The 57671-nt window shown below is 62.6% G+C and carries 44 protein-coding genes and 2 pseudogenes (2 of these 46 cut by a window edge); 36 read left to right on the top strand and 10 right to left on the bottom strand.

The features are described from left to right. From NKG95_RS11370 to amaB, 16 genes and pseudogenes are all read left to right on the top strand, one after another. Positions 1-1604: the 3' portion of an amidohydrolase gene (locus tag NKG95_RS11370; protein ID WP_353040652.1), read on the top strand. Its footprint begins 64 nt before the window's first position; 1604 of the gene's 1668 nt are visible here — the last part of the coding sequence; its start codon lies beyond the left edge, outside the window; its stop codon occupies positions 1602-1604. A gap of 139 nt (positions 1605-1743) precedes the next feature. Then, positions 1744-2844, top strand: coding sequence for an ABC transporter ATP-binding protein (locus NKG95_RS11365; RefSeq protein ID WP_352590638.1), 1101 nt, complete (start codon positions 1744-1746; stop codon positions 2842-2844). Further along, positions 2844-3773 (top strand): ABC transporter permease, encoded by a 930-nt coding sequence (locus tag NKG95_RS11360; RefSeq protein ID WP_352590641.1) that lies wholly within the window; start codon positions 2844-2846, stop codon positions 3771-3773. The genes NKG95_RS11365 and NKG95_RS11360 overlap by 1 nt, the downstream gene beginning before the upstream one ends. Further along, positions 3766-4578 carry an ABC transporter permease gene (locus NKG95_RS11355; protein WP_353040651.1) on the top strand — a complete coding sequence of 271 codons (813 nt, stop codon included), beginning with the start codon at positions 3766-3768 and terminating at the stop codon, positions 4576-4578. Before NKG95_RS11360 ends, NKG95_RS11355 begins: the two co-directional genes overlap by 8 nt. A gap of 42 nt (positions 4579-4620) precedes the next feature. Beyond that, positions 4621-5649 carry an extracellular solute-binding protein gene (locus NKG95_RS11350; RefSeq protein ID WP_352702851.1) on the top strand — a complete coding sequence of 343 codons (1029 nt, stop codon included), beginning with the start codon at positions 4621-4623 and terminating at the stop codon, positions 5647-5649. Positions 5650-5694: 45 nt separating this feature from the next. Beyond that, the gene (locus NKG95_RS11345; RefSeq protein ID WP_352640216.1) at positions 5695-6891 is read left to right on the top strand and encodes a serine hydrolase domain-containing protein; all 1197 of its coding nucleotides are present in this window, start codon (positions 5695-5697) and stop codon (positions 6889-6891) included. Between the two features lie 25 nt (positions 6892-6916). After that, a pseudogene (locus NKG95_RS11340) lies at positions 6917-8099 on the top strand (serine hydrolase domain-containing protein). Between the two features lie 120 nt (positions 8100-8219). Continuing rightward, positions 8220-10535, top strand: coding sequence for a Tex family protein (locus NKG95_RS11335; RefSeq protein ID WP_353040650.1), 2316 nt, complete (start codon positions 8220-8222; stop codon positions 10533-10535). Between the two features lie 237 nt (positions 10536-10772). Continuing rightward, entirely contained in the window at positions 10773-11963 is a 1191-nt protein-coding gene (locus NKG95_RS11330) for an acyl-CoA dehydrogenase (protein ID WP_353040649.1), read from the top strand. A 449-nt stretch (positions 11964-12412) separates the two neighbouring features. Continuing rightward, complete coding sequence (locus tag NKG95_RS11325; protein ID WP_353040648.1) at positions 12413-15784, top strand: transglutaminase family protein; 3372 nt, start codon at positions 12413-12415, stop codon at positions 15782-15784. Between the two features lie 6 nt (positions 15785-15790). Beyond that, the gene (locus tag NKG95_RS11320; protein WP_023720246.1) at positions 15791-18202 is read left to right on the top strand and encodes a circularly permuted type 2 ATP-grasp protein; all 2412 of its coding nucleotides are present in this window, start codon (positions 15791-15793) and stop codon (positions 18200-18202) included. Between the two features lie 7 nt (positions 18203-18209). Further along, positions 18210-19094, top strand: a complete 885-nt coding sequence (locus NKG95_RS11315) for a transglutaminase family protein (RefSeq protein WP_353040647.1) — start codon at positions 18210-18212, stop codon at positions 19092-19094. Between the two features lie 115 nt (positions 19095-19209). Further along, positions 19210-20328 (top strand): DNA topoisomerase IB, encoded by a 1119-nt coding sequence (locus NKG95_RS11310; RefSeq protein ID WP_353040646.1) that lies wholly within the window; start codon positions 19210-19212, stop codon positions 20326-20328. Between the two features lie 86 nt (positions 20329-20414). Beyond that, a complete protein-coding gene (locus NKG95_RS11305) occupies positions 20415-20789 on the top strand; it encodes a YciI family protein (RefSeq protein WP_023720249.1) in 375 nt (124 codons plus the stop codon). After that, entirely contained in the window at positions 20786-22048 is a 1263-nt protein-coding gene (locus tag NKG95_RS11300; RefSeq protein ID WP_352918278.1) for an RNA polymerase sigma factor, read from the top strand. The genes NKG95_RS11305 and NKG95_RS11300 overlap by 4 nt, the downstream gene beginning before the upstream one ends. 183 nt (positions 22049-22231) lie before the next feature. Beyond that, entirely contained in the window at positions 22232-23743 is a 1512-nt protein-coding gene (gene amaB / locus NKG95_RS11295) for an L-piperidine-6-carboxylate dehydrogenase (protein WP_353040645.1), read from the top strand. 59 nt (positions 23744-23802) lie between these two features. Here the strand turns inward: amaB and NKG95_RS11290 are convergent, their stop codons facing one another. Next, positions 23803-24666 carry a hypothetical protein gene (locus NKG95_RS11290; protein ID WP_353040644.1) on the bottom strand — a complete coding sequence of 288 codons (864 nt, stop codon included), beginning with the start codon at positions 24664-24666 and terminating at the stop codon, positions 23803-23805. A gap of 725 nt (positions 24667-25391) precedes the next feature. Here NKG95_RS11290 and NKG95_RS11285 point away from each other — a divergent pair. Both NKG95_RS11285 and NKG95_RS11280 read left to right on the top strand, forming a co-directional pair. Further along, on the top strand, positions 25392-26204 hold the full coding sequence (locus NKG95_RS11285; protein ID WP_023720252.1) for a nucleotidyltransferase family protein: 813 nt from the start codon (positions 25392-25394) through the stop codon (positions 26202-26204). Then, complete coding sequence (locus NKG95_RS11280; protein ID WP_254817011.1) at positions 26197-26949, top strand: metallophosphoesterase family protein; 753 nt, start codon at positions 26197-26199, stop codon at positions 26947-26949. Before NKG95_RS11285 ends, NKG95_RS11280 begins: the two co-directional genes overlap by 8 nt. Before the next feature lie 319 nt (positions 26950-27268). Here NKG95_RS11280 and NKG95_RS11275 read toward each other — a convergent pair whose 3' ends face one another. Both NKG95_RS11275 and NKG95_RS11270 read right to left on the bottom strand, forming a co-directional pair. Continuing rightward, positions 27269-28882 (bottom strand): DHA2 family efflux MFS transporter permease subunit, encoded by a 1614-nt coding sequence (locus NKG95_RS11275; RefSeq protein WP_353040643.1) that lies wholly within the window; start codon positions 28880-28882, stop codon positions 27269-27271. Further along, a complete protein-coding gene (locus NKG95_RS11270; protein WP_353040642.1) occupies positions 28879-30069 on the bottom strand; it encodes an HlyD family secretion protein in 1191 nt (396 codons plus the stop codon). The genes NKG95_RS11275 and NKG95_RS11270 overlap by 4 nt, the downstream gene beginning before the upstream one ends. Positions 30070-30326: 257 nt before the next feature. Between NKG95_RS11270 and NKG95_RS11265 the strand changes: the two genes are divergently transcribed. Then, a complete protein-coding gene (locus NKG95_RS11265) occupies positions 30327-30758 on the top strand; it encodes a hypothetical protein (protein ID WP_352465792.1) in 432 nt (143 codons plus the stop codon). 353 nt (positions 30759-31111) lie between these two features. On the opposite strand, the gene NKG95_RS11260 is transcribed toward NKG95_RS11265, so the two are convergent. The 3 genes from NKG95_RS11260 to NKG95_RS11250 form a co-directional block, all read right to left on the bottom strand. After that, positions 31112-32302 (bottom strand): NADH-quinone oxidoreductase subunit D, encoded by a 1191-nt coding sequence (locus NKG95_RS11260; protein WP_353040641.1) that lies wholly within the window; start codon positions 32300-32302, stop codon positions 31112-31114. 67 nt (positions 32303-32369) lie between these two features. Next, positions 32370-32795 carry a hypothetical protein gene (locus NKG95_RS11255; RefSeq protein WP_023720258.1) on the bottom strand — a complete coding sequence of 142 codons (426 nt, stop codon included), beginning with the start codon at positions 32793-32795 and terminating at the stop codon, positions 32370-32372. A gap of 145 nt (positions 32796-32940) precedes the next feature. After that, positions 32941-33615, bottom strand: a complete 675-nt coding sequence (locus tag NKG95_RS11250; protein WP_023720260.1) for a DUF2161 domain-containing phosphodiesterase — start codon at positions 33613-33615, stop codon at positions 32941-32943. A 362-nt stretch (positions 33616-33977) separates the two neighbouring features. Between NKG95_RS11250 and NKG95_RS11245 the strand changes: the two genes are divergently transcribed. The 7 genes and pseudogenes from NKG95_RS11245 to apnL all read left to right on the top strand — a co-directional run bounded on the left by NKG95_RS11245 (position 33978) and on the right by apnL (position 42321). Further along, positions 33978-34805 carry a phosphogluconate dehydrogenase C-terminal domain-containing protein gene (locus NKG95_RS11245; RefSeq protein WP_023720261.1) on the top strand — a complete coding sequence of 276 codons (828 nt, stop codon included), beginning with the start codon at positions 33978-33980 and terminating at the stop codon, positions 34803-34805. Between the two features lie 266 nt (positions 34806-35071). After that, positions 35072-36013, top strand: a complete 942-nt coding sequence (locus tag NKG95_RS11240; protein WP_023675475.1) for a D-ribose ABC transporter substrate-binding protein — start codon at positions 35072-35074, stop codon at positions 36011-36013. A 113-nt stretch (positions 36014-36126) separates the two neighbouring features. After that, positions 36127-36780, top strand: coding sequence for a DUF2291 family protein (locus tag NKG95_RS11235; protein ID WP_352918270.1), 654 nt, complete (start codon positions 36127-36129; stop codon positions 36778-36780). Then, positions 36777-38321: a sugar ABC transporter ATP-binding protein gene (locus NKG95_RS11230; RefSeq protein WP_353040640.1), complete on the top strand. Its 1545-nt coding sequence runs from the start codon at positions 36777-36779 to the stop codon at positions 38319-38321. Before NKG95_RS11235 ends, NKG95_RS11230 begins: the two co-directional genes overlap by 4 nt. Continuing rightward, positions 38318-39382 (top strand): ABC transporter permease, encoded by a 1065-nt coding sequence (locus NKG95_RS11225; RefSeq protein WP_023720264.1) that lies wholly within the window; start codon positions 38318-38320, stop codon positions 39380-39382. The genes NKG95_RS11230 and NKG95_RS11225 overlap by 4 nt, the downstream gene beginning before the upstream one ends. Position 39383: 1 nt before the next feature. Further along, complete coding sequence (locus NKG95_RS11220) at positions 39384-40418, top strand: Gfo/Idh/MocA family protein (protein ID WP_353040639.1); 1035 nt, start codon at positions 39384-39386, stop codon at positions 40416-40418. Beyond that, a pseudogene (apnL, locus tag NKG95_RS11215) lies at positions 40415-42321 on the top strand (D-apionate lactonase). Before NKG95_RS11220 ends, apnL begins: the two are co-directional and overlap by 4 nt. A 78-nt stretch (positions 42322-42399) precedes the next feature. Here the strand turns inward: apnL and NKG95_RS11210 are convergent. After that, positions 42400-43368 carry a GlxA family transcriptional regulator gene (locus NKG95_RS11210; RefSeq protein ID WP_353004780.1) on the bottom strand — a complete coding sequence of 323 codons (969 nt, stop codon included), beginning with the start codon at positions 43366-43368 and terminating at the stop codon, positions 42400-42402. A gap of 312 nt (positions 43369-43680) precedes the next feature. Beyond that, positions 43681-44394, bottom strand: a complete 714-nt coding sequence (locus NKG95_RS11205) for a transcriptional regulator NanR (RefSeq protein ID WP_352590684.1) — start codon at positions 44392-44394, stop codon at positions 43681-43683. Positions 44395-44577: 183 nt separating this feature from the next. On the opposite strand from NKG95_RS11205, the gene oiaX reads away from it, so the two are divergent. Next, positions 44578-45840 (top strand): 3-oxo-isoapionate-4-phosphate decarboxylase OiaX, encoded by a 1263-nt coding sequence (gene oiaX, locus NKG95_RS11200; protein WP_353040638.1) that lies wholly within the window; start codon positions 44578-44580, stop codon positions 45838-45840. Positions 45841-45844: 4 nt separating this feature from the next. Continuing rightward, the gene (locus NKG95_RS11195; RefSeq protein WP_353004784.1) at positions 45845-47179 is read left to right on the top strand and encodes a four-carbon acid sugar kinase family protein; all 1335 of its coding nucleotides are present in this window, start codon (positions 45845-45847) and stop codon (positions 47177-47179) included. 92 nt (positions 47180-47271) lie between these two features. On the opposite strand, the gene NKG95_RS11190 is transcribed toward NKG95_RS11195, so the two are convergent. Continuing rightward, on the bottom strand, positions 47272-47775 hold the full coding sequence (locus NKG95_RS11190) for a hypothetical protein (protein WP_023720270.1): 504 nt from the start codon (positions 47773-47775) through the stop codon (positions 47272-47274). Between the two features lie 245 nt (positions 47776-48020). Between NKG95_RS11190 and NKG95_RS11185 the strand changes: the two genes are divergently transcribed. The 3 genes from NKG95_RS11185 (at position 48021) to NKG95_RS11175 (ending at position 51799) form a co-directional block, all read left to right on the top strand. Next, positions 48021-49538 (top strand): S10 family peptidase, encoded by a 1518-nt coding sequence (locus NKG95_RS11185; RefSeq protein ID WP_352845624.1) that lies wholly within the window; start codon positions 48021-48023, stop codon positions 49536-49538. Positions 49539-49685: 147 nt separating this feature from the next. Then, positions 49686-51128 carry a sensor histidine kinase gene (locus NKG95_RS11180; protein WP_352640248.1) on the top strand — a complete coding sequence of 481 codons (1443 nt, stop codon included), beginning with the start codon at positions 49686-49688 and terminating at the stop codon, positions 51126-51128. After that, a complete protein-coding gene (locus NKG95_RS11175; RefSeq protein ID WP_352482007.1) occupies positions 51125-51799 on the top strand; it encodes a LuxR C-terminal-related transcriptional regulator in 675 nt (224 codons plus the stop codon). Before NKG95_RS11180 ends, NKG95_RS11175 begins: the two co-directional genes overlap by 4 nt. A 39-nt stretch (positions 51800-51838) precedes the next feature. Here the strand turns inward: NKG95_RS11175 and NKG95_RS11170 are convergent, their stop codons facing one another. After that, the gene (locus NKG95_RS11170; protein WP_352482009.1) at positions 51839-52297 is read right to left on the bottom strand and encodes a hypothetical protein; all 459 of its coding nucleotides are present in this window, start codon (positions 52295-52297) and stop codon (positions 51839-51841) included. A 908-nt stretch (positions 52298-53205) separates the two neighbouring features. On the opposite strand from NKG95_RS11170, the gene NKG95_RS11165 reads away from it, so the two are divergent. The 5 genes from NKG95_RS11165 to NKG95_RS11145 all read left to right on the top strand — a co-directional run. After that, positions 53206-54210: a LacI family DNA-binding transcriptional regulator gene (locus NKG95_RS11165; RefSeq protein WP_023720275.1), complete on the top strand. Its 1005-nt coding sequence runs from the start codon at positions 53206-53208 to the stop codon at positions 54208-54210. Between the two features lie 71 nt (positions 54211-54281). Further along, on the top strand, positions 54282-55616 hold the full coding sequence (locus NKG95_RS11160) for an ABC transporter substrate-binding protein (protein WP_352494754.1): 1335 nt from the start codon (positions 54282-54284) through the stop codon (positions 55614-55616). 28 nt (positions 55617-55644) lie between these two features. Further along, a complete protein-coding gene (locus NKG95_RS11155; protein WP_031194369.1) occupies positions 55645-56571 on the top strand; it encodes a carbohydrate ABC transporter permease in 927 nt (308 codons plus the stop codon). Beyond that, the gene (locus tag NKG95_RS11150) at positions 56564-57406 is read left to right on the top strand and encodes a carbohydrate ABC transporter permease (protein WP_353040637.1); all 843 of its coding nucleotides are present in this window, start codon (positions 56564-56566) and stop codon (positions 57404-57406) included. Before NKG95_RS11155 ends, NKG95_RS11150 begins: the two co-directional genes overlap by 8 nt. A gap of 24 nt (positions 57407-57430) precedes the next feature. Then, a protein-coding gene (locus NKG95_RS11145) for a glycoside hydrolase family 172 protein (RefSeq protein ID WP_353040636.1) crosses the window boundary here: on the top strand, positions 57431-57671 show its beginning. It continues 956 nt past the right edge of the window; only the first 241 of its 1197 coding nucleotides appear in the window; its start codon is at positions 57431-57433; the stop codon falls past the right edge of the window.

Below are 57671 nucleotides of genomic sequence, written 5' to 3'. Positions count from 1 at the left end.
CGACGGCCGAAGCGGTGGCGATAAAGGACGGCAACATCCTGGCGGTTGGCGATCGCCGGACGATCGAGGCGCTGAAAGGGCCGGCCACGAAGGTCATCGATGCGCAAGGCGGGTCGGTGGTGCCGGGCTTTATCGAAGCGCATATGCATCTTTTCGGCGGCGCGGCCGAACTCGACAATCTGCACCTTCAGGGCGTGCATGGCTTCGATGCGCTGAGCGACGCGATCCGCGCCTACGCGGCGGCACGGCCGAACGCCAAATTGCTGCTGGGGGCCGGCGTCGACTACACTATCCTTTCCAAGGAAGAGCCGGTCACCCGCCATCATCTCGATCGCATCATCGCCGACCGGCCGTTCGCGATGTCGGCTTCCGATCACCACACGATGTGGGCCAACACAAAGGCGCTGGAACTGGCTGGCATCCTGCACGGCAAGCAACTCGGTCCCGGCAACGAGATCGTCATGGGAGCGGATGGCCTGGCGGCGGGCGAATTGCGCGAGGGCGAGGCGTTCGGGCCGATCCTCGAGCTTTCCGGGCAGAACCGCGTGCGGCTCGGCCTTGCGACAGGCGGCGAGCCCGAGCCGTACCCTTCCGCCGCCGAAGTCGCTGCCGATCGCGACCTGATGCATCGCGGGTTGGAATGGTGCGCCCGCCACGGCATCACCTCGATCCAGAACATGGACGGCAATTTTTACCAGCTCCAGCTGCTAGCCGGGCTGGAACAGGAAGGGCGGCTGCTCTGCCGCACCAAGATACCTTTTCATTTCAAGAATTTCATGACGCTCGACATGCTGGAAAAGGCATCGAGCATGGCCAACTCCTACCAATCGGAATGGCTGTCGTCCGGCATGGTCAAGATGTTTTACGACGGCGTGCTGGAAGGCTGGACCGCGGTCATGGTCGACGACTATGCCGACCGGCCGGGCTGGCGCGGTGAGCCGCTGTTTACGCCCGAGCATTTCGCCGAGGTGGCGCTGGAGGCCGACCGGCGCGGCCTGCAGATCGCCGTGCATTCGATCGGCGACGGCGCGGTGCGCGCGGTTCTCGACGGTTACGAGGCGGCGCAGCGGAAGAACGGCAGGCGCGACAGCCGGCACCGGGTCGAGCACATCGAGGTCACCACTGCCGCCGACGTGCCGCGCTTCGCCGAACTCGGCGTCATCGCCTCGATGCAGCCGCCGCACCCGCCCGGCGCCATGGACTTCCCGCTGGAGCCGACGCTTTCGCGCATCGGCCGCGAAAGATGGCCGCTGAGCTATGCCTGGCGGACACTGAAACAGGCGGGCGCGCATGTCGTCTTCGCTTCCGACTGGCCGGTGTCGCGGGTCGACCCGATCCTGGGCATTCAGGCGGCGGTGCTGCGCAAGCCTTGGGCAGAGGGCGATCCAGACCAGAGCTTCTCGCTGATCGAGGCGCTTGCCGGTTATACGGTCGAAGGTGCCTATGCCGAATTCATGGAACACCGCAAAGGCCGGCTGAAACCAGGCTATCTGGCCGATCTGGTGGTGCTGTCGGCCGATATCGAGGCAACTGAACCGGGTTTGCTACACAAGGTGCATCCGGTCAGCACCATCTGCGGCGGCAAGATCACTTACCAGGGTTGATGATGACGCTGACGATGGCACGGAGCTTGCATTCTGAACCGAGGTCCAGATGCATGGTTGCCAAGCCGACCGGCATATGCTGACCATCGAATGGGAACTGGATCCGCCATCAAGAGCGGACATGAAAATGGGGTAATGCGTGCCGGATCAACCGGGTAAGAGTGCAATCGAGGTCCGCGGCGTCCGCAAGGTGTTCGGTACCGGGGACGCCCAAGTCGCCGCTCTCGACACGGTTTCGGTGTCGATCCGCGAGAACGAGTTCTTCACGCTGCTGGGGCCGTCGGGCTGCGGAAAGACGACGCTGCTGCGGCTGATCGCCGGCTTCGATTTTCCCAGCGAAGGCGAAATCCTGCTGCACGGGCACGACATCGCGCCGCTACCGCCGTTCAAGCGGCCAGTCAACACCGTGTTCCAGTCCTACGCGCTGTTCCCGCACATGACCGTGGCCGAGAATATCGGCTTCGGCCTGGAGATGCTGGGCAAGCCGAAGACCGAAATCAAGGCGCGCGTCGCCGAGATGCTGAAGCTGGTCAAGATGGAGGCGCTGAGTGCCCGCCGCACCAGCCAGATCTCCGGCGGCCAGCAGCAGCGCGTGGCACTGGCGCGCGCGCTGGCACCGCAGCCAAAAGTGCTGTTGCTCGACGAGCCGTTGTCGGCACTCGACTACAAGCTGCGCAAGGAAATGCAGATCGAACTGAAACGGCTGCAGCACCAGACCGGCATCACCTTCATCTTCGTCACCCATGACCAGGAAGAAGCGCTGACCATGTCGGACCGCATCGCGGTGATGTCGGCCGGCAAGATCCTGCAGGTCGGCACGCCGCGCGATATTTACGACCGGCCGGCCGAGCGCTTCGTTGCCGACTTCATTGGCGAAACCAATTTCCTCAAGGGCACTGTCGTGTCGAAGAAATCCGGTATCGCGATGGTGAAGATCGCCTCCGAAGCGACGGTCGCGGCGGGATTTCCGGAAAACTTCGACCCTTCCGGCGCGGTGACTGTTGTGGTGCGGCCGGAACATGCCGATCTCGTCGCCGATGCCGCCAAGGGCATGGTCTCGGGAACCCTGGCAAATGTCGTCTATTTCGGCACCGACACCCACTATCACGTGAAGCTCGACGGCGGCGACGATTTCATCGTGCGCCACCAGAACAGCCGCTCGGGCGCCGTCTCATTCGAGCCGGGCGCCAAGGTCGGTGTCGTGTTCGAGGACGATGGCGCGCGCATTTTGAGGGATTGATGGCAGTCACGTTTTCCAAGGCGGCGGTATTCGAAGCGGAGGCGGAGAAAGCCACTGCAAGGCGCCACCGCCTGCTTTCGCTACCGGCTTTGGTAATCATCGGCATCTTCGGCGTGCTGCCGCTTCTCATCATCCTCATCTATTCATTTCTCGCCGCAGCACCCTATGGCGGGGTGCAGTGGAAGTTCTCGACAGACGCCTATCTGAACTTCCTGTTCCAGCGCGATATTTTCGACGACACGCTGCAGTTCACGCCGGATTTCCTGATCATCTATTTGCGCTCGTTTCTGTTTGCCGTGGTGACGACGATCATCTGCCTGCTGCTCGGCTTTCCGACCGCCTATTTCATGGCGACGCGACCGCCGGCGCAGCGCAACTGGTGGGTGCTGCTGATGACCATCCCATTCTGGTCGAACCTTCTGGTGCGCACGCTCGCCATCATGTTCATCATCCGCGACGAAGGCCTCATCAACAACGCGCTGATGGCACTGGGGGTGATCGAGAAGCCGATCACCATGCTCTACACCAACTTCGCCATCCAGCTCGGCCTGCTCTATTCGTTCCTGCCGTTCATGGTGCTGCCGCTCTATTCCAGCCTGGAGAAGCTGGATTTCCGGCTGGTCGAGGCCGCCTACGACCTCTACGCGACACGTCGGCAGGTGCTGTGGCGCGTGATCATCCCGCTGTCGCGGCCCGGCATCATCGCCGGCTGCCTGCTGGTCTTCATTCCGGCCCTCGGCGCTTATGTGACGCCGCTGATCCTGGGCGGCGGCATCCATCTGATGATCGGCGATCTCATCGCCCAGCAGTTCGGTTCCGGGCGCAATTGGCCGCTCGGTTGCGCGCAGGCGCTGATCCTGATGGCCGCGGTGCTGGTGGCGCTCTACTTCTATGTCCGCAACACGTCGGGGAAGATGGCGCATGGCTGACCCCCGCAGTGCCGATATCAAGGACCAGCCGGGGTTCCGCTCGATCGCCATCATCTGCCTCTGCGTGCTCTACGCGCCGATCCTGATCCTGATGATCTTTTCGCTGAATACAGGGTCTCTGGTGACGCGTTGGGAGGGCATCGGGTTCGGCTGGTATGGCAGGGCGCTGTTCAACCAGGAATTCCACAACGCCGCCAAGAACACGCTGATCATCTCTGTCACCGCCACGATCGTTTCGACGATCGCCGCGACGCTGGCGGCAATCGGCATGACCCGCGTGAAGCCGTGGCGCGGGCTGTCGGCCGCCTTCATGGTCATCAACCTGCCGCTGATGGTTCCGGAAATCATCACAGCGGTGGCGACGCTCTCTTTCTTTGCGTTGATCGCGGGCACTTTCGGGCTCAATTTCGGCATCGGAAATCTGATCCTCGCCCACACCGTTTTTTGCATTCCATTCGCCTATATGCCGATCCGGGCGCGGCTCGAGGACATGGACCTGACGCTCGAAGCTGCGGCGGCCGACCTCTATGCCACGCCGTGGCATGCTTTCAGGCGCATAACGCTGCCATTGCTGGTTCCCGGCATCCTGTCAGGTGGGGCGCTCGCCTTTATCGTCTCCTTCGACGATTTCACCATCACGCAGCTGGTCGCCGGCCCCGGGCAGACGACGCTGCCCCTCTACATCTGGAACCAGATCAGGCGGCCAATGACGCCGGAGATAAATGCCATCTCCACCATCCTGTTGCTGGTTTCGATCCTGTTCGTCTCAATCTCGTTCCTGATCGCGCGCCGACGCGCCAAGTAAATTATAGGCCAGTGAATCAATGGGAAGGCAAAGGAGAGTGTGATGTCTAGGAAAATGATGGCTGCCGTGTCGACGGCGGCGCTTTTATGGGCGGTGCCTGCGCTCGCCGACGGTGAGCTGCACATCTACAATTGGGGTGACTACACCAACCCGAAGCTGATCGAAAAATTCGAAAAACAGTACAACGTCAAAGTGACGCTGGACGACTACGATTCGAATGAGACGATGCTGTCGAAGGTACGCGCCGGCAATTCCGGCTATGACATCGTCGTCCCTTCCGACTACACCGTGAAGATCATGATCGATGAGGGCCTGCTCGAAAAGACCGAGCCCAATGCGATGCCGAACGGCAAGAATCTCGACCCGCGCTTCGTCGACATTTACTGGGACAATGGCCGTCACTACACCGTCCCGTGGCAATTCGGCACCACTGCGTTCGAAGTCAACACCGACAAATACAAGGGCGACATCGACACGCTGGCGATCCTGTTCGATCCGCCAGACGAGTTGAAGGGCCAGATCAACATGCTCGACGATGTCAACACTGTGATGCATGCGGCCGAGCGCTATGCCGGCGTGCCGCGCTGCGGCGCCGACAAGGCCAATCTGAAGAAGGTCAACGACATACTGATGGCCGCCAAGCCGTCATGGAAGACCTTCAGCTACGACACCATAACCAAGATCACCTCCGGCGACGTGATCGTTACCGAGGCTTGGAATGGCGCAACCTATCGTGCGCGCCAGAAAATCCCGGCGATCAAATATGCCTATCCCAAGGAAGGCATCGAAGGCTGGATGGACAATGTCGCCGTGTTGAAGGGCGCCAAGAATCTCGAAAACGCCAAGCTGTTCCAGGATTTCGTCATGGCTCCGGAAAACGCGGCGCTGATTTCGGAATTCGCCGGCTACGACAACGGCATTGCCGGCAGTCACAAGTTCCTGCCGCCCGATTTCGCCAGCGCGCCGGAAATCAATCCGCCGGCCGGTGCACCGGCGGCGGAATTCGTACCGCCTTGCCCACCGGAAGTGGTCGAGATCTACAACAAGATCTGGACCAATTTGCGCAAGTAGCCTTGCTCTAGGCTTCGGCCTCCCTTCCTTGCGCAAGGGGGTTGGATGAAATCTTACCGCAACAGCGAACCGGCGCCGCCGATCATGCAGGGTTCGCCGCCGCAGATGGTTCCGCCGAAGCTCGACTGGGACCGGCCGCCATGGAACCGATGGGCGTTCCAGCATATCCGCGAAATTCTGCCGACCGTCGAAGTCTGGCGCGGCAACGGCCATCGCCACAGGCTGGACCGGGCCGAGGTCGATTTCGATGCGCTGCCGGTGAGCGACAGCACGGGTAAGGCGACGACGCTGGCCGGGCTGCTCGACGAGACCTACACCGACGGGTTCCTCGTGCTCAAGGACGGCAAGGTCGCCTATGAGCGCTACTTCAACGGCATGACCGAGCGCACGCTGCATCTGTCGCAGTCGATGGCGAAGTCGGTCACCGCATCGGTGTTCGGCATACTGGTCGGACGCGGGCTGATCGATCCGGCTTTGCCGGTGACGACCTATCTGCCGGAGCTGGAGGCGACCGGCTGGGCAGGCGCCAGTGTGCAGCATGCGCTCGACATGACGAGCGGGGTGAGCTTTTCCGAGGAATACACCGATCCCTATTCGGACATCGGCCAGGTCGATGTCGCCACCGGCTGGAAGCCGGTGCCGCCGGACAGCGATCCGGCCTTCCGCTGGCCGTCGCACATGTTCGAGCTGATCCTGGGGCTTAAGGAAAAGAGCCGACCGCACGGCGCTGCCTTCGAATACCGCTCGATCGAGACCGACGTGCTTGCCTTCATCATGGAACGGGTGAGCGGCAAGCGCCTGGCGCAGCTGGTCTCGGAAGAGCTCTGGCAAAAGCTCGGCGCGGATGAAAGTGCCTGCTTCACCGTTGACAGCGCCGGTTATGCAGTTGCCGACGGCGGCTTCAACGCCACGCTGCGCGACTATGGCCGCTTCGGCCAGCTGATCCTCGACAATGGCGGCGGCGTCGTGCCGGCCGACTGGATCGAGGCGACGCGCAATGGCAGGCATGGACCGGACTTCAGTCCCAGCCTGCCGGAAGGCAGCTACCGCAACCAGTTCTGGATCGAGGACCCGCGCTCGCGGGCACTGATGTGCCGGGGCGTGTTCGGGCAGCTGATCCATATCGACTGGAACATGAAAATGGTCGTGGTGAAGCTTTCGAGCTATCCGGATTTTACCAACGTCGCCTATTCGGTGGCGACTTTGAAAGCCGTGCACGCGATCGCCGCGGCGCTCGCCTAGAACGCCAAGACCGAAGGAAGCTCCAATGGCCGGCAAGACCGCGTTCGAGACCAGGTATGGCTTTGCCCGAAACCAAGTGCTGCTCGGCAATTGGCGAGAAAGCCCGTTCAGCCGGTGGTCGTTCCAGAATGCCGGCGAGCTGGTGCCGAGCGCTGCCGTGGCGGCAAAGCCGGGCAGCAGCGAGGCGCCGGCGCAGGATTTCGGCGAGCTACTTGGTGAAAAGGTCGCTCTTGCAGGCGGCGCGGAGACTGTCGCAGCTTTTCTCAAGCGCTCCGATACCGACGCGCTGACGATCATGAAAGGCGGCAAATTCGTCGGCGACTGGTTCGCACCGCATATGGAGTTCGGGGCGCGCCACATCGTCTTTTCGATCAGCAAGTCGCTGACCGCGATTGTTGCCGGGATATTGGCAGGCGAGGGGATTTTCGATCCGCAGGCTCCGGTAAGCCGCTATCTGCCCGAAGCTGCCGGCTCGGCCTATGGCGATGCGAGTGTGCGGCACGTGCTCGATATGAGTGTCAGCCTCGATTTCGAAGAGGCCTATCTCGATCCGGAAAGCGCCTTCGCCCGCTATCGCCGCGCCATGCTTGTGGAATCCAGGCGGGGGCTCCGAGAGCCTGGCCACTTTCCTCATGACGCTGCAAGGTCTGACCGAGCCGCATGGCCAAACGTTCCGCTACCGTTCGCCCAATTCCGACCTGCTCGGCATCCTGCTCGAACGTGCGTCGGGCCGGCGCTTCGCCGATCTGATGCGCGAGAAATTATGGGCGCCGCTCGGTGCTGTCGGCGATGCCTCGGTGACGGTCGATATGGAAGGCACGTCGCGTACGGCCGGCGGCATTTCGGTGACGCCGCGCGACCTCGCCCGGGTCGGCGAGATGATGCGGCAAGGCGGCATGGCCAATGGCTGCCGTATCGTGCCGGAGAGCTGGGTGCGCGACACGACCGAAACTGGCGGTGACGCCGAGGCTTGGCAACGCGGCACGATGGCGTTCCTGTTTCCACAGGGCCGCTACCGCAACAAATGGTACCAGACGGGAGCGGCAAGCGGCGCGTTTTGCGGCATCGGCATCCACGGCCAGTGGCTGTACGTCAATCCGAAGGCCGAAACGGTAATCGCAAAGATGTCGTCGCAGCCGGTACCGGTCGACGATCCGCTCGATTTGGATATGATTTCTTTCTTCGAGGCGCTGAGCCGGATGGTCTGATCCGATCCAGACAGCCCGACCTTTCCTGTGGACCTCTCGCCGGGTTGAAAATGGCGCAGTTGGCGCAGCAGTGCTCTGCGCCTATGGTCGCGTCTCTTTTCGACGAACAGCAGGATCGACATGGCATCCGACATCAAGCGCATCGCAACCATCATAGCCGCCGAGATCGGCGCCCGGCCCGAACAGGCCGCGGCGGCGATCGGCTTGCTCGACGACGGTGCGACCGTGCCGTTCGTGGCGCGCTACCGCAAGGAGGTCACCGGCGGCCTGGATGACACACAGCTGCGCGACCTCGCCGAGCGGCTCGCCTATCTGCGCGAGCTTGACGCGCGCCGCGACACCATCGTTGGTTCGATCCGCGAGCAGGGCAAGCTAACGGAAGAGCTTGAGGCAAAGATCGCTGCGGCCGTCACAAAGGCCGAGCTCGAAGACATCTACCTGCCTTACAAGCCGAAGCGCCGGACCAAGGCCGAGATCGCACGCGAGCGCGGACTGGGACCGCTGGCGGAAACTATCCTGGCCGATCGTGCGGCCGTGCCGGCCGAGCTGGCGCTGGCCTACATCAGCGAAGACGTGGTCGATACCAAGGCAGCGCTCGAGGGAGCGCGCGATATCCTGTCCGAACAGTTCGCCGAGAATGCCGACCTGGTCGGCAAGCTGCGTGCCTACATGAAGGAACGCGCCTTCCTGCGCTCGCGCGTCATCGACGGCAAGCAGGAGGCCGGCGCGAAATTCTCCGACTATTTCGACCATGTCGAGCGCTGGGCCAACGTGCCGAGCCATCGCGCGCTGGCCATGCTGCGTGGCCGCAACGAGGAGGTGCTGTCGCTCGACATCGAGGTCGATGCCGACGATGTGTCACCGGTGAAACCGGTCGAGCGGATGATCGCCGACGCCTACGCCATCGGCCGCCAGTTGCCAGGCGACCGCTGGCTGATGGAGGTCGCCGGCTGGACCTGGCGCATAAAGCTGTCGCTGCACCTGACGCTCGATCTGATGCGGGACTTGCGCGAGCGGGCCGAGGAGGAAGCAATCCATGTCTTCGCCCGCAATCTCAAGGATTTGCTGCTTGCCGCGCCCGCCGGCTCACGGCCGACGATGGGCCTCGATCCGGGCATCCGCACCGGGGTCAAAGTGGCGGTGGTGGACGGCACCGGCAAGGTTCTGGCGACGACGACGGTCTATCCGTTCCCGCCGAAGAACGATGTCCGCGGCACGCAGGCCGAACTGGCGAAGCTCATCCGGCTGCACAAGGTCGAGCTGATTTCGATCGGCAACGGCACCGGCAGCCGCGAGACCGAAAGGCTGGTGGCCGACATGCTGGCTGATATGCCGGCCGGGTCCGGGCCGAAGCCGCTCAAGGTGATCGTCAGCGAGGCCGGCGCCTCGGTCTATTCGGCGTCGGCAACGGCGGCGGCGGAATTTCCCGGCCTCGACGTGTCGCTGCGCGGGGCGGTGTCGATCGCGCGGCGCCTGCAGGATCCGCTCGCCGAACTGGTCAAGATCGAGCCGAAGTCGATAGGCGTCGGCCAGTATCAGCACGATGTCGACCAGTACCGGCTCGGCCGCTCGCTGGAAGCGGTGGTCGAGGATGCGGTCAATGCCGTCGGCGTCGATCTCAACACGGCGTCGGCGCCGCTTCTGGCGCGGGTTTCGGGTCTCGGCGCATCGCTGGCCGAAGCGATCGTTGCGCATCGCGATGCGACCGGCCCGTTCGCCAGCCGCCGCGAACTGTTGAAGGTGGCGCGGCTCGGACCCCGCGCCTTCGAGCAATGCGCCGGCTTCCTGCGCATTCCCAACGGTAGCGAACCGCTCGATGCCTCAGCCGTGCATCCGGAGGCCTATGGCGTGGCCAAGAAGATCGTTGCCGCCTGTGGGCGCGACCTCCGCTCGCTGATGGGCGACAGCGCCGCACTCAAGGCGCTCGATCCGCGCGTCTTCGTCGACGAGCGCTTCGGCCTGCCGACGGTGCGCGACATCCTGTCGGAGCTGGAAAAGCCCGGCCGCGATCCGCGCCCCGGCTTCAAGACCGCGACCTTTGCCGACGGCATCGACGACATCAAGGATCTGAAGCCCGGCATGCAGCTTGAAGGCACTGTCACCAATGTCGCGGCCTTTGGCGCCTTCGTCGATATCGGCGTGCACCAGGACGGGTTGGTGCACGTCTCGCAACTGGCGGATCGGTTCGTCAAGGACGCGCACGAGGTGGTCAAGGCCGGCGACGTGGTCAAGGTGCGCGTCGTCGACGTCGACATCAAGCGCAAGCGCATCGGGCTGTCGATGCGCAAGGACGGCGACGGTGGCGCACCGAAGCCGCCACGCGACAATGGCAGCAGGCCGGTGCCGCACGCGCCGGCGCCTCAGCGTAAACCGGAGCGGCCGGCGCAGCAGGGCGCGTTCGGCGCCGCTTTGGCCGATGCGTTGAAGCGCAAGTAATTCGCGAGCAGGGCTACGCCAGGTCAGAAGGCGGCGCTCGACATTGATGATCCATCACCAATGCTCATGGATCGGCGAAGCTATTTCGTTTGATTTTTTGGGGACGGAAGCCGATAAGCCGCGCGTTTCAAGATTTCTGTTTGATGCATGTCGTTATCCCCAAGCTGCCGAACACCCTCGGGTCAGGCCCGTGGGCAAGCTTTGGGCGACATGCATGAGTTTGGGAGACCGAGAGCCATGGCCGCCGATAAGAATGCATTCGTCTGGGACGATCCTTTCCTGATCGAGGACCAGCTTTCGGAGGACGAGCGCATGGTGCGCGATGGCGCCGCGGCGTTTGCCGCCGACAAGCTCGCTCCGAAGATCGAGGAAGCCTATCTCGAGGAGAAGACCGACGCCGGGATCTTTCGCGAAATGGGCGAGGCCGGTCTGCTCGGCATCACCATTCCCGAGGAATATGGCGGGCTCGGCGCCAACTACGTCACCTACGGGCTGGTGGCCCGTGAGGTCGAACGCGTCGATTCCGGCTATCGCTCGATGATGAGTGTGCAGTCGTCGCTGGTGATGTATCCGATCCATGACTATGGCTCGGAAGAACAGCGCAGGAAATACCTGCCGAAGCTGGCGTCGGGCGAATGGATCGGCTGCTTTGGCCTGACCGAGCCGGATGCCGGTTCCGACCCGGGCGGCATGAAGACGCGGGCCGAAAAGACTGCGAACGGCTACAGGATCTCCGGTTCGAAGATGTGGATTTCCAACGCGCCGATCGCCGACGTTTTCGTCGTCTGGGCAAAATCGGCCGCGCATGACAACGAGATTCGCGGCTTTGTCCTGGAAAAGGGCATGAACGGGCTGTCGGCGCCGAAGATCGGCGGCAAACTGTCGCTGCGAGCGTCGATCACCGGCGAAGTGGTGATGGAAGGCGTCGAGGTCGGCGAGGATGCGCTGCTGCCCAATGTATCGGGCTTGAAGGGGCCGTTCGGCTGCCTCAACCGGGCGCGCTACGGCATCTCCTGGGGCGCCATGGGCGCGGCGGAGGATTGCTGGCACCGCGCCCGCCAGTATGGCCTCGACCGCAAGCAGTTCGGCAAGCCGCTGGCCGGCACGCAGCTTTTCCAGAAGAAGCTCGCCGACATGCAGACCGAGATCGCGCTCGGCCTGCAGGGCAGCCTGCGCGTCGGGCGGCTGATGGATGAAGGCAAGATGGCGCCGGAGATGATCTCACTCGTCAAGCGCAACAATTGCGGCAAGGCGCTCGACATCGCCCGCCAGGCCCGCGACATGCATGGCGGCAATGGCATCCAGATCGGCTACCACGTCATGCGCCACGCCCAGAACCTGGAAACCGTCAACACCTACGAGGGCACGCATGACGTGCATGCGCTGATCCTCGGACGGGCGCAGACCGGGTTGCAGGCGTTCTTTTAGCATTGGCAGATGTCCTCCGCTTCCAGGACGCCACTGCTTCGCATCTTCCCTCGCAAAGCGGCAGATCGGCAATTTTCGCCGACGGTGCCACATTTTGTTCTTGCTTTGTGCCGGCAGCTATGCTACTAATTTGGTTATGGTGCTAATTGGCACCGGCGACCCGCCCACCGAGGCGGGTTTTCTTTTCAGCTCTTTTCGACCAAGCGTCGCGCGGGCTGCCGATCATCGATATCGGCGGGACAGCGCCCGGTGCTGACCCGCCGGCCTTCGGCTCTGCACCGTTGTATCGTTTTGCCGCAACGCTGCGGAATCCCAGGGTCGGCGCTCCGTTTGTGAGGCTGTGGAGGCTGCTTAATTTAGGTGCAGCGCAACATCTCTGCTTGGAGAATGGTCAGCATTCGTGTCAGGGTTCAGCGAACTCCTTTTGAAACGCCGACTTCAGGGGCACCATGGCAATTCTGGCAGCCGTCTATCACCTGACCCACTACAAATACGACCGGCCGGTCGTATTGGGCCCGCAAGTCATAAGGTTGCAGCCTGCGCCGCATTCCCGCACCAAAGTGCTCAGCCATTCGCTGAAGGTCGGGCCGGCAAACCACTTCGTCAATCTGCAGCAGGACCCCTACGGCAATTTCCTTGCCCGCTTCGTCTTCCCCGAGCCGGTAACGGAATTGAAGATCGAGGTCGATCTCGTTGCCGACATGACGGTCTACAATCCGTTCGATTTCTTCGTCGAACCGTCGGCCGAGACGTTTCCGTTCGAATACCCGGAAGAGATCAGGGACGATCTGACCATCTACCGGACGCCGGAACCGGCAGGGCCACTGTTGCAGGCGTTCCTCAAAACCATCGACCGCAGTGCGACCAATACCGTCAATTTTGTCGTCGACCTCAATGCGCGGCTGCAGCGCGAGATCGCCTATATCGTGCGCATGGAAACCGGCGTCTTCTCGCCCGAGGAAACGCTGGCCGCCGGCAAGGGATCCTGCCGCGATTCGAGCTGGCTCCTGGTGCAGATACTGAGGAACCTCGGCATCGCCGCGCGTTTCGTCTCCGGCTATCTGATCCAGCTCAAACCCGACCTCGTCGCGCTCGACGGACCGCCCGGTACGGCGACCGATTTCACTGACCTCCATGCCTGGTGCGAGGTGTATCTGCCGGGCGCCGGCTGGATCGGCTTCGACCCGACCTCCGGCCTGCTTACCGGCGAAAGCCATGTGCCGCTCGCGGCAACGCCGCATTTCCGCAATGCCGCGCCGATCTCCGGCATGGCGAGCTTCGCCAATGTCGAATTCGGCTTCGACATGCGGGTCGACCGCATCGCCGAACATCCGCGCATCACCAAGCCGTTCTCCGACGAGAGCTGGCAGGCGCTCGACGCGCTGGGCGTCGAGGTCGATGCAGCACTCCAGGCCGGCGACGTGCGGCTGACCATGGGCGGCGAGCCGACCTTCGTCTCAATCGACGATTTCGAGGCGGCCGAGTGGAACACCGCCGCCGTCGGGCCAACAAAACGCGAAAAGGCCGATGCGCTGATCCGCCGGCTGCGCGAACGCTTCGCGCCGGGCGGCTTCCTGCATTACGGACAGGGCAAATGGTACCCCGGCGAAAGCCTGCCGCGCTGGACGTTCTCGCTTTACTGGCGCGCCGACGGCGAGCCGGTGTGGAGCGATCCGTCACTGATCGCACATGAAAAGAGCGAGGCGGATGTCGGACCGAAGCAGGCCGAGAGCCTGCTGACCGCGATTGCCGACGAACTCGGCATCGACAAGACGATGGTCAGCGAAGCCTATGAGGATCCGGCCGAATGGCTGCTCAAGGAAGGCAAGCTGCCGGACAATGTCGATCCCTCCAATTCGAAGCTGGAGGACCCGGAGGAGCGCAGCCGCATGGCGCGGGTGTTCGAACGCGGGCTGACCAAGCCGTCGGGCTACGTGCTGCCCGTCCAGCGCTGGAACAGCCAGGCTTCCGGACCGCGCTGGCGCTCGGAGAAGTGGAAGACGCGGCGCGGCAGGCTGTTCCTGGTGCCCGGCGATTCGCCGGTCGGCTACCGCCTGCCGCTTGGCACGCTGCCTTATGTGCCGCCGGCGCAGTTCCCCTATATCGTACCGGTCGATCCATCGCTGCCGCGCGGACCATTGCCGGCGCGTGAGGCGATCTTGCCCGGTGCTGCTTCTTCGCCCGCTCCGGCCGAACTGGAAGGCGCCGACGAAATGGCGCGACGCCAGCAGGCGGTCTCCTTCACGGCCGTTACCGGCCAGCAAGACCGCGTCGAACAGGAGATTACCGAGATCGGCGGCGCTGTGCGCACAGCGCTTTCGGTCGAGCCGCGCGACGGACGGCTTTGTGTGTTCATGCCGCCGGTCGAGGCGCTGGAGGATTATCTCGAACTGGTCGCGGCGGCGGAGAACGCGGCAAGGGCTATCGGCCTGCCGGTGCATATCGAGGGCTACGGCCCGCCGCACGATCCGCGCCTCAATGTCATCCGTGTCGCACCCGATCCCGGCGTCATCGAGGTCAATATCCACCCCGCCGCGAATTGGCAGGATTGCGTGGCGACGACCACGGCGATCTACGAAGAGGCGCGGCAGACGCGGCTTGGCGCCGACAAATTCATGATCGACGGCCGTCACACCGGCACCGGCGGCGGCAACCACGTCGTCGTCGGCGGTGCCACGCCCAATGACAGTCCGTTCCTGCGCCGCCCCGACCTGTTGAAGAGCCTGGTGCTGCAATGGCAGCGGCATCCGTCGCTATCCTATCTGTTCTCCGGCCTGTTCATCGGCCCGACCAGCCAGGCGCCGCGCTTCGACGAGGCACGACACGATTCGCTCTACGAACTCGAGATCGCGATGGCGCAGGTGCCACATCCGGACAAGGGCGCGGCACCCCTGCCGTGGCTGGTCGACCGGCTGTTCCGCAACCTCCTGACCGACGTGACGGGCAATACGCATCGCTCCGAAATCTGTATCGACAAGCTGTTTTCGCCGGACGGGCCGACCGGCCGGCTGGGGCTGGTCGAATTCCGCGGCTTCGAGATGCCGCCCAACGCGCGCATGAGCCTGGCGCAGCAATTGCTGGTGCGCGCCATCATCGCCCGGGCCTGGAAGAACCCGCTCGACGGCCGCTTCGTACGCTGGGGCACCTCGCTGCACGACCGTTTCATGCTGCCGCATTATGTCTGGGCGGATTTTCTCGATGTGCTGGACGACCTCAAGCTGAACGGCTTTGCGTTCCGTCCGGAATGGTTCGACGCCCAGCTCGAATTCCGCTTTCCGTTCTGCGGCGAGGTCCAGCATGCCGGCATCAAGCTGGAGCTCAGGCAAGCACTGGAGCCTTGGCATGTGATGGGCGAGCAAGGCGCGATCGGCGGCACGGTGCGCTTTGTCGATTCCTCCGTCGAACGGCTGCAGGTGAAGACCGAGGGGCTCAACCCGGAACGTCACGCCGTCGTCTGCAACGGCCGCCGGGTGCCGATGAAGGTGACCGACAACCGCGAGATCGCGGTGGCCGGCGTTCGCTTCAAGGCCTGGCAGCCGGCGTCGGGCCTGCATCCGGCGCTGCCGGTCAACACGCCGCTGGTCTTCGATATCTATGACCGCTGGTCGGGCCGCGCGGTTGGCGGTTGCGTCTACCATGTGGCACATCCCGGCGGGCGCAGCTACGACACGTTCCCGGTCAACGGCAATGAAGCGGAGGCGCGGCGGCTCGCCCGCTTCGAGCCGCGTGGCCATACTCCGTCCGGCTATGTGCTGCGCAACGAAGAAGCCTCTGAAGATTTCCCGATGACCCTTGACCTTCGGCGGCCGCAAAGACTCTGATCAGCCATGGCGAAGGGGAATCACAAAAAGCTGCGCAGCAAGCCGCAGACCCACAGTCTGCTGGAGCACTATCAACCGATCGACGGCGTCGTCGACGAGATGGTCGATGCGTCGGGCAATCCGCGGCCGGCCTGGCGGCACTTCATCGAGGCACTGGAGGACCTGGGGCCGGAAAAGCTTGCCCAGCGTTTTGCCCGCGCCGACCAGTACCTGCGCGATGCCGGCGTCTACTACCGCGTCTACGACAAGGCCGGCGCCAATGAGCGGGAATGGCCGCTGGCGCATGTGCCGCTGCTGATCGAGGAGGAGGAATGGGCTGACATCAGCGCCGGCCTGGTCCAGCGCGCCGATCTGTTCGAGGAGACCATCGCCGACATTTACGGGCCGAACCGGCTGGTCGAGAAAGGCATTCTGCCGGCTGGATTGATCGCGGCCAGCTCGGAATATTTGCGGCCGGTCGTCGGCACCAGGCCTGCCAGCGGCCATTTCCTGCATTTCTGCGCCTTCGAGCTCGGTCGTGGCCCGGACGGCCGCTGGTGGGTGCTTGGCGACCGCACCCAGGCGCCATCGGGCGCCGGCTTTGCGCTGGAAAACCGCGTCGCCACCACAAGGGCACTGTCCGACATTTACGGCGAGATGCATGTGCACCGCTTGGCCGGTTTCTTCCGCCGTTTTCGCGATGCGCTGATCGGCATGGCCAAGCAAGCCGGCGGCCGTGTCGCCATCCTGACGCCGGGACCGCTGAACGAGACCTATTATGAACATGCCTATATCGCCCGCTATCTCGGCATCATGCTGCTCGAGGGCGAGGACCTGACTGTCTCCGGCGGCAGGCTGATGGTGCGCACAGTTTCGGGGCTGATGCCGGTCAGCGTCTTGTGGCGACGGCTCGACGCTGCCTTTGCCGATCCGCTCGAGTTGCGGTCGGACTCGCAGATCGGCACGCCGGGGCTGGTCGAAGCGGTCCGGCAAGGGGCGGTTTCGGCCGTCAATGCACTGGGTTCCGGCCTGATGGAGACGCGCGCTCTGCTCGCCTTCCTGCCGAAGATTTCGCGCGCCCTGCGCAATGAGGAACTGCTGCTGCCGACCGTCGCGACATGGTGGTGCGGGCAGGATACGGAGCGCGAACATGTGCTCGCCAATATCGATAGCATGGTGATCGGCCCGGCACTGTCGACGCGGCTTGCCTTCGAGGACGACGGCTCGACCAAGCTCGGGTCAGCGCTGTCGGCCGAGGAACGGGCCGAGCTCGTCGCCCGGATCGAACAAGACGGCGGCGACTTTGTCGGCCAGGAAGCGGTGACGCTGTCGACCACTCCTGTCTATGTCAGCGGCTGGCTGGAGCCGCGGCCGGCAAGCCTGCGCGTCTATCTGGCGCGGACGCCGGAAGGCTGGACCGTGATGCCGGGCGGTTTTGCCCGTGTCGGCTTCTCGCTCGACCCGACGGCCATCGCCATGCAGCGCGGCGGCCAGGCGGCGGATGTTTGGGTGGTCAGCGACAGGCCGGTGGAGCGTGAGACGCTGCTGCCGCAGGAGCATGACAGCTTCACCCGAACCTTGCCGGGCAGCCTGCCCAGCCGCGCGGCGGAAAACCTGACATGGCTCGGCCGCTATATCGAGCGATCGGAAGACACGGTGCGCATCCTGCGCGCCTACCACGTGCGGCTGGCCGAGACATCCGATCCCGAGATGCCGCTGCTCGCCGACATCAGGGACTATCTCGCGCCGTTCGGTATCGACGTCGAGACGGCAATCCCGTTGGGGCTCATCGGCACGCTGGACAGCGCCGTGTACAGCGCCGGGCAGATCCGCGACCGCTTCTCGCCCGATGGCTGGCTGGCATTGAAGGACCTGTCGAAGACGATCCATCAATTTGCCGTGACAGTGGCGCCGGGCGACGACGCGACAAGGGCAATGACGGTCATCCTGCGCAAGCTGGCCGGGTTTTCCGGCCTGCTGCACGAGAACATGTACCGCTTTGCCGGCTGGCGTTTCCTGGAAATCGGCCGCAGGCTCGAACGCGGCATCCAGATCGCCCGCACGCTCGCCCGACTGACCAGGGCCGAGGCGCCGGAAGGCGCGCTCGACATGATGCTGGAGATCGGCGACAGCGTCATGACCCACCGCCGGCAATATCCGGTGCAGGCGGGACGGCGTACCGTGGTCGACCTTCTGGCGCTCGATCCGCTCAACCCGCGCTCAATCCTGTTCCAGCTCGAACGGCTGAAGGCCGAAATCGCGCTGCTGCCCTCTGTCGGCGGTGAAGGCCATATGTCGCCGGCGGCCAAGGAAATCCTGCAGCTCAACACGTCGATCGCCATCAGGGAGCCCTCGGACATGACGGCCAAGGCCCTCAGCGATCTCGCCAATGAAATCGGCGGCCTCTACAACAGCCTCTCCAAAGCCTATTTCGGATAGAGACGGCATGCTCTACGACATCAGGCTTCACCTGCGTTACGACTATGATGCGGCGGCCGGCGGCGGCCGCCATCAGGTGCGTATGCTGCCGCCGACCATCCCTGGCGTACAGCGCGTCATCGCCGCTTCACTGTCTTTTGTGCCGGCGCCCAGCGAACGCTCCGACTTTTCCGACTTTTTCGGCAACAGTGTCACCTCGATCGCCTTTCGTGACGCACATGATGCGCTCGACATCAGGATGAGCGCGCGTGTTTCAGTGTCGCGGCCGGAGCCCGGGCTCGACGTATCGCCCGACCTACGCCGGCTGAGGGAAGAACTCGGCGCGGTGCACTCGCTGGCGCCGGCTTCGCCGCATCACTTTCTGGCCGCCAGCGATCATGCCGGCATCGACCCGGCAATCACTGCCTATGCGAAAGGCAGTGCCAGCAGTTCGACGGTCGGCACGGCCATGGCTCTGTGCAACCGCATTCACCGCGATTTCACCTATGACGGCGAGGCGACCACGGTGCAGACGCGGGCCAGCGACGCCTTCGGCCTGAAGCGCGGCGTCTGCCAGGATTTTTCCCATATCATGATCGCCGGCCTGCGTGGCCTCGGCATTCCTGCAGGCTATGTCAGCGGATTCCTACGCACCATCCCGCCGCGTGGGAAGCCGCGGCTCGAAGGCGCCGACGCCATGCATGCCTGGGTCAAGGTGTGGTGCGGGCGCGATGCCGGCTGGCAGGAATTCGATCCGACCAACGGCATGCGGGCAAGCAACGATCATATCACGGTCGGCTATGGCCGCGACTACTCCGATGTGGCGCCGATCGTCGGCGTGCTGAAAACCACGGGCGGGCAGGTTGGCGAGCAGGCAGTCGACGTCATACCGGTCGTGCTCGAAAAGGCGTGACGGCACCTCCTCGTTGGACGGCGTCGTCGTTAATCAGTCTTGGACCAAGAAATCAAGAGGCGTGGAACCCGCAGCCAGCAAGCGGCTTATCTACGGAAATTCCAGTGGAGAGGACATGCTGGACAAATCCGGGTCGTCGTCTGGCCGATCGGCTGTTAGGAAAGCTGCACCAAAGAACGGGGTGCCGCGGAACGGAGCACTGGAGAACGGCGCGCACGCCTCGGCCGTTCGGGCCTCGCTCAACTATGTTGCCGACACCGAACCCGGTATTCGCCGGCTGCGTTCAGGCAAGGGCTTCTCATACAAAGGGCCGGACGGGCGTGCCGTCGACCAGGACGCGTTGGCACGCATCAAGGCGCTCGCCATTCCACCGGCCTGGACGGATGTGTGGATCTCGGCGGATGCCGACGGTCACATTCAGGCGACCGGTCGGGACCAGCGCGGACGCAAGCAATACCGCTATCATCAGCACTGGGCGGAGGAGCGTGACGGCGTCAAATACTCGAGCCTCATCGCCTTCGCCGAAAGCCTGCCCGAATTGCGACGGCAGATCGATGCCGATCTGCGCCGTCACGGCCTGCCGCTGGAACGCGTCGTTGCGGCCATCGTCTGGCTGCTCGACAACACGATGATCCGCGTCGGCAACGCCGCCTACGCGCGCGACAACAAGAGTTTTGGGCTGACCACGCTGCGCGACCGCCATGTCGACATCAAGGGCTCGAGCCTGCGTTTCGCCTTCATCGGCAAATCCGGCAAGGAATGGAGATTGAAGCTTGTCGATCGCCGGATCGCCAAGATCGTGCGTGGAGCGCAGGACCTGCCGGGCCAGAAACTGTTCCAGTATCTCGACGAGGAAGGAAACAGGCATCCGGTGCGCTCCGACGACGTCAACCGCTATATCAGGGAGAATGCCGGTGTCGAGTTCAGCTCCAAGCATTTCAGAACCTGGGGCGGCACCATCCATGCGGCGTCGCTGTTTGCGCAAACAGAACGTCCCGAAAGCCAGGCGCAGCAAAAGCGGGTGATGAACAATGTCATCGACAAGGTCGCCGAGCGGCTCGGCAATACACGCGCCGTCTGCCGCCGCTGCTACATCCATCCGGAAGTCTTCCGCGCCTGGTCCGAAGGAGGGCTGCTTGGCGAAATGGCGGACGCCAACAGAGGCAAGCGCTCGATCGCCGGGCTCGACGACGAGGAGGCCCTGGTCTTGAGATGGCTGAAGGCGAGGGAATGACGCAGGACCGGGGGCGTATTTTTTTGTCGACGCCATGTCGGGATCGGTCCTAGTGTTTCGTCCTTTGACAGAGAAAAGGACGACCCATGCTCTACGCGATCCTCTGCTATGCCTCTGAAGACGTCGTCTGCTCCTGGAGCAAGGAGCAGGACGATGCCGTCATGGAAAAACTTATCGGCGTACAAGAGAAATATGCCAACGCCGGGCGGCTTGGCCCCGTGGCGCGGCTTTTGCCGACGACGGCGGCGACAACGCTGCGAAAGGTCAAGGGCGAATCGATCGTCATCGACGGCCCGTTTGCCGAAACCAAGGAACAGTTCCTCGGCTTCTACACGCTCGAATGCGCCGACCTCGACGAGGCCGTCGACTTCGCGCGCGAGCTTTCCGAGGTCAACCCGAGCGGCGGCTCCTACGAGATCCGGCCGGTCTCGCTCTTCAACCCCGCCAAGGTTTCCGCATGACCGAACTTGCCTGGATCAGCACGGCAATCAGCACCGCTCGCCCGCAGGCGATGGGGGCATTGCTGCGCTACTTCCGCGACCTCGACGCGGCGGAGGAAGCATTCCAGGACGCCTGCCTGAGGGCCCTGAACAACTGGCCGAAAAATGGCCCGCCGCGCGATCCGGCAGCCTGGCTGATCTTCGTCGGCCGCAACAGCGGCATCGATGCGGTGCGCAAGCGCGCCAAGCAGGCGCCGCTGCCGGAGGAGGACCAGATCTCCGATCTCGAAGATGCCGAGAGCGACATCGCCGAGCGGCTGGACGGTGCGCATTACCGCGACGATATTTTGCGGTTGCTGTTCATCTGCTGCCATCCCGACCTGCCGGCCACGCAGCAGATCGCGGTGGCGTTGCGCATCGTCTCCGGCCTGACGGTCAAGCAGATCGCCCGCGCCTTCCTCGTCGGTGAAAGCGCCATGGAGCAGCGTATCACTCGAGCCAAGGCGCGCATCGCCGACGCCGGGGTGCCGTTCGAGACGCCGGGAGCGGTCGAGCGCTCCGAACGGCTCGCCGCCGTCGCTGCCATGGTCTACCTGATCTTCAACGAAGGCTATTCCAGCAACAGCGGCGAGGCGTCGGCGCGTGCGCCGCTTTGCGAAGAGGCGATCCGGCTGGCCCGGCTGCTGCTCAGGCTATTCCAGACCGAGCCGGAGATCATGGGACTGACGGCGCTGTTGCTGCTGCAGCATGCACGCGCGCCGGCTCGCTTCGACGAGAACGGCGAGATCGTGCTGCTCGAAGACCAGGACCGCAGCCTGTGGAGCCGCAAGATGATCGATGAAGGCCTGGCGCTGGTCGATAAGGCGTTGCGCCATCGCAAGCCCGGTCCCTACCAGGTGCAAGCGGCGATCGCCGCGCTGCATGCACGGGCGGAAAAGCCCGAGGATACGGACTGGAACGAGATCGACCTGCTCTACGGCCTGCTCGAGCAGATGCAGCCGTCGCCGGTGGTGACGCTTAACCGCGCCGTCGCCGTCTCCAAGGTGCGTGGACCGGAAGCCGCACTCGCCATGATCGAGCCGCTGGAGCAAAGGCTTTCCGGCTATTTCCACTTCTTCGGCCTCAAGGGCGGCCTGCTGATGCAGCTTGGCCGCGGCGACGAGGCGCGTGTCGCTTTCGACCGCGCCATCGCGCTTGCCAACACGGCAGCCGAGGCGGCGCATATCCGCATGCATATCGACCGGCTGATGAAAGAAGGCGCCAAGCAAACGGCGCATTGATCCGACGCCTCCGCCTGGTTCAACGGTCTGACCTTTGCTTAGACCATGCCGGGGTGGCGATTTTTCCCTGAAACGAGTAATGCCACGCCATGACAGTGCCCGATGTGGCGATCGGCACGGAGACGGCGTGGCACAAGGCTTTGACCGACGCCATATGAGCGACGGGATCTGAAAGGGATGAAAATGACGATTGCGAAGGAAACGGCCGGGCTTCTGGCGAAACTGGGCGTTGCCGAGGGCGCGCTTACGGGCGGCGATCTCATCGTGCGCAGCCCGGTGACCGGCGAGCAGATCGCCGCGCTGAAGACCATCTCGCCGGCCGATGCGGCGACGACCATCGACAAGGCGCACAGGGCTTTCCTGGCGTGGCGGCAGGTACCAGCTCCCAAGCGCGGCGAACTGGTGCGGCTGCTCGGCGAGGAATTGCGCACACACAAGGCCGAGCTTGGCCGGTTGGTCTCGATCGAAGTCGGCAAGATTCCATCCGAGGGTCTTGGCGAAGTGCAGGAGATGATCGACATCTGCGATTTCGCCGTCGGTCTCTCCCGGCAATTGTACGGCCTGACCATCGCCACCGAGCGCCCCGGCCACCGCATGATGGAGACCTGGCATCCGCTCGGCGTCGTCGGCGTCATTTCGGCCTTCAATTTCCCGGTGGCGGTCTGGTCGTGGAATGCAGCGCTGGCGCTGGTCTGCGGCGACGCGGTGGTGTGGAAGCCGTCCGAGAAGACACCGCTGACGGCGCTCGCCTGCGAAGCGATCTTCAAGCGCGCGGCAAAGCGTTTCGGCGATGCGCCGGAAGGGCTGGCGCCCGTGCTGATCGGCGATCGCGCCGTCGGCGAGATCCTGGTCGACCATCCGAAGGTGCCGTTGGTCTCCGCCACCGGTTCGACGCGCATGGGCAGGGATGTCGGCCCACGGCTGGCGAAGCGCTTTGCCCGTGCCGTGCTGGAGCTCGGCGGCAACAATGCCGGCATCGTCTGCCCGACGGCCGATCTCGACATGGCGCTGCGCGCGATCGCCTTTGGAGCGATGGGCACGGCCGGCCAGCGCTGCACGACGCTGCGGCGCCTGTTCGTGCATGAGAGCGTCTATGACCAGCTCGTTCCGCGCCTGAAGAAGGCCTATGAAAGCGTCTCGGTCGGCAATCCGCTGGAGACAAGCGCTCTCGTCGGCCCGTTGATCGACAAGGCTGCCTACGACAACATGCAGAAGGCGTTGGAGGAGGCGGCTTCGCATGGCGGTAAGATAACCGGCGGAATGCGGGTCGAGAACGGCCAGCCTGAGGCCTACTATGTGCGTCCGGCGCTGGTCGAAATGCCGCGCCAAGTTTCGCCGGTGACGGAGGAGACCTTCGCGCCGATCCTCTATGTGATGAAATATTCGGATTTCGACGCCGTGCTCGATGAGCACAATGCGGTCGGCGCCGGGCTGTCGTCGTCCATCTTCACCCGCGACCTGCAGGAATCCGAGCGCTTCCTCGGCGTCGACGGTTCGGACTGCGGCATTGCCAACGTCAATATCGGCACTTCGGGGGCCGAGATCGGCGGCGCCTTCGGCGGCGAGAAGGAAACCGGCGGCGGCCGCGAGTCGGGCTCGGATGCCTGGAAGGCCTATATGCGGCGCGCTACCAATACGGTGAACTATTCCAAGGCGCTGCCGCTCGCCCAGGGCGTTTCGTTCGACATCGATTGAAATGCCAAACCTTCGTCGCGGCGGCGCCAAAGCCGCCACGACGGCGTTCGGCTCGCCGTTCAGCTGGCTTCGGAAGTTACAACACAATTGTCGAAGGCTGCATCGATGATGGCGAGCTTGACCGCCTGGGCGGTCATGTATTCCTGATAGAAGTCGCTCGACACCCACATGACCGAGTGACCCCGCTGGCCCAACCAGCCGATGCTGCCGAGTTCCTCGGCATCGCGCAATTTGCGTGACAGGTGGGTCCGGGAAAGCTTGAGCCAGTTCGCGAAATCTCCGATTGAGACGACACCGGTCGGAATTCGGTCCAGGTCAGCATGATCGGGATCGACGCCAGACATCAGCCAATCCATGACGATGCCGCCATTGTCGAGCCAGGTGAACAAGGAAAAGGTCTGTCTCGGCTCCCGCACGGCATGCGACGAAAGCAGGCCGTCGGCCACCAGCGGCTGCAGTTTGGCGAGCAGGTCCGGTTGTGCGACGAATGCAGCCAGTCGAAATCCATTGTCCAGGCTGTCCAGCGTTTTCAGATGCGCCATGACCCAGCCGGCAACCGTCTCCAGAGTGCCCGCGGTCGGCTCAAAGGGGCGGATGCGCCCGTATTTGATCGGCAGATGCCGGATGAAACCGTAATGCAGCATCTCCTTCAGGAAGGCGTCGGCGGTGTTGCGGCTGGCCACCGAATGCCGGCAGATGTCGTCCATGAACCGTGCAGACGTAAGTCCCTTGCGATGATCGTCCGGCTCTCGATTGAAATACAAGCCAAGGCCGATATGGGCCATCAGCCAACGCTGTTGCGTGGCGAATACGGAGGCCAGCCGCGGGTTCGCTTCATAGGTTTGGAGAAGCGTCCGCGACTGAGCCTGGACATGGCGACGCAGTGCCGGATGGCTGGCAATGTCTTCAGAAACCAGCGCCATCCCCGCAGTGCCCAATCAAATTTGCAACTGGAAATGCCGGTAACAATTTCAGCCTTCGCGGGCCGTGTCCAGAGCCGGCGCATCAGGATACGAGCTGAATCCGGCCGGCTAGTGGCTTAATTCCGCGACTTGATCGCCGAGGCCCCTGATCTCGCGAGGCGCTGATCTCGCTGCAGAAGGCTAGCCTGCTTGAACCCACCAATGATGGCTTCGCCTGTCCAGCCCGTGCTCCCGCCGATGGCGACGCGGAACCAACACAAGTTTTGCTCGTTGAAGAACGCTGATTGGACTGAGACAGTGAGGAACTACAAAATGGAGAATGGCCTTTTCGCCACGCCGCCTGCAGCGTTCCGGAAAACAGAGTCGGTTTGGCTACGGGCGCTCAAGTGGCTGTTACGTCGGGTGCGCAGCGCCTCCGACAGCTCGGGAACCATGTTGAAACCAATCCTTTCCGGACCCGAGAATGATAGCGGGCCCACTACGCCTCGACGCGCTTGAGGCCGAAGCGCGCTGCGATCTTGACGCCAAAAATAACCGCTCACATGTCTCTTTATGGCTGCCGCCGCGGCCGAGGGCCACGACCGCTTCGAAGGCCCGCCACCGCGGCGTGTTCGCCTGATGCAGCAGGCGAGAGCGGCGGTGGCACGCAGCGGCGGGAACCATCGGGCATGCTTGGCTATTAGATACAGGCGGCTGCTGGTCTGCCGGGCCAGGAGCCATTTGCTATGATCATCAATCCCCCACCGGAAAGCGCCATCCCGGCATCCGTTCCGTCGGTCGATCCAAAAGCCGCCCCGACGCCTCGCAATGCCGAAGCGGAGGTCTTTTATATCGAAGCGATCCGCGAGCTTGTCGCGACGGGCATCCCCTTTCTCGTCGCCGGCACCTATGCCGTAAGCGCCTATACCGGGATCATCCGCCCGACCAAGGATCTCGACATTTTCTGCAAGGCCGGCGACTGCCCGCGCATCCTCGCCCATTTCAAGCAGATCGGCTATGCGGTCGTGGTCGAGGACGACCGGTGGCTCGGCAAGGTGTTCAGGGGCACGCATTTTTTCGACGTCATCTTCACCTCGATGAACGGCACAATGCCTGTCGACGACCAGTGGCTGGAGCATGCTCGCCAGGCCGAATTGCTGGGCAGCCACGTGCGGATCATCGGCCCAACCGAGCTTATCTGGTCCAAATGCTTCATCCAGGACCGCGGCCGGCATGATGGCGCCGACGTCGCGCACACCATCCTCAAGGCGCACGACCAGATCGACTGGCAAAGGCTGCTTTCCTACATGGAAGTTCATTGGGAAGTCTTGCTGATGCATCTCTTGAACTTCAGATGGATCTATCCGACGGAGCGAGACCGTGTGCCCGCGTGGCTGCTCGACGAGTTGCTCGACCGGCTGGCCAAGCAGCGCGAATTGCCGCCTTCCCGGATGCGGATCTGCCGCGGGCGCATGCTTTCACGAACCGACTATGAGATCGACGTCAAGCAATGGGGCTTTGCCGACGTCGGCGGTGAAGGAGAATATAGCGATGGCTGACGAGCTCGAATCTGCTTCGGCAAAGGCCGAAAACGGCGGCACACTCAAGGTCGCCGCCATCGGCGATCTGCATGTCGGCAAGGAGGACCAGGCGTCGTACCGCGATCTTTTCGGCGAGATGTCGCGCGAAGCCCAGGTTCTCGTGCTGACCGGCGACCTTACCAATCTCGGCAAGCCTCGCGAGGCCGAAATCCTTGCCGAGGAACTGCGTGCCTGCACGATCCCGGTCGTCGCCGTACTTGGCAACCACGACTATGAGTCAGGCGCCGTCGAGCAGGTCACCGACATTTTGCGTCAGGCGGGCGTTCATCTCCTCGACGGCGAGGCGACGGAGATTCACGAGGTCGGGTTCGTTGGGGTCAAGGGTTTCGTTGGCGGTTTTGGATCGCGCATGCTCGGCTCCTTTGGCGAACCGGCGATCAAGTCGATGGTGGCGGAAAGCGTGAACGAAGCGATGCGGCTTGAAAACGCGATGCGGCAGGTCCGCGCCAAACGCACGCTTGTCGTTCTGCACTACGCGCCTGTCGTCGAGACGGTCGAAGGCGAGCCGCTGGAGATTTTCCCGTTTCTCGGTTCGTCACGCCTGGCCGAGACAATAGACCGGTTCCAGGTCAGCGCAGTGGTGCATGGCCATGCGCATCGTGGCGCCTATGAGGGCCGTACGCCGGGCGGAGCGTCGGTCTATAACGTTGCCATGCATGTCGCCAAGCCGACCGGCCGCCCCTACGCCATGCTCGAAATCTGACAGGCGGCGCCGCTGGCGCAAGCAATCGCCAGACAGGCTGCAGAACGATCACGGCAACTGCCGGCTGAAAGACATCCGCTTCGGCGGAATATCGTTTTCATCCGGATTGGGAATGGGGTCCTCGTCGGGGAGCCTGTCGGGGTCCGGCTCACGCACGGGCTTGGGATCGGGGATGGGAGGCGGTGGTACCGGGGTCGGTGTTGGCTCGGGTGTGGGAATAGTGGCCATCGTGATCATCTCCTCTTGGCGCAGAACAACGCAATGGGTCAGCTGGTTCCCGGCTTCCTCGTTTTTGGAACCACACCGTCGCGCCTGCGGGTCAGCCCATCTCCGGATTCTCGTGTCTGCTGCCCGACTTGCCTGACCGCAGCAGCAGGGCAAGCGGAACGAGCAGGGCGGTTGCCACCGCGCAATAGCGGAAGACATCGACGTAGGCGAGCAGCGTGGCCTGGCGGGCGATCAACTGGCCGAGCCAGCCGATCGCCTGCTGCTTCGCCTCGACCAGCGGCGAACCATGAGCGACGAAATGCTCGGTCGCCTGCCTAAGCACCTGCTGATAGGCGGGCGACGATTGTACGGTGTGGCCGACCAGATTCGATTGATGGATCTGGGAGCTTTGCGCAATGACGGTGTTGGACAGCGAGACGCCGATGCTGCCGCCGATATTGCGTGCAACGTTGATCAGCGCCGATGCCTGGTTGGTCTGTTGCGGGGGCAGGCCGACATAGGCCGCGGTCGAGATGGGAATGAACAGGAACGGCAGCCCGACCATCAGGAAGACACGGGCAAAGGCAAAGAAGCGGAAGCTGGCGTCCGGGGTAAGCGAGGTCATGTGCCAAAGCGCGACTGCGACCACCGACATGCCCACCATGATCAGGTATTTGGGCTGCACGATGCTGCCTACAAATCCGGACACCGGCATCAAGATCAGCATGGCGATGCCGCCCGGCATCATCGAAAGGCCCGACAGCGTCGCGGTGTAGGCAAATGTCGTCTGCTGCAGTTGCGGCACGATCTGGGTGGTGCTGAACAGGATAGCACCGACCGCCATCATAACCAGGAAGGCCGTGCCGAACTGGCGCGTGAACAATAGGCGCATGTCGACGACCGGATCGCTGCGACTGATTTCCCATGGGATAAGCAGCAGAAACGCGATCGCGGAAATCACTGCGAAAGTCGTGATGAAATCCGAGGCGAACCAATCGTAGCGCTGGCCCCGGTCGAGGAAGATCTCCAGGCACCCCAATGCGGTGGCCACCAGGACGAACCCGACCCCGTCGATCTTCAGGCCACCTTTCAGCCGTTCCTTGCGTTCGCGTTCGAGTACGTCCGGTTCGACCAACAGCCATTGCACCAGTGCCAGCGAAAGGATGCCGAACGGCACGTTGATGAAGAAGATCCAGTGCCAGGAGAAATGGTCCGTCAGCCAGCCGCCGATCGTCGGCCCGACCGTTGGTGCGACGATGACGGCAATGCCGTAAAGCGCGAAGGCTTGCGAGCGCTTTTCCGGCGGAAAGGTATCGGCCAGGATCGATTGTTCGCTTGGCGCCATGCCGCCGCCGCCGAGGCCCTGAAGGATCCTGAACAGGATGAGCAGTTCCAGGTTGGGCGCCAGTCCGCACAGCAGCGACGCGACGGTGAAGGTCGCCACGCAAAGCATGTAGTAGCGCTTGCGGCCGATGACGCTTGCCAGCCAGCCGCTGACCGGGATGATCACCGAGTTGGCCACAAGATAGGTGGTAATGACCCAGGTGCTTTCGTCCATTCCGGCCGCCAGGCTGCCGGCGATGTTGCGCAGGGCGACATTGGCGATCGAGGTGTCCAGCACCAGCATGAAAGTGGCGATGGAAACGACAATGGCGATGAGCCAGGGATTGTGTGTCCCGGCGGCGGATCGGCTTTCGCCCTGATTTCTGGCTGCTTCGCCGCTCATTGCACCTTGACCGTCGGCACCACCGACAGCCCTGGGCCGAGAAGCACATCGGGCGGCTTGTCGAAGACGATCTTGACCGGCACGCGCTGCACCACCTTGACGTAGTTGCCGGTGGCATTTTCAGCCGGCAGGAGGCTGAAGGCGGTGCCGCTGCCGGCCTGGATGCTGTCGACGCGGCCATGGAAGGACTTGTCCGGGTACGCGTCGATATCGATGTCGACCGGTTGTCCCTGCCGCATCAGGTCGAGCTGCGTCTCCTTGAAATTGGCCTTCACCCAGACCTCGTCGGGAACGAACATCATCAATACCTGGCCAGGTTGCGCGTAGGTTCCGTCAGCGGCCGAAATGCTCGTTGCCCGCCCGGCTGCGGGTGCTGTGATGGTCGTGCGCGACAGCGTCGTGCGGGCTTGCTCCTGGCTGGCTTTGGCCTGTTCGAGCTGCGCCTCGGCGCTCCTGGCCTGTGCCTGCAAGACCGAAACCTGGCTTTTTGCCGAGGCGACATTGGCCTCGGCGCTGTCCAGCGCGGCCTGATCCTGACGCAGCGTCGATGCCGCTTGCTGCGCCTGCTGCTGCGTTGCCGTGCCCCTGGCCAGGAGTTCGCGATTGCGTTGATCCTCAGCCTTGGCGAAATCCAGCGCTGCCTTGGCCTGTGCAACCTGCCTCTGGGCAGCGTTCACCTTTGCGTTTTGAGCCTCGATCTGAGCGTTGACATTGACGATTTCGGCTTCGGCCGCGGCGACGCCGGCATCGGCCTGCTTCAGATTTGCCTGATAGTCGCTGTCGTCGATGCGCAGGAGGACATCACCTGCCTGCACGTGCTGATTGTCGGTAACCGCCAGCTCGGTAATGCGGCCGGCGATTTGGGCGCCGATCGTCACCGTGCGGGCGTCGATGAAGGCGTCGTCGGTCGATTCGTACTGGCGAGCGTTCAGCCACCAGATCACGACGCCTGCCGCGACGAGCAACAGCGCAAGCGCAACCGCCGCCGTCGCATAGGGATGGCGCCTGGGAAAGCCGAGCAGACCGGCCTTTCGTTGCGAGGCATCCCCGTCGGGCTTTTCCTGCCGCGGCTCTGCCGATCGCTCACGAGATTCTCGAACCCGGGCCGGTTGCTCCCGAGTTTCATTTACAGGCTCGACGTCTTGTTCGACGCTTTGCGGCTTCGTGTCCAACGGAATGGCTTTCAAGACTGATATTGCAGCCGCCGGAGCGGACGCAAAGCCAAACCGCGAACTTCCGCAAAAGTTCCTGCCCGGAATGGGTTCGGTTAACGGGGCGACGTCGAACCCACCGAGCGGCGCCGGCGCGTTGAACTCGAGCGCCGCTTCACCGGGCAGATGATCCGTACGCCTGATGTTGCGGCGGTCTGGCCTTGTCAGCGCTCCACGGCGCGATAATTGCTCATATAGGCGTGGGCGAATTCACCTGTCGACAGGAGCCGACCATGAAACATCAAACACTCGACCAACTGCATGCCGTCGCGGAAGTTGAGTCCTTCGCGGCGTATCCGGCGATGACCCGAAACCAGCGGATTGAACGTTGGGCAGAACTTCTCGAGCAAAACCCGACGCGATGCCTTGGGGCGCTTCCAGGCACCGAATATATGAACAGGGAAGCGCGCGACAGATCGCGTGGCGCTGGGACGCCGCTCACTGTCGCTTTCGAGGATCCGGTTCTGCGTGCCATGGGCTTGAACGACGATACCTATGGTGAGGCAAAGCGCTTCTTCGAACTGAGCGACCGGCAGTTGCACCAAATCGTTTGCCATTGCCACGTTGGCGCCACGATGCAAGCGCGATGGGCCGCTGCCAGAGTGCGCGGGATAGTTCGCGGCAACAGATTTGTTGCTTGGATGAAGGGCTTGATCGTGCATTGACGCGATACGAGGAACGGCGGAACACGCGTTCTTTCCGCGCCGTGGAGAGCGCTTCCGAACTTGGAAGGACTCGTGCCCCGTCAGGCCGCGCAGATTGTGAAACTCCTTGACGCTTGGCTGCGCCTTGTCGCGGCCATGCGTCCGTCTTTGATGTGAGAATTTGAGTTGGCCCGCCGCAATTGAGAGCCCTCGTCCGACGGGCGTTCGAGCGCCGTCCAGGCAGGTGAGATCTGGCTAAGGACGAACAATCCCGCGATCGTGGAAGATCCTTCGACCTGGTGAGCGGTCGATCTCTCCAAACACCCTTCGATCCACTCTAGCGATCGATCTCTCCAAACACCCTTCGATCCGCCCTAGCGGTCGATCTCTCCAAACACAATGTCGAGCGAGCCGATGATCGCGGCAACATCGGCGATCATATGGCCTCGGGACAGGAAATCCATCGCCTGCAGGTGGGCGAAGGAGGGTGCGCGGATCTTGCATCGGTAGGGAATGTTGCCTCCGTCCGACACGAGGTAGACGCCGAACTCACCCTTCGGCGCCTCGACGGCGGCATAGACTTCACCGCGCGGCACGCGAATGCCTTCGGTATAAAGTTTGAAGTGGTGGATCGTCGCTTCCATCGAGCGCTTCATCGTAGCACGCGGCGGCGGCGTGATCTTGCGGTTCGGGATCGCGACCGGCCCCTGACCTTCGGGCGAGCGCAACTTTTCCAGGCATTGCCGCATGATCCGGACCGACTGGCGCATTTCCTCCATGCGTACGAGATAGCGGTCGTAGCAGTCGCCATGCTTGCCGACCGGGATATCGAAATCCATCTCCGAATAGCATTCGTATGGCTGCGCCTTGCGCAGGTCCCAGGAGGCGCCCGATCCGCGCACCATCACGCCGGAGAAGGCCCAGGCCCAGGCATCGTCGAGGCCGATCACGCCGACATCGACATTGCGCTGCTTGAAAATGCGGTTCTCGGTCAACAGCCCTTCGAGATTGTCGCAGACCTTGAGGAACGGATCGCAGAAATTCCAGATGTCGTCGAGGAGCTCCGGCGGCAGATCCTGATGCACGCCGCCGACCCTGAAATAATTTGCGTGCATGCGGGCGCCGGACGCGCGCTCGTAAAAGACCATCAGCTTCTCGCGCTCGGCGAAACCCCAGAGCGGCGGCGTCAGCGCGCCGATGTCCATGGCTTGGGTGGTGACGTTGAGGAGGTGCGACAGGAGCCGGCCTATTTCGCAGAAAAGCACGCGAATGAGTTGCCCACGCTTCGGAACCGATATTTCAAGGAGCTTCTCGGCGGCGAGACAGAATGCGTGCTCCTGGTTCATCGGCGCGACGTAGTCGAGCCGGTCGAAATAGGGCAGGGCCTGCAGGTAGTTCTTGTACTCGATGAGCTTTTCGGTGCCGCGATGCAGCAAGCCGATGTGGGGATCGGCGCGTTCCACGATCTCGCCGTCGAGTTCGAGCACCAGCCGCAGGACGCCGTGAGCGGAGGGATGTTGTGGCCCGAAATTGATGGTGAAGTTGCGAACTGCAGCCTCGGCCATGACAGTCCTCCGCGATCCAGGCGGGCTTCGGTTCCATGCCGGAACCGGCTTGTCCGCTTTCAGCCGCTCACGTCGTCGTCTGGATGATCAGCGTCAGCGTGCCGTCGCCGTCGATATTGGCGGCCACGACCTGCGTGGAATTAAGCCCGTTCGCCGCCAGTGCCGATGCCGCCTGCGGCGATGCGTCGATCGAACTTTGCAGGATACGCAAATCCTCGGCGCTGGTCTGGGTGACGACGGCCTCCGCCTGTGCCTTGATGTCAGGAGGCAGATCCTCCATCGCCACGATTGTCACTGCGGTGAAATTCTGGGCGGAGAAGGCTTGGTCAGGTGTAGCCTGGTCGGGAGTGGCCCCTTCGGGCGTGGCTTGCTCTGGCAGGGTTTGCGGGGCCGTCGGCGGGACAGGGGCAAGCTCTGGTCCCACGGATTGCGCATAGACCGGCGAGGCAAGAGCCAGTGCCGAGAGTGTGGCAATTGTCGTCGATAGCCGCATGGCCTTTCCTTCCGTTTTGCTCAGGGACGATCAATTCGGTGACGACACAACCCTCGTGTCGAAATATGGTTCCGTCACGGAGGTTGCAGTCTTGCCGAAGCCGTGATTGTCGCGGAAGCGAGCGCGAAATCCGGCGTTGCCTGTCTCAGGCAGCGGTGTGGCTGCGATGGGGCTGCGGCCAGCGCTGCAATGCTTCACGGCCCTGAGTGGTCAGTTCGTAGATCCCGCGATCGGTGCGCGCGAACCAGCGATACACGTTGTGCAGCAGGATTTTGGGCGCGTTCGGCAGGTTGGGCTTCAAGTCACGCGGCCGCTTTGGGCCGTCCGCGAGTGCTGCGGCGCATGCCAGGGCCTGCTGGCGATAGGCGGTCATGATCGGCGCACGCGAGCCGCCGCCGGCGACAGGATCGCCCTGCCGACGCCGATGTTCGTCGATTAGTTTCGAGCGGCGCCGGGAATCCCTACGCGGAGCCAATGCCGTCGGGCTGAGCAGCACCTGAACCTCGCCGTTCGTCCGCACGCCAAGCAGGCCAAAGCCGAGGCGACGGCAGAGATTGCGATACCTCACATCGCTCTCACGGCCTTTGCCACGGCCCGACATGCATGCTGCGAGCCAGACCTCGTCGCTCACCGCCATACGGTCGACGCCCTGAAGGACCAACTCGAGATTGAACTTCAGCTTTAGCTCGCAGATGACGACGATCGGTGGAGAGTCGGCACTCAGCGCCAGCAGATCGCAGCCGCCGATCTCGCCCTTGACCATGAATCCCAGGCCTTCGAGGAAGGTCTTGACCGGGCTGTAGAGTGAAGTCTCGAGCATGGGCCTTTGTTCGCTGCGAATCATCCCGCCCGATTGGCAGTTCAGCGCGATGATCGCTCATTGCCATTGAACAGGAGGTAAACGACGGCCAAACCCAAGCGATTGCTGCGGCTCGCCGGTGGCGCAGAGCCGTGCCACGGCCGCTTGCCAATTTGGTATGCTGGTATAATATGTACCTGAGGTAGCATGCCCCGCATAGCTGCGCTGTGCTGGACATCCGAGCGCCCGGGACATCGTCCAGGCATCGTCATTTGAGCGGCGGCTCCCCGCCTTTTCTAATCCGCCAGCCGGCGGCAATGTGCATACAAGTCAATGGGATGACGATCGGCAGGGCCGTCGTTGGAAATCAGGAGTAACGGACAATGACAACGATTGCGCTGTTTGGTGCTGGCGGCAAAATGGGTTACCGCCTGTCGACCAATTTTCGCGGATCTCCCTATACGGTACGCCATGTCGAGGTCGGCGACGCCGGCCGCGAGCGGCTGAAGTCGGGCCTCGGCATCGATGCCGTCAGCGCCGATGAGGCGCTTGATGGCGCTGATGTGGTGATCCTGGCGGTGCCGGATACGCATATCGGCAAGGTCGCGGCGAGCATCGAGAGCAAGCTTCCATCAGGCACGATGGTCGTCGTGCTCGACGCCGCGGCACCTTTCGCCGGGCATTTGCCGCAGCGACCGGACCTGACCTATTTCGTCACCCACCCGTGCCACCCGCCGATCTTCAACGACGAGACCGACATGGCGGCCAAGAAGGACTATTTCGGCGGCGTCAAGGCCAAGCAGCACATGGTCAGCGCCTTGATGCAGGGACCGGAGGAAGATTTCGCCAAGGGTGAGGCGATCGCCAAGATCATCTGGGCCCCGGTCATGCGCTCGCATCGCGTCACTGTCGATCAAATGGCGCTGCTCGAGCCCGGCCTTTCGGAAACGGTATGCGCTTCGCTGCTCGTCGTCATGAAGGAGGCCGTCGACGAGGTGGTGGCGCGCGGGGTCGACAAGCAGGCGGCGCTCGACTTCCTGCTTGGCCATATGAACGTGCTTGGCGCCGTCATCTTCGGCGAGACCAAAGGCGTGTTCTCCGACGCCTGCAACAAGGCGATAGAGTTCGGCAAGCCGGTGCTGATGCGCGACGACTGGAAGCGGGTGTTCGAGCCGGAGGAGATTGCCGCGAGCATTCAGCGCATCACCTGAGGGCGCGACGCGTCTTCCGGAACATATCACCTGAAATTGTCATTGACTCATCATACCAGTTAGCTTAGCTGTTCGATGGCTCGGACCGTCAAGCTTCGCAGCAAGCTCAGGGCCTGGGACGAGTGGAGGATAGCGGGGAGACGATCGATCGAGGTGAAGCCGGCAAAGGGCTTGTGAACCTGACGCGATCCGCGATCCGCGCTGGCTAACGAATTGAATGCATATAGCCTTGGGATCAAGGCACGGGTTTTCAACGGGAGGAATACATGAAACTGACACGCAGAATGACGCTTGCGGCTTTCGCCGGCATGCTGGCGCTTGGCACGGCCGCACCCGCCTATGCGGCGGATCTGATCGCCATCATCACGCCCTCGCATGACAATCCGTTCTTCAAGGCGGAAGCTGTCGGCGCAGAGGCCAAGGCCAAGGAACTCGGCTACGAGGCGCTGGTGCTCGTCCATGACGACGACGCCAACAAGCAGTCCGAACTTATCGACACGGCGATCGGCCGCGGCGCCAAGGCAATCATCCTCGATAATGCCGGCGCCGACGCCACCGTTGCCGCCGTGCAGAAGGCCAAGGACGCAGGTGTTCCCTCATTCTTGATCGATCGCGAGATCAATGCCACCGGCGTTGCCGTCGCGCAGATCGTCTCCAACAACTATCAGGGCGCCCAGCTCGGCGCGCAGGAATTCGTCAAGCTGATGGGCGAGAAGGGTAATTTCGTCGAGCTCGTCGGCAAGGAATCCGACACCAATGCCGGCATCCGCTCCAAGGGTTACCACGACGTCATCGACGACTATCCAGACTTGAAGATGGTGGCGCAGCAGTCGGCCAATTGGAGCCAGACCGAGGCCTATTCAAAGATGGAGTCGATCCTCCAGGCCAATCCCGATATCAAGGGCGTGATCTCCGGCAACGACACGATGGCGATGGGCGCCTATGCGGCACTCGCCGCTGCCGGCCGCAAGGACGTCATAGTCGTCGGCTTCGACGGGTCGAACGACGTGCGCGACTCGATCACCTCCGGCGGCATCAAGGCGACAGTCCTGCAGCCGGCCTTCGCGCAGGCGCAGATGGCGGTCGAGCAGGCCAACGACTTCATCAAGAACAAGAAGTCTCCCGCCGAAGAAAAGCAGCTGATGGACTGCGTCCTGGTCAATGGCGACAATGCCGCCAAGCTCGAGACGTTCGCGCTCACCAACTGAGCCGGCGTAACATCAGGCAGCAAGGGACGAGCCTCCGGTTCGTCCCTTGCTTCCATTTCGCCCTTGCTTCCATTTCTCTGGGTGCTCCTGACCGCCATGCCGAACGAGCCGACATGTTCAACACGCTGACCCGGCCGATCTTTGTCGCGTTGTTCCTCGCAGCAATAGTCAGCCTGACCGCCTGCAAGATCTTGCCGACGCCGTCGGCGGAAAACGGCGGCACTGGCTCCGCGTTCAATCCCGACAAGTTGGTCGAGGACATCTGGGCGACGAAGGTGATACCCTATCTGCAGCAGAAGGCCGGGCCGTTTCCCGAGGTGCATGCCTTGGCCAAGGCCGACCCCGCCGCTGCCGGCGCGAAATACGGCAACCCGAAGAAGCAGGCGAATTCGCCATGGACCTTCGCCGTTCGGCTCGAGGGCAAGGTCGTTGCAGCCAACACACAGTCACGGGCGGCGACGATGGACATCGATGCCGACGGCGACGGCAAGGCCGATGCGCGGGTGCAGATCGGCCCCGCCATGCGTGGGACCGCCCTGCGCGACAGCCTCGACTTCATCCAGTTCAACGATTTCACCAATCAGATCGACTTCGCCCAGTTCGGCAAGGCGTTCAACGCCTATGCCGACAAGACCGTGCTTTCCAAGCTGCCGCGCGAGACACTCGAGGGCCGCAGCGTCGAGGTACTTGGCGCCTATACGCCGGGCAGTGGCCAGGACCTGCCGCTGGTGACGCCGGCGGAGGCAGAGATCGGGCCGAAGCCATGAGCGGCGATCAAGATGTCATCCTGAAGCTGGAGGATGTCTCGAAGGTCTATTCCGGCACCGTCGCAGTCAAGCGGGCGAATTTCGAGGTGCGCAAGGGCGCGGTCAACGTGCTGGTCGGCGAAAACGGAGCCGGCAAATCGACGCTGATGAAGATCATCGCGGGCGTCGAGCAGCCGACACTCGGGCGCATTCTGCTGGACGGCGAGGAGGTTTCCTTCTCGTCATCCGGGGATGCGGTGAATCGCGGCATCGGCATGGTGTTCCAGGAGCTGAACCTGTTCGGCAATCTGACTGTCGCCGAAAATATTTTCGCCACCCGCGAGATCACCAACCGCTTCCGCAAGATCGACCGCAAAGAGCAGGAGCGCCGCGCGGCGGAATTCCTTGAACGCCTGGAAGCCGGCATCCGGCCCGACATGCTGGTCGAGGATCTGCGCATCGGCCAGCAGCAACTGGTCGAGATCGCCAAGGCGGTTTCGCTCGACGCGCGCATCCTGATCATGGATGAACCGACCTCGGCGCTCAGCGCGGCGGAAGTCGAGATCCTGTTCAAGGTGATTGCCGACCTCAAGGCGCGCGGCGTGGCAATCGTCTACATCTCGCATCGGCTCGAGGAACTGATCCGCATCGGCGACACCATCACCGTGCTGCGCGATGGGCGCATCACCGGCCAGGCGGAGATGAAAGACGTCGATACCCAGTGGATCGTGCGGCAGATGATCGGCTCCGACGCCAAGGACTTCGCCAAGGCCGACGGCCATGTTCCGGGCGAAGAGATATTCCGTGCCGAGGACATTTGCCTGCCGCGTGTCACCGGCGGGCTCGCGGTCGACCACGTCTCGCTGTCGCTGCGCGCCGGTGAAATCCTCGGCATCTACGGCCTGATGGGAGCCGGACGCAGCGAGCTGTTCGACTGCATCATGGGCCGTCACGGCCATTCGACCGGAACGATATTCATTGGCGGCAAAAAAGTGCACGAGCGGGACACGACGCGACGCATCCGCCGCGGCCTGGCGCTGATCCCCGAAGACCGCCAGCGCGAAGGGCTGGTGTCGACCCTCTCCGTCGCCAGCAATCTGACGCTGGCCAGCCTGTCGCGTTTCGTGCGCCTGTTCCACATTCGTGGTGCCGCCGAACGACAGGCGGTGGCCCAGACCGTGCGCGAATTGGCGATCAAGGTCGCCGATCCGGCGCAGGAAGTCTCGTCGCTATCGGGCGGCAACCAGCAGAAGGTGGTGATCGGCAAGGCGCTGCTCACCGGACCGAAGGTGCTGCTGATGGACGAGCCGAGCCGCGGCATCGACGTCGGCGCCAAGGCCGACGTGTTCCGCACCATGCGCAAGCTGTCGCGCGACGGCCTGGGGATCCTGTTTGCCACCTCGGATCTCGATGAGGTGATGGCGTTGTCAGACCGCATCGCGGTGATGAGCAATGGAAAATTGACTGGTATGTTCGACCGCGCCGAGGCGACAGAGGCCGCAATCGTCGCTGCCTCGGCGCTCGGCCACGGACCGGTCCCGCACGGAGAGCAAGGCGCATGACTGACATTCCAGCCAAGGCGGCGGTCACCTCCCTTTCGAGCGGCTCGGTCCTGCTGACGCTGATGAAGGCGAGGACGTTCATCGCGCTGATCGCCGTGCTGTTGTTCTTCTCGATAGCTGCCCCCAATTTCCTCTCGGCCGCCAATCTTATCCTGATGTCGAAGCACGTGGCGCTGAACGCATTCCTCGCAATGGGCATGACCTTTGTCATCATCACCGGCGGCATCGACCTGTCGGTCGGCTCGATCGTCGGCCTGTGCGGCATGGTGGCCGGCTATCTCGTGCTCAACGGCATCGACCTGCAGGTCGGCTATACCATCTATTTCAACGTCTTCGAGATCGCGCTGATCACGCTTGCCGTCGGCATATTGATCGGCGCCGTCAACGGCTTGCTGATCACCAGGCTTAACGTTGCGCCGTTCATCGCCACGCTCGGCGTGCTCTATGTCGCGCGCGGCCTGGCGCTGCTGTCGTCCGACGGGCGCACCTTTCCCAATCTCGTCGGCAAGCCGGAGCTTGGCACCACCGGATTCGGCTTTCTCGGCGCCGGCCGGTTGCTCGGCCTGCCCGTCGCGCTGTGGATTTTGCTCGTTGTTGCATTAGGGGCCGCCTATCTCGCCAAGTACACCCCGCTCGGCCGCCACATTTTCGCCGTTGGCGGCAACGAGCGGGCGGCGCGGATTTCGGGCGTCCGCGTCAACATGGTGAAGATGTTCGTCTACATGTTCTCCGGTTTCTGCGCGGCGATCGTCGGGCTGATCATCTCGTCCGAACTGATGGCCTCGCATCCGGCGACCGGAGAGAGCTTCGAACTCAACGCCATTGCCGCGGCAGTGCTCGGCGGCACCTCGATGTCGGGCGGACGCGGCACCATTGGCGGCACCATTGTCGGCGCCTTCGTCATCGGCATTCTTTCGGACGGGCTGGTGATGATGGGGGTGAGCTCGTTCTGGCAGATGGTGATCAAGGGCCTCGTCATCATCGTCGCCGTCGTCGTCGACCAGGCACAGCGCCGGCTGCAGAGCCGGGTGACGCTGATGCAGATGGCAAAGGCCGGCTGACATGACGGAACTGCGGGGAGCGCTGATCGGCTGCGGCTTCTTCGCCGTCAACCAGATGCATGCCTGGCGCGACATAGAGGGTGCCTCGATCGCTGCCATCTGCGACCGCGATCCGGACCGGTTGAGGATCGTCGGCGACCAGTTCGGGGTCGCGCGGCGCTATACCGACGCGGCAGCACTGTTTGCCGGCGAAAGGTTGGATTTCGTCGACATCGCCACCACCGCGCCGAGCCACGGTCCCCTCGTCGAGATGGCGGCGCAGCACGGCGTGCCGGTAATCTGCCAAAAACCGTTCGCGCCGACGCTTGCCGACGCCAAGGCGATAGTGAAGGCATGCGCCGTCGCCGGTGTGCCGCTGATGGTGCACGAAAATTTTCGTTGGCAGTCGCCGATCCAGGCGGTGCGTGCCGTGCTCGACAGCGGCGACATCGGCACACCCTTCTTCGGACGGATCTCGTTTCGATCGGCTTACGACGTGTTTTCCGGCCAGCCCTATTTGGCGACGGGAAAGCGCTTCATTATCGAAGACCTCGGCATCCACATCCTCGACATCGCCCGCTTTCTGCTGGGCGACGTCTCGACGGTCACTGCGCGAACGGCGCGCGTCAACCCTGCCATTGCCGGCGAGGATGTTGCGACGATGCTCATGGACCACACGAGCGGCGCCACTTCGGTGGTCGACTGCAGCTACGCGAGCAAGCTCGCGACTGAGCCGTTTCCGCAGACGCTGATCGAAATCGACGGCAGCGACGGCACGATCCGGCTGGCGCAGGGCTACCGGCTCACCGTCACCGGCAGGAGCGGAACGGCTGTCAGCGACGTCTCGCCGCCGCTGCTGCCTTGGGCATCGCGGCCGTGGCACAACATCCAGGAAAGCGTCGTCGCCATTCAAAAGCATTGGGTCGATTGCTTGACCAACGGAACCGAGCCCGCGACCTCGGGCGCGGACAACCTCAAGACATTGGCGCTGGTCGAGGCGGCCTATGCCGGCGCCGCAAGCCGCGAACCGGTGCAACTCGACGCCTGGCTGAAATGACAGCCGACGCCTTCCTCCTTTACGGCACGCATGCGGTTGAAGTCGAACCGGTCAGGCTGCGCGCCGGTGCGCTGACGGCGGACTTCGTCAACGGCAATCTGCGCAACATTCGGCAGGGCGGCACCGAAGTTCTGCGCGCCATCGCCTATATCGTCAGAGATCGCGACTGGGGCACCTACGAGCCGGCGCTCACCAACCTTGCCATCGAGCAAGATGCCGAGGCATTTTCCGTCAGCTATTCGGCAAGTTGCCAGGCACCGGACGGCAGTCGACTCGGCTTCCGCGCGACCATCAAGAGCTCCGCCGATGGCCAGTTGGTCTTCGACGTGAGCGCTCGTCCCGACAGCGATTTCGAAACCAATCGCTGTGGCTTCTGCATCCTGCATCCGATTGCCGGCCTGGCCGGCAGCCCGGTCACGGTCGAGCATACCGACGGCAGCGTGGTCGCAACGCGGCTCCCAGAACTAATCGATCCCTGGCAGCCGTTCAAGGATCTGCGGGCGATCACCCATGAGGTCCGGGCGGGCGTCACCGCCGAATGCCGTATGGAAGGCGATGCCTTCGAGATGGAAGACCAGCGCAACTGGTCGGATGCCTCCTACAAGACCTATGTCCGGCCGCTCGCGCTGCCATGGCCCTACGTGCTGCCTGCCGGCAAGCCCTTCCGCCAGACCATCAGCTTGCGGGTGGAGGGTGGCGGGAAAGTGCCGGCCACCGCGGCAACCGCCGAACCGATTCGTGTCACGCTCGGCCAAGCCGGGCCGGTGCTGCCAGATATCGGCGTTATCATCTACCCGGATGAGGTCGAGGCCGGCTGAGCAAGCTGTCGGTGCTGTCCGAGCTTGGCCCGCAGCAATTGATGTTCCACTTTGACCCGACGCGCGGCCACGGGCTCGACGCCTTGCGGTCCTACGCCAGGCTGGCCGCCGCCTATCCGGCTCGGACAACGCTCGAATGTGTCATTGCCGGCGACGGCGATCTCGACGTCGAGCTTTCAGGCGTCGCCGACAGGGTGCGCAAGGCCGGGCTCAAGCTCTCGGCCATTGCCGTTTCGCCCTCGGTCGACCGGCAGTCGACGCCGCCGGGCAGCGCATGGCCGCAGTGCCCGCCGCTCGAAGATGTCTATGCCGCGGCGCGGCGTGCCTTTCCCGACACCCGCCTCGGCGGCGGCATGTTCAGCTATTTCACCGAACTCAACCGCAAGCGTGTGCCGGCCGACCCGCTCGATTTCGTCACGCATTGCACTTGCCCGATCGTGCATGCCGCCGACGATCTCAGCGTCATGCAATCGCTGGAGGCGCTGCCTTTCATCACGGCGTCTGTACGGGCGATCTTCGGAACAAAACCTTATCGGATCGGGCCGTCGACCATTGCCATGCGCCAGAACCCTTATGGCGGCGCGACCAAGGCCAATCCCGACAGTCAGCGCATTGCCATGGCCGACCGCGACCCTCGCCATGCCGGACTGTTCGGGGCCGCGTGGACGATCGGCTATGCCGCACGCCTCGCCCCTGCCGGGCTCGAAATGCTCACGCTCTGCAGCTTCACCGGGCCATTCGGCGTGCTGGCCTTGTCGGATGAACCGCTCGAAGAAGGTACGCGCCGGCCGATTTTCCACGCGGTGAAAGGACTTTGCGAACTGGCCGGCCATGCGCACATAACGGCAACAACGACCGATGAGACGCGGGTGCTCGGACTGGCCAGCCGCGCCCAGACAGGCAAGATCATCGTCTGGCTGGCGAACCTTACCCCGGTCGACGTTCCAGTCGATGTTTCCGGGCTCGGCTCCGATCAGGGTTTTCTGAAGATCTGGGATGGACGAACGTCACGCCAGATTCAGCGCGACGCGTCGGGCCGAGACCGTCTTGTGATGACGCCTTACGCAATTGTCCGGATCGGCTGAAGTCATATGCCGGGGTTCATGAATCGCCGCAATTCCGCAACGGTTGCCCCTAGCCGCAGTATGTCCGCTGCCGGCTTGTCACCCGATTTGCTTTCGAAACTCGCCTGGTGCCATTCCAGTCGTCCTGGAAAAAAGACGGCTGAACGAGGCGACGTCCTGATATCCCACCCGATAGCAAATTTCTGAAACGCTCAGTTTCGTTTCCTCAAGCATGGATTTTGCCAACTCCAGCCGCCTTTCCTGGATCCATTTTCCCGGCGTTGTCTGGAACTCGTCGAAAAACCTGCGAGACAGGGTTCGCGAAGACATCGCAAATTCGGTTGCGAGAAAGTTCAAATCGATTTCCGACATCTTGTCTTTCGAGAGTTCGCGCAGCTTGTTCTCGAATGGGCTGGCCTCGTTCGATATTTCGTCGAGAGGAAATTCGTAGGGACTCTGAAATGTGCGCGGCGGAGGAAGAACCAGAAGTTTTCGAATGATCCGCTCTTCCTTCGAGAAGCCCAGATCGATCAGCAAAGCCCTGGCGAGTTCCAGTCCGGAAAACCCGCCTCCACATGTGTAAAGGCGGTCCTGGCGAATGAGCAGGCGGGAAGCGTCCCATCGCACTTGCGGAAACCGGCGGCTTGCCTCGTTCTTCAGCCACCAGGATATCGTTGCGCGCTTGCCGTCCAACAATCCTGAATTGGCGAGCAGATAACATGCGCCGCAATGTGCTGCGATGATTGCCTCCTGCTGCTGCGCGAGCGCGATCAGCGGTTTTGAATGCTCACTCTCCTCGTCGAGCGAGCGCAGAAGCTCCGGAATCTCGACACCCGGCATCGCAATGAGAATCAGGACATCCATTTTTCGCGATGGTCGAACCTTTGTCGGGAAGGAAATTCCGGTGCTTGATGTCGACGGCGTGCCCCTTGAAACGAACTCACATGAAAGAACCTGTGAACGGCAGACGTCATTCACAAGCTGAAACATTTCGACCAGAGTCGAGACAACGGCCGAATAGAAATTCGACGGCAGCCAGATCACAACGTGGAGGCTCCTGACAGCCATTGCGGTACTCCCGGTGTCGTTCTCGTCGGATGGCAAGTCTAGCATAGTCTTTGTCAAAATTGCCAATTCTAGAAAAAGAGCGGCGCCTCCAGGATGGCCGTATACGGGCTCGCTGACGAAAGCGGCCGCGGAAATCCATGGCTGGAAAGATGCAAATGCTGAAATCGCTGAATGAAAACAATGCGGCACATACATCGGATTCAAACGGCTACAGCAAACTGCGCCGGTCCCGACTCAGGCTGACCTGTGGTCAGTCAGTAGGCCGAGAACACAGTCCCGACCGCGACGCCGGTAGAGACCTGCGCTTGATTTTCAGTTGCCGGAATTCATCACGTAGAGCGCACGCGAGCGTTCGAGGTGCTTGATCATCGCCTTCTCGGCGCCATCCGCATCCTTGGCTTCGATGCGCTCGATGATCTCTTCGTGCTCGGTCAGCGTGAACTTTTCCTTGCCGGTCCAGATCAGCATTTCGGTGTGGTATTCCTTTAGCCAGCCAAGCATTGCCTCGCTGACGGCGACGTAGATCGGGTTGCCGGATATTGCCGCGATCTGGGTGTGGAATTTCATGTCGGCGGATATGAAGGCTTCCGAGTCGCCGCGAAAGCTGCGCTGCTCGATGACCGTTGCGCGCAGCCGCTGCACGTCCTCGGCGGTGGCCTTTTCAGCAGCTTCCTTTACCATGCCGCGCTCGAAGAAGATGCGCGCGTTCTTGAGGTGCTCGAGCGTATCCTTCGACGATGACAGGATGATCTTCGCCGCGCCATCGACCTGCTTGATGATCGACTTGGCGGTCAGCTGCAGCACCTTGGCCCGCTCACCATGCGAGATCGCTACCAGCCCCATATTGCTCAGCGCCTGCATCGCCTCGCGGATCGCCGGCCTGCCGACCTCGAAGCGCTCCATCAGTTCGCGCTCCGACGGCATGTCGTCGCCCGGCTGCAATTCGCCGCTGGTGATCAGGCGCTTCAGTCTCAAGAATACTTCGTCGGAAAGCTTGCGCCGGACGATCGGCTCCGAACGGTTCATCGTCGCGAATCACTCCTATGACCGGCCTCTATCTAGCATTTCCGCCACGAATTCCGGAACGCCTGTAGCCCGCCCGCCTTTACCTGCCAAGCCGGATAAGGCTTGCAATGCTTATGTACTCATTATACCAGATTTCGAGGGCCAAGGAACCTTTTTCGAACCACCCCGGCAGGCCGCGCGAATATGATTGTTCTCACCTATCGCATCGAAACACGCGGCAATATCGAGGCGCTGGCGGCCAAGATCGCAAGCGACCAGTCGACCGGAACCTTCGTCGCGCTAGCCGGCGAGACCGAAGAGCTCAAGGCTAGGGTCGCGGCGCGCGTCCTGGCGATACGGCATCTGCCGGATGCGGATCGGCCGTCTCTTCCCGAAACCGGTCCCGAAGCCGGCAATGGCCCGGTCAAGCGCGCCGACGTCGACATCGCCTTTCCGCTGGAGGCCATCGGCACCGACCTGTCAGCGCTGATGACCATTGCCATCGGCGGCACGTTTTCGATCAAGGGCCTGTCCGGCATTCGTGTGATCGACATGAAGCTACCCGAGGAGTACCGGGGCGCGCATCCCGGCCCGCAATTCGGCGTCACGGGCAGCCGCAGGCTCACCGCTGTCGCGGACCGTCCGATCATCGGGACCATCGTCAAGCCGGCGCTGGGACTCCGCCCGCACGAGACGGCCGCGATGGTGCAAGAGCTGATTGCCGCCGGCGTCGATTTCATCAAGGACGACGAGAAGCTGATGAGCCCGGCCTATTCACCGCTGTCAGAGCGGGTGAGGGCAATCATGCCGCTGATCCTCGACCACGAGCAGAAGACCGGCAAGAAGGTCATGTATGCCTTTGGCATCTCACATGCCGATCCCGACGAGATGATGCGAAACCACGACCTGGTGGCAAAGGCCGGCGGCAATTGTGCTGTGGTCAACATCAATTCGATCGGTTTTGGCGGCATGGCTTACCTCCGAAAGCGCTCCAGCCTGGTGCTCCATGCCCACCGCAATGGCTGGGACATTCTCACCCGTCATCCTGGCCTCGGCATGGACTTCAAGGTCTGGCAGCAGTTCTGGCGGCTGCTCGGCGTCGACCAATTCCAGATCAATGGCATCGCCTCGAAATACTGGGAACCCGACTGGTCCTTCGTCGAATCCTTCAAGGCGGTGACCACGCCGATCTTTTCGCCGGCCGATTGCGCATTGCCGGTCGCCGGCTCCGGCCAGTGGGGCGGGCAGGCGCCTGAAACCTTCCAGCGAACCGGCCGGACGGTCGATCTTCTCTATCTCTGCGGCGGCGGCATCGTCAGCCACCCGGACGGGCCGGGCGCCGGCGTGCGCGCCGTGCAGCAGGCCTGGAAGGCGGCGGTCCAAGACATCCCGTTGGCGGATTATGCCTTGAGCCATGTCGAGCTGGCGCGGTCGATCGAGAAGTTCGGCGACGGCAAGGCGGCCTGACGCCATGCAAAACCTGCTTCTGAGTTATTATGGCGACGACCTGACCGGCTCGACCGATGTGATGGAGGCGCTCGAGCTCGGCGGCGTGCCGACCGTGCTGTTCATGCGGCAGCCGGACGAGGCGCTGCTTTCGCAATTTGCGCATTGCCGCGCCATCGGGCTGGCCGGCACCAGCAGAAGCGAGACGCCGCAGTGGATGGACACGCATCTGCGAGATGCCTTCGCCTGGCTGAAGACCCTCAACGCCGAGATCTGCCACTACAAGGTCTGCTCGACCTTCGATTCCAGCCCGGCAATCGGCAGCATCGGCCGGGCGATCGAGATCGGCCGCTCGGTTTTCCGGCAAGGCGGCGTGCCGCTGGTGGTCGGCGCGCCGCAGCTGAAGCGCTACACCGCCTTCGGTCATCTCTTCGCGGCCTACCGCGACAAATATTTCCGTATCGATCGCCATCCCGTGATGAGCCGCCATCCGACCACGCCGATGGACGAATCCGACCTGCTGATCCATCTGTCGCGCCAGACAGACCTCAGCTCGGGGCTGGTCGACCTGGCGACGCTGCAATCGGCGTCGCGGTCGGAAGCATTCGACCGGCTTGTGGAGAATGGCACAGACATCGTGCTCTTCGATGCCGACAGCCTGGAAACCCAGGCGCTTGCCGGCAAGGAGATATGGCGCGCTCGCAGGCCGGGCGGTTATTTCGTCGTCGGCTCTTCAGGCATCGAATATGCCTTGCTGGCCGAATGGGCATCGAACCGGATCGTGGATGCCAAACTCGCGTTTTCGCCGCCGGGCGCTGCCGACAGGATCGCCGTGGTCTCGGGGAGCTGCTCGCCGACGACGGAACGGCAGATCCGGCATGCTCTAGCCGATGGCTTCGACGGGATCGAGATCGACCCGGTCGAACTGGTTTCTGAGGCTTCGAACGACGCTATTGCGCGCGCGGTTGCAACCGGCCGCTCCAGCCTGAAGGCCGGGCGCAGCGTCATCCTCTACACCGCGCTCGGACCGGCGGCCGACCGCGGTGCTGAAATCGATCTCCGGGAAGGCGCCCGCCATAAGCTTGGCCGCGGCCTTGGCGAGCTTCTCCGCGAATTGACGCTTCAAGAGAAGCTACTGCGCGTGGTCATCGCCGGCGGCGATACGTCGAGCCACGCACTTGGCCAGATAGGCGTCGATGCGCTGACGGTGCGAATGCCGCTGCCGGCATCGCCGGGCTCGCCGCTTTGTCTCGCGCATTCGCGCATCGAGGCGATTGACGGGCTGGAAATTGCCCTCAAGGGCGGACAGGTCGGAACCGACCGCTATTTCTGCGCCATTCGTGATGGGATCGGCGGTTGAGAGCAGAAATTTAGGTAAGTCGTTGGTGCTCAAATCGAGATCCGGCAGCATCCATTAGCCGGCAAATCAATCAGAGGCGCGTCTGATCCCTGTTACCGCGTGCGACCCATCGCCTTGACTGGATGGCGCTGACGGGCATAGGCGACACAGGCGTCCACCGTGCTGACACAGAGTCCGTCGCGGTTGTTCGGCAGGTTGTTGTCGCCGGCGTAGGCGACCTCGGCAACATGGCCGTCAACCATTCGAATTTGCGTATTGCAATAGCCGCCGGGGGCGACGTTGACGGAACCTCCGAGCGCCGGGACGGGGCCAATGGCCACGGTCGGAACCACAATGTTGAGATTGCCGCGTTGAACGACGCGCTGATAGGTCCAGATCTGGCCGGATCTGCCAACATCGGCGGTGGCTGTCGGAAAGCCGGCACACATTCGAACATCCGCTTCGCTAAGGCCGACCATCTCCTTGCGGGCTGCCGCCGCCGTGGCGTCCTCCTTCGCAGTGCTCGACGTGTCGTCGGGCATGACGCAGGAGGACAGGATGGCGGCGCTTACGGATAGAACGAGAAGGGCAAGCTTTCGTGTGTGGAAAGATGTCATACCAACTTCGGATTGCATGGGGGCCCCGAATGCCAACCTAGGAAGTGAGCCAGTCGAGTCAACCGGCAGAAATTCACGAAGTCGTTTGGTGCGCCACCGCCGCGCATCTGCTGCAAGGGGTTGACGCTGCTGCCATTACCCTCGCACCCTGTCTTCCGCCTGGACGCCGAGTACTGGCCCACGGTGCTGTGACTTTGGTTCGGCCGACGGTGTGCTAGTTTCCAGCCAATTGCTCCGGAGACGTCATGCTTATCAAGCTGCAAGAAATCGCCCTCGCTCTTCTGCTGTTGGTCGCCGGCGCTGGGGCCAGTCATGCGGAGGCGGCCCAGCGGCCGCCGCCCACAGGCGGGGTTCTCTCGCTCCTGCCGCCGCCGCAGACTTCCGATCATTCGATCGTCATCGCCGGACGCACGCTCGATTACGAGGCCAAGGCCGGCACGCTGTCATTGCCGTCCGGCAAAGGCGATATCACCGCCGAGATTTTCTATGTCGCCTATGCACTGCATCCCGGAAAAGAAACGGGACCGGATCCGCGGCGTCCGATCACCTTCGTGTTTAATGGCGGTCCGGGAGCAGCTTCCGCCTATCTGCACCTCGGCGCGCTCGGTCCGCGGGTCCTGGCGACGGCGGCCGATGGAAGTTTCCTGCCGCCGCCACAGAGGCTGTTCGATAACCCCGACACTTGGCTCGACATGACCGACTTGGTCTTTGTGGACCCTGTCGGAACCGGTTACAGCCGTGAAGCGCCCGGCACGGAGGCACACAGCTTCTGGGGCGTCAGTCAGGACGCCGCGTCGATAGGCGCGTTCATCCGGCTCTATCTGGCGCAGACCAACCGCACGGCATCGCCGGTGTTTCTTGCCGGCGAAAGCTATGGCGGGTTTCGGGCGGCATTGCTCGCCAGGAAGCTGCAGGAAGACATCGGCATCAGCCCGAGCGGCGTCGTCCTGATCTCGCCGGCGCTTGAATTCACGCTGGTGCGCCCCGACGAATTCCAGCCGCTCCACTGGGCGCTGGAACTGCCGTCGCTGGCGGCAGTGCGCCTGCACAGCGAAGGCGTTTCCGGCCCGGCTCTGCAGGAGCGGCTGGCGGAAGTCGAACGCTATGCGCTCGGCGATTATCTGGCCGCGCTAGCCGGTGGACTGGAGCAAGGTGGACGGCTGGCGAGCCAGCGTGTCGCCGAAATCACCGGTCTGCCGCTCAACCTTGTCCAGCGGCACTTTGCACGCATTCCCATAGGGCTCTTTGCCAAGGAGTTTGCACGGGCAAAGGGCAATGTTCTCAGCGCCTACGACGGCAACATCGCGACGGCGGACGTGGCGCCAGAGAGCCTGGGAGTCGAGGGTCCCGATCCGGTGCTCGACCGAAGCGTGCCGGCGCTCACCTCTGCTTTCGTCGGCTACGTGCGTGATGAATTGAACTTCCGTACGGATATCAGCTATCGGCTTCTCAACCGCGAAGTTAGCGGCAATTGGGACTATGGAACGAGCCCGACGCGTCAGGGCTATGCGGGTGTCATGGACGACCTTCAGCAGGCGCGCACGCTGAACCCCAATCTCGGCGTGCTGATCGTCAACGGCTACAGCGACCTGGTGACGCCGTACATGGGCTCGCGCTACCTGCTTGGTCAAATTCCTTCGCTTGCCGGCGCAAAGCCCATTCGCGCCGAGGTGCTGGAAGGCGGGCACATGATGTATCTGAGGCCGGATGGACGGGCGGCACTGAAGCAGGCCGCGTCCGAGCTTTACCGAACGACGCAATGAGACAGTTGCGCAAAAAAGCGCCGGATGCGCTGTTCGCCCTCTCATCAGGCCCTAGTTCCATCGCAATTGATCGGTTACACACCAAGGATGGCGTCTTTTAGCGACGTTCGACAGCAAATTAGCCGGTTCTCCAGAATCGCGCCACTGATGCGGCGTGTTGCCGAACGGGCCACTCGGAACACTAGGCCACACTGGGTGACAAGCCTTGTCGGCCGCTGGAACGCGTTGTCGCTGGCCACGCAGTTCCTGCTCGCGGGTGGTCTATTCTCCCTGTCGGCCATGGTGGTGGTGGGGATTTCAGTCACGAGCCACATAGAAGCCGTGGTCACGCAGAATTCGGCATCCGCTACGGCTCTTTACGTGGACAGCGTTATCGCGCCGCTGCTTCCGGATATGCGCAAGAGCGAAGTCCTCGACGAGAGCGTCGCCCACGCGCTCGATGAAACGCTGGGACAAGGGGCACTCGGCACAAGGCTCGAATCCTTCAAGCTCTGGCGTCGCGACGGAACCATCCTGTATTCGACCGACAAGACATTGATCGGCAAGCGCTTTGAACCCAGCGGCAATCTCCGCGCGGCGTTTGCAGGCCAAATGGTTTCGGAGTTCGACAAGCTCGACGATCCGGACAGCGAGGCCGAAAGAGCCAGCGGCTTGCATCTCCTCGAGATCTACAACCCGGTGCTGCAGCCATGGTCGGGGGAAGTGGTGGCCGTTTCGGAATTCTACGAGGTCGCCACCGATTTCGAAAGAAACCTGCATCAGGCACTCATTCGAACCTGGCTGGACGTTGCCGCCGTCACAGCGGCCTTCTTTCTCGGGCTGTCGGCAATCGTGTTCCGTGGCAGCCGCACGATCAGTTCGCAGAGCCGCTCGTTGAAGCAGCGCATTGCTGAACTCTCCGACCTGCTTGCTCAAAACAGACTGTTGAGGCTGAAGGTGCAGCGTGCCTCGCAGCGCGCCACCGCACTCAACGAACGCTATCTCAGGCGCATCGGTGCGGACTTGCACGATGGGCCCGCGCAACTGGTTGCTCTCGCAGCGCTGGGGATCGACAGCCCCGTCATTGCCGATCCCGCTACGCCGTCAGCCGAACGTGCACAGGAATTGCTAGCCGTCAAAGCACATCTGGACGAAGCGATGCGCGAGATCAGGAGTATCAGCAAGGGCCTTGTCCTGCCGCATATCGAGCATGCCGAGTTGGCCGAAATTCTCGAGCTTGCCGTGCAAGCGCACGAAGAACGAACCGGAGCCAAAGTGGCGCTATCGATGACCGGCGGCCATGCGACGTTGTCGCCGGCGGCCAAGATCTGCATCTTCCGCTTCGTCCAGGAGGCGCTGAACAATGGATTTCGCCATGCCGGAGGTGAAGGTCAGTCGGTCGAGAAACATTTCGACGGCGAGCGCGTTTGTATCGAAGTGTCCGACGCCGGCCCTGGCTTTGACCCACAAATCGTGCGTCCCGAGAGGCTGGGGCTCGTTGGGCTGCGCGAGCGGGTGGAAAGCCTCGGGGGCCAGTTTACCGTGACTTCCTCACAAAGTGGCACGATCGTGAAAATGGCTCTCAACATCGTTGAAATGGGGCAGACATGACCGCAGCCATCAAGCTTGCCATCGTCGACGACCACCCTCTGTTCAGGGAAGGCGTTGTGCGCACGCTCGATCAGATCGGCGGATTCGAGATAGTCGGTGAAGGAAGCAGCAGAGATGACGCCCTGCGGATAATCGAAGACCAGCGGCCCGACATTCTGCTGATGGACATCTCGGTTCCCGGAGGTGGCCTTGGTGTGATCGGACCGGCCCTGGAGCGGCAGCCGGCATTGAAAATCGTGATGCTGACCGTTTCGGAAGAAAACCAGCACGTGATGACCGCGTTGCAGAGCGGGGCAAGGGGCTATGTTTTGAAGGGGGTCGGGTCGAGGACGTTGGCTGCGATCCTGCGCACGGTAGCGTCGGGCGAACGATATGTCTGTCCACAATTATCGGCGCGCCTGTTGGCCGATCTGTCGGCTCAATCAAAAGAGCCGGCGAAAGCTGACGGACTTGCCGAACTCACCAGCCGCGAAAGGGAGATCCTGACGCTGGTTGCCGCGGGACTGAGCAACAAGCGGATCGGGCTTCGGCTGAACCTGCATGAGAAAACGATAAAGCACCACATGACGCGAATCCTGGCCAAGCTCAACGTCAGCAACAGGACCGAAGCCGCAATGACGTTGCGCGACGCGACTGAGCGCCAGCATCCGCCTGTTCGCGATCATGCTTGAGCCAAAATTGCCGCACAGCGCAGCTATGTGAACTGGCCCTCAGTTGATCATTTCAAGCAATCTGTCCCGATCGGAACGCGTCGCCAGGCGCCGAATGATGGTGCGGCCCTTGGCATCCCGCATTTCATATTGGCCGCTGTCGATGCGTTCGCTGAGGCCGTTCGAATGCACCACGCCAATGCTCGGCCCACGCACCTCGACCCGGTCTCCTGTGGTCGCGTTGACAAAGAGTTTTGGCTTGCTGTCGGGGTTTACCAAAGGGGCGGGATCAGGGGGATTGTCGTCCTGCGACTTTGCTTTGCCCTTGCCGGCTCCAGCGTTCGAGTTTGAATTGCCGGAGTTTCCACCCGAATTGCCTGAATTCCCGTTCCCGTTCCCGTTTCCGCCATTGCCGTTGCCGTTCCCACCGTCTTTGGCACAGGCGGCCTGCGGGCCGAGCGTCGGCGACGGTCCGTCGAACATGACGCGATACGGGCCTACGACGAGAATGAAGGTCAACACGATTACGGAAATACCGACACGACGTCCTCGTGAAGATCCGGTCCTTCGTCTCCGGGTCGTCATCAATGAACTTGCCAGTCGCATGTCGGAAATCCCCTTAATCATACGGACCTGTCGTGCTGCCTCCTGTTCGACTTCGTGTCATGCTTAAAACAATGGTTTGTATCCGGGACGTCAAGACCCACCAGTCCCACGATGGTAACTGGTGGGTCTCGCTGGCGCAGGAAGGGACTATTTACTGCGCAAGTCTTTTGCCATCCGTTGGTTGCGTCTCTCGGTGATAGCGCCGACTTCCCACCGTCAGCCAACAATAAATCCAATGGCCGCGATCCCGAAACACAGACCAAATAACGGAAAAAGCAGCCAACGTGCCTGATGAATGCTTGGGTCCATAGCGGCCTCCTGTACCAGTCGACATCGCAACGGGGCTCCTCGGAACTCAGTTCCTGAAACTCTCGCATTTCGGGCTTTTGCGATAGCAGCCTCGGACCAAAGTTTGGCCGTGCAGGTCCTTGGTCGACAGTCTTACAGACTGAAGTCCCTATGCCAGGAGCAATGGACCCCGCCTTGCATTCGGCAACCTTTGTATCCGACTGGCAGCTGCGATCCACCGCTCCCTTCGAATGCTTTGCGTTCCTGGCACTATGGCAACAGCGACGTTGGTCCACTGCCATGTCGTTGAAACGTCATCAATACAGACCCATATGAAAGTTGCGTCGGACGTCTCCTCCCATTGCGTCCGGCGCGTTCCCCTCTGGAGGTTACAGACCTTCACGCTTGGCCGGGCTTAACAGTCCGGCCTTTTTCTTTGGTCATTTGTGCAGCAATCCGCCGGACGACTCGAATCTGCGAGGCGTCAGTAAAATCGATTTGCAAATGCATTCATGTGCTCATAACCTGTCACTATGAGCACGATTTCCAAGGTTGCCACGCGAGCGGGCGTGTCGCGCACGACAGTGTCGCATGTCATCAACCATGCGGACCGGGTATCGAAACCGCTGCGTGAGCGCGTACAAGCGGCGATCGACGAACTCGGTTATACGCCTAACCCGCAGGCGCAGAGCCTGCGCACCGGCCGCACCAACATCATCGCGATGCTGATCCCCGACATCCGCAACCCGTTCTACCCGGAGCTGGTGAAGACGGCGCAGTCGACGCTCGAAGTGGTCGGCCTCGACATGCTGATCTTCAACACCGACGTACCGGGCGGACATTCACAGGATCACGGCCGCGAGTATTTGCGCCAGATCGGGCGCAAGCGGGTGGACGGCGTCATCGTTGCCGACTTCGCGCTGCACGGCATGCACAGCGAGCTGCTCAACCTCGATCTGCCCGCCGTCTTCATCGGCAATCTCCCCAATCAAGCCGTCGACAGCGTCCAGCTGGACGATTTCGGCGGCGGCTATCTGATGGGCGAGTATCTGGCGAAGAGGGGCCATCGCCGCGTCGCCCATGTCACCGGGCCATCCTTTTTCAAGGAGGCGATGGCGCGTGCCGCGGGCTTCGAGAAAGGGCTTGCCGACAATGGCGTGCCAATCGCCGCCGATCTTCGGTTCGAGGGAAGCTATCTTGCCCCGTCAGGACGGGAGGCGGTCGCTTGGCTCCTGGACAAGCACGGCGGAAACCTGCCGTCGGCGATGTTCTTCGCCAATTATCTGATGGCCTCCGGTGCGCTGACTGAATTCTACGACCATGCGATTAATATCCCTCAGGATATCGCCATCGCGGTCTTCGATGACCTGCCTCAGCTGGAATATGTCAGGCCGAAGCTGACCCGTGTCGGCAACAGCCCGACAATGCTCGCCAAGCGCGCCACGGAAATGCTGCTCGAGCGCCTGGGCGGCAAAGTCGAGGGCGCGCCGCGCACCGAAGTGATCCCATGCGCGTTGAGCCCATCCGACAGCGCATGACGCCAAATGCCGGCAGAGGGAACGGAGGTCCTTCGCCAACGTTCGACCGAACAACACCCAGGGAGGAAATGATGACTGACAAAACGACCCTCAACCGCCGTCGGCTGATCCAGGGCGGCGCCACTTTCGCCGCCGCCGGCCTTACAGGCTTCCCGTTCATCAATAGGATGGCCTTGCGCGCTCAGGAAGCGCCGCTGAAATTCTGGCAGTTCTATGCGCCGGGCGGAGACGTGAAGCCACAGGTCCAGTGGTTCGAAAAGCTGGTGGCCGACTGGAACGACGGCCACGACCAGAAGGTCGAGCTCGAATATGTCGTCAACAGCGAATACATCTCCGGCTCCAAGCTGGCGACGGCCTTCGCGTCGGGCGAGGGCCCCGACATCTTCCTCATCAGCCCCGGCGATTTCCTGCGTTATTACAATGGCGGCGTACTGGCCGACCTGACGCCGCATATCGAGGATGCCGCCAAAGCCGATTTCCCGGAAAGCGTCATCGCCAACCGCATGGTCGACGGCAAGATCTACGGCGTGCCGATGGAGGTCGAGCCGATGGCCTTCTATTATTCGGTCAAAGCGTTCGAGGAAGCAAAGCTCAACGAAAACGACGTGCCGAAGACCTGGGACGAGTTGTTGGCGGTTGCCAAGAAGCTGACGACGCCCAACCGTTATGGCGTGCTGTTCGAAACGACGCCTGGCTATTACCAGAACTTCACCTGGTATCCGTTTCTGTGGCAGGGCGGCGGCGAATTCCAGGGTAAGGACGGCAAGAGCGCCTTCGATTCGGCGGCCACGGTCCAGGCGCTTAAACTCTGGCAGGATGCTATCAATACCGGTGTGGCGCCGCGTCAGGTGGTCGGCGGCGGCTTCGACATCGTCGCCAATCTCGGGGCAGGGCTGTGCGCCATGCAGAACTGCGGCATCTGGGGCATTTCGGCGATGGACAACAACGCCAAGGACGTGCCCTACGGCATCTTCAAATTGCCGACACCTGCCAATGGCAAATATGTCACCGTCGGCGGTGGCTGGGCCTTCGTCGCCAATGCCGGGGGCAAGAACCCGGATGCTTCCGCCCAGTTCTGCGCCTGGGCGCTGGCCTCGATGGATCAGGGATCGATCGACCGGGTCGTCAACTGGTGCACGGTCGCCAAAAGCGACATGCCGCCGCGCAACAGCGCACTGAAGGCCGGCGCCGATGTCTTCAGCACGGGTAAGTTCGGCACCTTCGCCAAGGAAATCCACCCGGGAACGCGTGCCGAACCGCGGGTTCCGCCTGAAGCCTACAAGATCATCTCGGATGCCATCCAGTCGGCACAGCTTGGCGGGGTCGATGCCCAGCAGGCCGCGACGGCAGCCAGTCAGCAACTCGACGCGTTCCTCGCTTCCTATTCCGGCGCGCCGATCCTTTAGGTCCCCTTCCAGCATGCACGCAGACGAGATGAAATCGCCGGCCGCGGGCGCCAAATCCGCTCGCGGCCTTACCGCCAAGCAAAGGGAACGCTACGCCGCATGGCTGTTCGTCCTGCCCGATGCGCTCGGACTGCTGGTGTTCGTCGGCGTGCCGATGCTGCTGTCGCTCGCCGTCGGGTTTTTCGAGGTCAACGGCTTCGGCGGCTATAGATTCGTCGGGCTCGGCAATTATCGGCGCATGTGGAGCGATCCGCTGTTCTGGTCGTCGGTGAAGGTGACCGTGGCCTATGCCGTCATGCTGGTGCCGGCGCTCTACGCCGCCGGGCTGGGGCTGGCGCTTCTGGTGCAGAAGACCAACCGCTTCAACGCGGTCATGCGCTCGATGTTCTTTGCGCCGCAGATGGTCAGCCTGGTCGTCGTGGCGCTCGTCTGGCAACTCATGCTGGTCGAGAAGGTCGGCATCGTCAGCCGGCTGGCGCCGCTCGTCGGCCTCAGCGGAATTTCGCTGCTCGGCGATCCAAATCTGGCGCTGTTCACGCTGGTGCTGGTCAGCGTCTGGTTCCTGATGGGCTTTTACATGCTGATCTTCCTCGGCGGGCTCCAGGACATCCCGGCAGAGTATTACGAGGCCGCAAAGATCGACGGCGCCGGGCCGGTGACAAGCTTCTGGTACATTACCTTGCCCTTGCTCAAACCGACCAGCTTCTTCGTCCTCCTGGTCTCGCTGGTCGCGGCTGTCGCCGGCGGCCAGGTCTTCGACCTGATCTATGTGATGACCAAGGGCGGGCCCGTCAATTCGACCTCGGTGCTGATCATCTACATCTACAAGCAGGCGTTCCAGTTCGGCGCCTTCGGCTATGCATCGGCAATGGCATCGCTGCTGGTGCTGGCGCTGATGCTGGTCACGGTGTTCTTCTTCCTGCTGACGCGCGGCGGACGTTTCGAGCATGACTGACAGCCGAACTCCTTCCACGCGTTCGCAGATACGAGCGGCGAGGCTTGCCTGGATGCTGGCGACCGCGGCGCTTGGCCTGATGACGGTGTTCCCGCTTGTCTGGATGCTGGTCATCTCGCTGAAGCCGGCGAGCGACGTCTTCACGCCGAGCCTCATTCCGGAACGGCCGACGCTCGGCAATTTTCTCTATGTGCTGACCGAGGTGCCGTTCCTGCGCTACCTTTTCAACTCGTTCTTCGTGTCGGCGACGGTGACCGTCGCTGCGCTGTTCTTCCATTCGATGGCCGGCTATTCGCTCGCACGGCTGCGTTTTCCGGGCCGCGACATCCTGTTCCTCGCCATGTTCTCGACCTTCCTGGTGTCGCTGCCGGTGATCATCGTGCCGCTGTTCATTTTGACGCGAATGCTGCACATGCTGGACAGCTATGCCGGCCTGATCATTCCGGCGATTTTCAACGCATTCGGCATCTTCCTGCTCAGGCAATACTACCTGTCGCTGCCGAGGGAGCTGGAAGAAGCGGCGATCATGGACGGCGCCAGCTATTGGCGCATCTATTGGAGCATCATCCTGCCGCTCAGCCGGCCGATCCTGTCGGCGTTGGCGATCCTGTTCTTTCTCGCCAACTGGAACGCTTTCCTGTGGCCGTTGACGATCACATCGGACCTCAACCTCTGGGTGGTGCAGGTTGCCATCGCAAACTTCAAGAGCCAGTACGCCGCCGCCTGGAATTATGTCATGGCCGCCTCGACCATCGTCGCCGTGCCGATGCTGGTCCTCTTCGTGATCTTCCAGCGCCAGATCATGGAATCCATCAAGACAAGCGGCCTGAAATAACCGCTGAAGCAAGAGGAGAAACACATGGATAATGCCGGCCTGTCGCCGCTTCGCGGGCTCGCCAAATTGCGCGACGCCAAAACCCGCCGGTTCTCAAGCTACGACCGCACCGGCGGCAATGACGACCGGCTGCATATTGAACCTGGCCAGACGCTGGTGATTGCCGAGCATTATGGTGCCGGCATCATCACGCATATCTGGGCGACGCTCGCCTGCAAGAGCGAGGACTTCCTGCGCAAGATCGTATTGCGCGCCTATTGGGATG

It is taken from the genome of Mesorhizobium sp. M1423 (assembly GCF_040317575.1).
Lineage (GTDB): Bacteria > Pseudomonadota > Alphaproteobacteria > Rhizobiales > Rhizobiaceae > Mesorhizobium.
Note: the sequence above shows the minus strand (reverse complement) of the source record. Positions and strands in the feature narration are given on the sequence as shown.

What these genes read in the sequence shown, in the direction of transcription:
- NKG95_RS11360 (WP_352590641.1), top strand. Translation starts at nt 2,844, where the DNA reads ATGGCAGTCACGTTTTCCAAGGCGGCGGTATTCGAAGCGGAGGCGGAG.
- NKG95_RS11355 (WP_353040651.1), top strand. Translation starts at nt 3,766, where the DNA reads ATGGCTGACCCCCGCAGTGCCGATATCAAGGACCAGCCGGGGTTCCGC.
- NKG95_RS11350 (WP_352702851.1), top strand. Translation starts at nt 4,621, where the DNA reads ATGTCTAGGAAAATGATGGCTGCCGTGTCGACGGCGGCGCTTTTATGG.
- NKG95_RS11345 (WP_352640216.1), top strand. Translation starts at nt 5,695, where the DNA reads ATGAAATCTTACCGCAACAGCGAACCGGCGCCGCCGATCATGCAGGGT.
- NKG95_RS11335 (WP_353040650.1), top strand. Translation starts at nt 8,220, where the DNA reads ATGGCATCCGACATCAAGCGCATCGCAACCATCATAGCCGCCGAGATC.
- NKG95_RS11330 (WP_353040649.1), top strand. Translation starts at nt 10,773, where the DNA reads ATGGCCGCCGATAAGAATGCATTCGTCTGGGACGATCCTTTCCTGATC.
- NKG95_RS11325 (WP_353040648.1), top strand. Translation starts at nt 12,413, where the DNA reads ATGGCAATTCTGGCAGCCGTCTATCACCTGACCCACTACAAATACGAC.
- NKG95_RS11320 (WP_023720246.1), top strand. Translation starts at nt 15,791, where the DNA reads ATGGCGAAGGGGAATCACAAAAAGCTGCGCAGCAAGCCGCAGACCCAC.
- NKG95_RS11315 (WP_353040647.1), top strand. Translation starts at nt 18,210, where the DNA reads ATGCTCTACGACATCAGGCTTCACCTGCGTTACGACTATGATGCGGCG.
- NKG95_RS11310 (WP_353040646.1), top strand. Translation starts at nt 19,210, where the DNA reads ATGCTGGACAAATCCGGGTCGTCGTCTGGCCGATCGGCTGTTAGGAAA.
- NKG95_RS11305 (WP_023720249.1), top strand. Translation starts at nt 20,415, where the DNA reads ATGCTCTACGCGATCCTCTGCTATGCCTCTGAAGACGTCGTCTGCTCC.
- NKG95_RS11300 (WP_352918278.1), top strand. Translation starts at nt 20,786, where the DNA reads ATGACCGAACTTGCCTGGATCAGCACGGCAATCAGCACCGCTCGCCCG.
- amaB (WP_353040645.1), top strand. Translation starts at nt 22,232, where the DNA reads ATGACGATTGCGAAGGAAACGGCCGGGCTTCTGGCGAAACTGGGCGTT.
- NKG95_RS11290 (WP_353040644.1), bottom strand. Translation starts at nt 24,666, where the DNA reads ATGGCGCTGGTTTCTGAAGACATTGCCAGCCATCCGGCACTGCGTCGC.
- NKG95_RS11285 (WP_023720252.1), top strand. Translation starts at nt 25,392, where the DNA reads ATGATCATCAATCCCCCACCGGAAAGCGCCATCCCGGCATCCGTTCCG.
- NKG95_RS11280 (WP_254817011.1), top strand. Translation starts at nt 26,197, where the DNA reads ATGGCTGACGAGCTCGAATCTGCTTCGGCAAAGGCCGAAAACGGCGGC.
- NKG95_RS11275 (WP_353040643.1), bottom strand. Translation starts at nt 28,882, where the DNA reads ATGAGCGGCGAAGCAGCCAGAAATCAGGGCGAAAGCCGATCCGCCGCC.
- NKG95_RS11265 (WP_352465792.1), top strand. Translation starts at nt 30,327, where the DNA reads ATGAAACATCAAACACTCGACCAACTGCATGCCGTCGCGGAAGTTGAG.
- NKG95_RS11260 (WP_353040641.1), bottom strand. Translation starts at nt 32,302, where the DNA reads ATGGCCGAGGCTGCAGTTCGCAACTTCACCATCAATTTCGGGCCACAA.
- NKG95_RS11255 (WP_023720258.1), bottom strand. Translation starts at nt 32,795, where the DNA reads ATGCGGCTATCGACGACAATTGCCACACTCTCGGCACTGGCTCTTGCC.
- NKG95_RS11250 (WP_023720260.1), bottom strand. Translation starts at nt 33,615, where the DNA reads ATGCTCGAGACTTCACTCTACAGCCCGGTCAAGACCTTCCTCGAAGGC.
- NKG95_RS11245 (WP_023720261.1), top strand. Translation starts at nt 33,978, where the DNA reads ATGACAACGATTGCGCTGTTTGGTGCTGGCGGCAAAATGGGTTACCGC.
- NKG95_RS11240 (WP_023675475.1), top strand. Translation starts at nt 35,072, where the DNA reads ATGAAACTGACACGCAGAATGACGCTTGCGGCTTTCGCCGGCATGCTG.
- NKG95_RS11235 (WP_352918270.1), top strand. Translation starts at nt 36,127, where the DNA reads ATGTTCAACACGCTGACCCGGCCGATCTTTGTCGCGTTGTTCCTCGCA.
- NKG95_RS11230 (WP_353040640.1), top strand. Translation starts at nt 36,777, where the DNA reads ATGAGCGGCGATCAAGATGTCATCCTGAAGCTGGAGGATGTCTCGAAG.
- NKG95_RS11225 (WP_023720264.1), top strand. Translation starts at nt 38,318, where the DNA reads ATGACTGACATTCCAGCCAAGGCGGCGGTCACCTCCCTTTCGAGCGGC.
- NKG95_RS11220 (WP_353040639.1), top strand. Translation starts at nt 39,384, where the DNA reads ATGACGGAACTGCGGGGAGCGCTGATCGGCTGCGGCTTCTTCGCCGTC.
- NKG95_RS11210 (WP_353004780.1), bottom strand. Translation starts at nt 43,368, where the DNA reads ATGGCTGTCAGGAGCCTCCACGTTGTGATCTGGCTGCCGTCGAATTTC.
- NKG95_RS11205 (WP_352590684.1), bottom strand. Translation starts at nt 44,394, where the DNA reads ATGAACCGTTCGGAGCCGATCGTCCGGCGCAAGCTTTCCGACGAAGTA.
- oiaX (WP_353040638.1), top strand. Translation starts at nt 44,578, where the DNA reads ATGATTGTTCTCACCTATCGCATCGAAACACGCGGCAATATCGAGGCG.
- NKG95_RS11195 (WP_353004784.1), top strand. Translation starts at nt 45,845, where the DNA reads ATGCAAAACCTGCTTCTGAGTTATTATGGCGACGACCTGACCGGCTCG.
- NKG95_RS11190 (WP_023720270.1), bottom strand. Translation starts at nt 47,775, where the DNA reads ATGACATCTTTCCACACACGAAAGCTTGCCCTTCTCGTTCTATCCGTA.
- NKG95_RS11185 (WP_352845624.1), top strand. Translation starts at nt 48,021, where the DNA reads ATGCTTATCAAGCTGCAAGAAATCGCCCTCGCTCTTCTGCTGTTGGTC.
- NKG95_RS11180 (WP_352640248.1), top strand. Translation starts at nt 49,686, where the DNA reads ATGCGGCGTGTTGCCGAACGGGCCACTCGGAACACTAGGCCACACTGG.
- NKG95_RS11175 (WP_352482007.1), top strand. Translation starts at nt 51,125, where the DNA reads ATGACCGCAGCCATCAAGCTTGCCATCGTCGACGACCACCCTCTGTTC.
- NKG95_RS11165 (WP_023720275.1), top strand. Translation starts at nt 53,206, where the DNA reads ATGAGCACGATTTCCAAGGTTGCCACGCGAGCGGGCGTGTCGCGCACG.
- NKG95_RS11160 (WP_352494754.1), top strand. Translation starts at nt 54,282, where the DNA reads ATGACTGACAAAACGACCCTCAACCGCCGTCGGCTGATCCAGGGCGGC.
- NKG95_RS11155 (WP_031194369.1), top strand. Translation starts at nt 55,645, where the DNA reads ATGAAATCGCCGGCCGCGGGCGCCAAATCCGCTCGCGGCCTTACCGCC.
- NKG95_RS11150 (WP_353040637.1), top strand. Translation starts at nt 56,564, where the DNA reads ATGACTGACAGCCGAACTCCTTCCACGCGTTCGCAGATACGAGCGGCG.